At 68.6% G+C, this 41,467-nt stretch carries 35 protein-coding genes; 18 read left to right on the forward strand and 17 right to left on the reverse strand.

Annotated elements, in window-relative coordinates:
• The first annotated feature begins 584 nt into the window (after window positions 1-584).
• From FHS98_RS17705 to FHS98_RS17715, 3 genes are all read left to right on the forward strand, one after another.
• Window positions 585-731 carry a hypothetical protein gene (locus FHS98_RS17705; RefSeq protein WP_167108443.1) on the forward strand — a complete coding sequence of 49 codons (147 nt, stop codon included), beginning with the start codon at window positions 585-587 and terminating at the stop codon, window positions 729-731.
• A gap of 26 nt (window positions 732-757) precedes the next feature.
• On the forward strand, window positions 758-958 hold the full coding sequence (locus FHS98_RS17710) for a hypothetical protein (protein ID WP_341786100.1): 201 nt from the start codon (window positions 758-760) through the stop codon (window positions 956-958).
• A gap of 103 nt (window positions 959-1,061) precedes the next feature.
• A complete protein-coding gene (locus FHS98_RS17715; RefSeq protein WP_167108449.1) occupies window positions 1,062-1,349 on the forward strand; it encodes a DUF1488 family protein in 288 nt (95 codons plus the stop codon).
• 8 nt (window positions 1,350-1,357) lie between these two features.
• Here FHS98_RS17715 and FHS98_RS19020 read toward each other — a convergent pair whose 3' ends face one another.
• Both FHS98_RS19020 and FHS98_RS17720 read right to left on the reverse strand, forming a co-directional pair.
• A complete protein-coding gene (locus tag FHS98_RS19020; RefSeq protein WP_279588281.1) occupies window positions 1,358-1,483 on the reverse strand; it encodes a hypothetical protein in 126 nt (41 codons plus the stop codon).
• A 145-nt stretch (window positions 1,484-1,628) separates the two neighbouring features.
• Window positions 1,629-2,084, reverse strand: coding sequence for a MarR family transcriptional regulator (locus FHS98_RS17720; protein WP_167108452.1), 456 nt, complete (start codon window positions 2,082-2,084; stop codon window positions 1,629-1,631).
• A gap of 95 nt (window positions 2,085-2,179) precedes the next feature.
• Here FHS98_RS17720 and FHS98_RS17725 point away from each other — a divergent pair, with 95 nt between their 5' ends.
• Genes FHS98_RS17725 through FHS98_RS17735 form a run of 3 tightly spaced genes read left to right on the forward strand, consistent with a single transcriptional unit; the run spans window position 2,180 to window position 6,308 of the window.
• Window positions 2,180-3,316, forward strand: coding sequence for an HlyD family secretion protein (locus FHS98_RS17725; protein ID WP_167108455.1), 1,137 nt, complete (start codon window positions 2,180-2,182; stop codon window positions 3,314-3,316).
• A complete protein-coding gene (locus FHS98_RS17730; RefSeq protein ID WP_167108458.1) occupies window positions 3,313-4,872 on the forward strand; it encodes an MDR family MFS transporter in 1,560 nt (519 codons plus the stop codon). Before FHS98_RS17725 ends, FHS98_RS17730 begins: the two co-directional genes overlap by 4 nt.
• Before the next feature lie 8 nt (window positions 4,873-4,880).
• The gene (locus FHS98_RS17735) at window positions 4,881-6,308 is read left to right on the forward strand and encodes an efflux transporter outer membrane subunit (RefSeq protein ID WP_167108461.1); all 1,428 of its coding nucleotides are present in this window, start codon (window positions 4,881-4,883) and stop codon (window positions 6,306-6,308) included.
• A 28-nt stretch (window positions 6,309-6,336) separates the two neighbouring features.
• Here FHS98_RS17735 and FHS98_RS17740 read toward each other — a convergent pair whose 3' ends face one another.
• Window positions 6,337-7,398, reverse strand: coding sequence for a Leu/Phe/Val dehydrogenase (locus FHS98_RS17740; protein ID WP_167108464.1), 1,062 nt, complete (start codon window positions 7,396-7,398; stop codon window positions 6,337-6,339).
• Window positions 7,399-7,525: 127 nt separating this feature from the next.
• Between FHS98_RS17740 and FHS98_RS17745 the strand changes: the two genes are divergently transcribed.
• Window positions 7,526-7,990, forward strand: a complete 465-nt coding sequence (locus FHS98_RS17745; protein ID WP_167108467.1) for an Lrp/AsnC family transcriptional regulator — start codon at window positions 7,526-7,528, stop codon at window positions 7,988-7,990.
• Between the two features lie 9 nt (window positions 7,991-7,999).
• Here the strand turns inward: FHS98_RS17745 and FHS98_RS17750 are convergent, their stop codons facing one another.
• Window positions 8,000-10,033 carry an elongation factor G gene (locus FHS98_RS17750; RefSeq protein ID WP_167108470.1) on the reverse strand — a complete coding sequence of 678 codons (2,034 nt, stop codon included), beginning with the start codon at window positions 10,031-10,033 and terminating at the stop codon, window positions 8,000-8,002.
• A 129-nt stretch (window positions 10,034-10,162) separates the two neighbouring features.
• Window positions 10,163-10,366 (reverse strand): heavy-metal-associated domain-containing protein, encoded by a 204-nt coding sequence (locus FHS98_RS19115; protein WP_341786101.1) that lies wholly within the window; start codon window positions 10,364-10,366, stop codon window positions 10,163-10,165.
• Between the two features lie 151 nt (window positions 10,367-10,517).
• On the opposite strand from FHS98_RS19115, the gene FHS98_RS17760 reads away from it, so the two are divergent.
• Window positions 10,518-12,794: a heavy metal translocating P-type ATPase gene (locus FHS98_RS17760; protein WP_208402367.1), complete on the forward strand. Its 2,277-nt coding sequence runs from the start codon at window positions 10,518-10,520 to the stop codon at window positions 12,792-12,794.
• Entirely contained in the window at window positions 12,791-13,240 is a 450-nt protein-coding gene (gene cueR / locus FHS98_RS17765; protein WP_167108475.1) for a Cu(I)-responsive transcriptional regulator, read from the forward strand. The genes FHS98_RS17760 and cueR overlap by 4 nt, the downstream gene beginning before the upstream one ends.
• Here cueR and FHS98_RS17770 read toward each other — a convergent pair.
• From FHS98_RS17770 to FHS98_RS17780, 3 genes are all read right to left on the reverse strand, one after another.
• Window positions 13,237-13,398 carry a hypothetical protein gene (locus FHS98_RS17770; RefSeq protein WP_167108478.1) on the reverse strand — a complete coding sequence of 54 codons (162 nt, stop codon included), beginning with the start codon at window positions 13,396-13,398 and terminating at the stop codon, window positions 13,237-13,239. The two genes, cueR and FHS98_RS17770, sit on opposite strands and share 4 nt — an antisense overlap.
• A 93-nt stretch (window positions 13,399-13,491) precedes the next feature.
• Complete coding sequence (locus FHS98_RS17775; protein WP_425057363.1) at window positions 13,492-16,431, reverse strand: TonB-dependent receptor domain-containing protein; 2,940 nt, start codon at window positions 16,429-16,431, stop codon at window positions 13,492-13,494.
• Between the two features lie 88 nt (window positions 16,432-16,519).
• Entirely contained in the window at window positions 16,520-19,513 is a 2,994-nt protein-coding gene (locus FHS98_RS17780; RefSeq protein WP_167108484.1) for a glycosyl hydrolase family 28-related protein, read from the reverse strand.
• Between the two features lie 241 nt (window positions 19,514-19,754).
• On the opposite strand from FHS98_RS17780, the gene FHS98_RS17785 reads away from it, so the two are divergent.
• Window positions 19,755-20,303: a gluconokinase gene (locus tag FHS98_RS17785; RefSeq protein ID WP_167108487.1), complete on the forward strand. Its 549-nt coding sequence runs from the start codon at window positions 19,755-19,757 to the stop codon at window positions 20,301-20,303.
• A 32-nt stretch (window positions 20,304-20,335) separates the two neighbouring features.
• Window positions 20,336-21,193, forward strand: a complete 858-nt coding sequence (locus tag FHS98_RS17790; protein WP_167108490.1) for an alpha/beta hydrolase — start codon at window positions 20,336-20,338, stop codon at window positions 21,191-21,193.
• A gap of 105 nt (window positions 21,194-21,298) precedes the next feature.
• Here FHS98_RS17790 and FHS98_RS17795 read toward each other — a convergent pair whose 3' ends face one another.
• The 3 genes from FHS98_RS17795 to FHS98_RS17805 all read right to left on the reverse strand — a co-directional run bounded on the left by FHS98_RS17795 (window position 21,299) and on the right by FHS98_RS17805 (window position 26,420).
• Window positions 21,299-24,313, reverse strand: a complete 3,015-nt coding sequence (locus FHS98_RS17795; RefSeq protein ID WP_167108492.1) for a glycosyl hydrolase family 28-related protein — start codon at window positions 24,311-24,313, stop codon at window positions 21,299-21,301.
• 80 nt (window positions 24,314-24,393) lie between these two features.
• Complete coding sequence (locus FHS98_RS17800; RefSeq protein WP_167108495.1) at window positions 24,394-25,071, reverse strand: FadR/GntR family transcriptional regulator; 678 nt, start codon at window positions 25,069-25,071, stop codon at window positions 24,394-24,396.
• Window positions 25,068-26,420 carry a GntP family permease gene (locus tag FHS98_RS17805; RefSeq protein WP_167108498.1) on the reverse strand — a complete coding sequence of 451 codons (1,353 nt, stop codon included), beginning with the start codon at window positions 26,418-26,420 and terminating at the stop codon, window positions 25,068-25,070. The genes FHS98_RS17800 and FHS98_RS17805 overlap by 4 nt, the downstream gene beginning before the upstream one ends.
• Before the next feature lie 315 nt (window positions 26,421-26,735).
• Between FHS98_RS17805 and FHS98_RS17810 the strand changes: the two genes are divergently transcribed.
• Window positions 26,736-27,011, forward strand: coding sequence for a helix-turn-helix domain-containing protein (locus FHS98_RS17810; RefSeq protein WP_167108501.1), 276 nt, complete (start codon window positions 26,736-26,738; stop codon window positions 27,009-27,011).
• 25 nt (window positions 27,012-27,036) lie between these two features.
• Here the strand turns inward: FHS98_RS17810 and FHS98_RS17815 are convergent, their stop codons facing one another.
• Both FHS98_RS17815 and FHS98_RS17820 read right to left on the reverse strand, forming a co-directional pair.
• Window positions 27,037-27,606, reverse strand: a complete 570-nt coding sequence (locus FHS98_RS17815) for a 3'-5' exonuclease (protein ID WP_167108504.1) — start codon at window positions 27,604-27,606, stop codon at window positions 27,037-27,039.
• Window positions 27,607-27,709: 103 nt separating this feature from the next.
• A complete protein-coding gene (locus FHS98_RS17820) occupies window positions 27,710-29,110 on the reverse strand; it encodes an aldehyde dehydrogenase family protein (RefSeq protein ID WP_167108549.1) in 1,401 nt (466 codons plus the stop codon).
• Window positions 29,111-29,275: 165 nt separating this feature from the next.
• Here FHS98_RS17820 and FHS98_RS17825 point away from each other — a divergent pair, with 165 nt between their 5' ends.
• Both FHS98_RS17825 and FHS98_RS17830 read left to right on the forward strand, forming a co-directional pair.
• Window positions 29,276-31,237, forward strand: a complete 1,962-nt coding sequence (locus tag FHS98_RS17825; RefSeq protein ID WP_167108520.1) for an autotransporter domain-containing protein — start codon at window positions 29,276-29,278, stop codon at window positions 31,235-31,237.
• Between the two features lie 185 nt (window positions 31,238-31,422).
• A complete protein-coding gene (locus FHS98_RS17830; RefSeq protein WP_167108523.1) occupies window positions 31,423-31,764 on the forward strand; it encodes a hypothetical protein in 342 nt (113 codons plus the stop codon).
• Window positions 31,765-31,778: 14 nt separating this feature from the next.
• On the opposite strand, the gene FHS98_RS17835 is transcribed toward FHS98_RS17830, so the two are convergent.
• The 4 genes from FHS98_RS17835 to FHS98_RS17850 form a co-directional block, all read right to left on the reverse strand.
• Window positions 31,779-33,440: a sensor histidine kinase gene (locus FHS98_RS17835; protein WP_243848100.1), complete on the reverse strand. Its 1,662-nt coding sequence runs from the start codon at window positions 33,438-33,440 to the stop codon at window positions 31,779-31,781.
• 13 nt (window positions 33,441-33,453) lie between these two features.
• Window positions 33,454-33,807 (reverse strand): response regulator transcription factor, encoded by a 354-nt coding sequence (locus FHS98_RS17840; RefSeq protein ID WP_341786102.1) that lies wholly within the window; start codon window positions 33,805-33,807, stop codon window positions 33,454-33,456.
• A 109-nt stretch (window positions 33,808-33,916) separates the two neighbouring features.
• Window positions 33,917-34,561: a response regulator transcription factor gene (locus FHS98_RS17845; RefSeq protein WP_167108532.1), complete on the reverse strand. Its 645-nt coding sequence runs from the start codon at window positions 34,559-34,561 to the stop codon at window positions 33,917-33,919.
• 78 nt (window positions 34,562-34,639) lie between these two features.
• Complete coding sequence (locus tag FHS98_RS17850; protein WP_167108534.1) at window positions 34,640-35,005, reverse strand: hypothetical protein; 366 nt, start codon at window positions 35,003-35,005, stop codon at window positions 34,640-34,642.
• Window positions 35,006-35,143: 138 nt separating this feature from the next.
• On the opposite strand from FHS98_RS17850, the gene FHS98_RS17855 reads away from it, so the two are divergent.
• The 4 genes from FHS98_RS17855 (at window position 35,144) to FHS98_RS17870 (ending at window position 41,451) form a co-directional block, all read left to right on the forward strand.
• Window positions 35,144-38,254 carry a sensor histidine kinase gene (locus FHS98_RS17855; RefSeq protein ID WP_243848101.1) on the forward strand — a complete coding sequence of 1,037 codons (3,111 nt, stop codon included), beginning with the start codon at window positions 35,144-35,146 and terminating at the stop codon, window positions 38,252-38,254.
• Window positions 38,247-38,876, forward strand: coding sequence for a response regulator (locus FHS98_RS17860; RefSeq protein ID WP_167108537.1), 630 nt, complete (start codon window positions 38,247-38,249; stop codon window positions 38,874-38,876). Before FHS98_RS17855 ends, FHS98_RS17860 begins: the two co-directional genes overlap by 8 nt.
• A 165-nt stretch (window positions 38,877-39,041) precedes the next feature.
• Window positions 39,042-39,956 carry an MBL fold metallo-hydrolase gene (locus FHS98_RS17865; protein WP_167108540.1) on the forward strand — a complete coding sequence of 305 codons (915 nt, stop codon included), beginning with the start codon at window positions 39,042-39,044 and terminating at the stop codon, window positions 39,954-39,956.
• Between the two features lie 658 nt (window positions 39,957-40,614).
• A complete protein-coding gene (locus FHS98_RS17870) occupies window positions 40,615-41,451 on the forward strand; it encodes an ATP-binding protein (protein WP_167108543.1) in 837 nt (278 codons plus the stop codon).
• The last annotated feature ends 16 nt before the right edge of the window (window positions 41,452-41,467 follow it).

Here is a 41,467-nt window from a genome sequence, read left to right on the forward strand (position 1 = left end):
TGAGCCAGAATCAAACTCTCATGTTCATGTCCATCACCACCGCAACGGGAAAACGTCACGGCAATAACAGCATCTCCAGGAGCCGTTCCTGCACATATCTGCATAAAGCATATACGAGACAGTGAACGACTTAAGCTTTACCGATCACATTGCGCCTAGAGGCCACAACAGACCGGAGCCGCCGCCCACATGTCCCTTCATCCAACCAACAATGAGAAAGACCGATACTTTTCTCATCCCCGGATTTGACCTCGGGGGATCGTTCAAAACGATCTCAAAAAGTTCGTCCGAATGCGCCTCGGCGCATCCGATCTTGCAGCTCGGGTCATTCCGCTAAACCACTGTAGTGGTTCGAAATTTCCCCGCTGGAACCGGCCGTTGAAGGCGTCGTCCGCTGCGGTGAGAGGCCCTCTATAGGCACTCCCGAGGGTCGTCAACGATTCGAATGAAGTTTTTTCGACAATCCGCAATTCGCTCCTCCCGCAGGCCGCAGCGAAGCCTCCTTCGGCCGCGCTCCGGGCGGAAGGCGCCATTCCGTGATACCCCGCCCCGCGCTATGAACCGGCATCCATGGAGGAACACGCATGACGAAACGGACTGTCGCCACGATCGGCCTGCTGCTGGCGAGCCTGCTCGCCACGGCCTGCAACACGGTGAAGGGAGCCGGCGAGGATGCCAAGTCGGTCGGCCGGGTGTTCTCGGACCATCCGAACGGCAACGCCAACAAGTGACCGCCGGCGAATTGCGCAACCTGCTGGTGACCGCGCTCGCAGGCGCCCTCGGCGGTGGGCGCGCGCGCTGGCGCAGGGCGGTCGCCGACATCAAGGTCTACCCCGTCGAGACACACCCGCATTGCAACTGGGAGGTGCGGGCCGCCGGCAGCGCGCGCGAGATCGCCGAGGTCGAGCGGGCGGTGGACCGGCTCCGCGCCGATCATCCCTTCGTTGGGCTGGGCTGAGCCCCCTTCCCTGTCCCACATAGGGGCATGACGCCCCCGCCATGCCTTGCGACGCGGGACGGGCGGGCGCAGCCTTTCCCCTCGGCAGATCCGGGGGGACGCCTTGAACCAGACGGGCATTCACTTCCAGCCGGGCGGCGCCCGCTGGGTCCATGAACGCAACGGCATCGTCTTCCGCGGCATGGCGGACGGGAAAGCCGTGGACTTCCTCATCACCAGCGAGGCGCTGGCCCAGCTCTCGAAAGGGCGGGCCGGGCATCTGGGCCGGGAGGATGCGCTCCGCGTCTTCCAGACCTTCGAAGCGGACATCCATCGGATGGCCGGACGGGAATTTTCCCGGCGCAGCGGCTCCACGCCGATGCTGTTCGGGTGGCGGGACGTCCGCGACTGACCCGCGCGTCAGATCATGAAGAGACTGAAACCCATCAGCAGGACCAGCGTCACGCTCGCAAAGACGAAGAGCGCCAGCACCGCATCATTCGGCACGGCCGTCTCATGCACCGCGCCATCTTCCGCTTCACCCATAAAGGCCCCCATCCCCGTTCGAGGCCCTCTCCCCCCCGGAGAGCCGCGAACATGGGACCGGGCGTGCGCCGGCCTCCTTACCGGGGAGTGAATCGACGCGGGCCGGGACGGCGGGACTCGACCAATGTCGGCATCCCTGTGGAAATCAGGCCTCGGCGTCGAGTTCCAGCAGCCGCGCGTTGAGCTTGTCGATCAGCGTCACGAGCTGATCGCGCTCCTCCATCGTCAGCACGCCGAGCGTATCGACGATGAAGCATTGCCGTTCCGGCTCGGAAGCGCGAACGGCGACCTTTCCCGCTTCGGTAATCGAAATGCGCTTGGCGCGACGATCGTCCGGGTCGGGATCGCGGCGGACTAGGCCATCCCGTTCCAGCCCGTCGATTCCTTCCGTCACCGTGCGCGGCGCCTGGCCCAGCGCGGCGGCGATGTCGATGGATCGGATCGGCCCCATCCGGTCGATCATGATGAGCAGCTTGTGGCGCGCGAAGGACGTGCCCTGTGCCGTCATCCGCCGCTCGATCACGCGATGCGCGCGCAGATAATAGTCCCGCAGCGCATTGGCGGTCCGTTCGCAGTCGGTCAGGATATCTTGAGGTTCCACAATAAGAGGGCTTGCCATATCTCCGGCTTTTGGGCAAGTCCCACGCTGAGAAACGTCGTCCCCGACCTGTGCCCAAAGGGAAAAGAGCCGAATCCATGGCCGATCAAACCGAATCGCAGACCGCCAACGGCAAGCGCGCCAAGCGCATCAGCCCCGGCACGAAGCGCATCCTGCTGATCGCCGTGGGGGTGCTTGCGGTGCTGATCCTGCTGTGGCTGGTCCATTATGAGACCCGCGGCAAATATGTGGAGGGCACCGACGATGCCTATATCCGCGCCGATGCGGTAACGGTGAGCCCGAAGATCTCTGGCTATGTCGAGCAGGTGTTCGTCGCCGACAACCAGGACGTGAAGGCGGGCACCCCGCTCGTCCGCATCGATCCGCGCGACTATAAGGCGGCGACCGCGCAGTATCAGGCGCAGATCGATGTCGCGCGGGCCAATGCCGACAATGTCCGCGCCGGCATCCGCGAGCAGGAGGCCGCGATCTCCGAAGCGCAAGCGCAGCTCGCCAAATCGCAGGCCGACGCGCAATATGCCGCCGGCGAGGTCGCCCGCTACACCCCGCTCGCGGCCAGCGGCGCCGAGACGCGCGAGAAGCTGACGACGCTGCGCAATCAGGCGACGCAGGCCGCCAACACCGTCGCCGCGCAGAAGGCTTCGCTGGAAAGCGCGCAGCGCCGCATCGGTTCGCTTCAGGCGCAGATCCGCCAGGCCGAGGCGCAGGGCGAGGCGGCGCAGGCCCAGCTCGCCGCCGCCGACGTCAATCTCGGCTCGACCGTCATCAAGGCGAGCGTGGACGGCCGCGTCGGCGACAAGAGCGTGCGCGTCGGCCAGTTCGTGCAGTCGGGCACGCGGCTGATGTCGGTGGTGCCGCTGTCCAGGATCTACATCATCGCGAACTTCAAGGAGACGCAGGTCGGCCTGATGCGCCCCGGCCAGCCCGCCCGCATCGAGGTGGACGCGCTGCCCGGCGTGGACCTGAAGGGCCATGTCGACAGCGTCTCGCCCGGCACCGGCGCGGAATTCTCGCTGCTGCCGCCGCAGAACGCCACCGGCAACTTCACCAAGATCGTGCAGCGCGTGCCGATCCGCATCGCGATCGATGCCGGCCCGGATGCGCGCAAGGTGCTGGTGCCCGGCCTGTCGGTGACGGTGAACGTCGATACCTATTCCGCCAAGGGCGAGATCGGCCGGATCAAGGATCAGGAGCGGAGCCGCGGCGGCCGATGAGCGACGCCCCCGCCCCTTCCGCCCCGGCGCCGGTCGAGAATGCCGATGCCGCCGCCTGGCTGGCGGTGGCGGCGGGCACGCTCGGCGCGCTGATGGCGACGCTCGACATCTCGATCGTCAACTCCTCGCTGCCCACCATTCAGGGCGAGATCGGCGCCAGCGGCACCGAGGGGACGTGGATCTCCACCGCCTATCTGGTCGCCGAGATCATCATCATCCCGATTTCGGGCTGGCTGGAGCGGCTGTTCGGCCTGCGCACGCTGCTGCTGATCGTGGCGAGCCTGTTCGTCGGCTTCTCGATGATGTGCGGCTTCTCGACGACGCTCGGCATGATGATCGTCGGCCGCGTGGGGCAAGGCTTCACCGGCGGCGCGCTGATCCCGACGGCGATGACGATCATCGCCACCCGCCTCCCTCGCCATCAGCAGGCGATCGGCAATTCGATGTTCGGCGCGACCGCCATCCTCGGCCCCGTGCTCGGCCCCGTGCTGGGCGGCTGGCTGACCGAGAATGTGAGCTGGCATTATGCCTTCTTCATCAACCTGCCGGTCGGCGCGGCGCTCATCACGCTGCTGCTCGTCGCCATGCCGCACCAGAAGCCCCGCTTCGAGCTGCTGCGTGAGGCGGACTGGCTGGGCATCCTCGGCCTCGCCATGGGGCTGGGCGGGCTCACCGTCGTGCTGGAGGAGGGCGAGCGCGAGCAATGGTTCTCCTCGCCCGAGATCCGCACGCTGGCGATCGTCTCGGCGGTGGGCTTCATCTTCCTGTTCGCGGGGCAGGTGCTCGCCAGCAAGCCGGTGATCCGCCTCAAGCTGCTGCTCGACCGGCAGTTCGGCGCGGTGGTGGTGATGGTGACCACCGTCGGCATGGTGATCTACGGCACCTCCTACGTCATCCCGCAGTTCCTCGCGACGATCTCCGGCTACAACTCGCTGCAGGCGGGCGAGATCGTGCTGCTGTCGGGCGTGCCGATGATGCTGATGATGCCGTTCACGCCGTGGATGGTGCAGAATATCGACATCCGCCTCTCGGTCGGCTTCGGGCTGCTGCTGCTCGCGGTGAGCGCCTATATGGAGACGGACCTCACCTCGCTCTCCACCGGCACCGCTTTCGTGGATTCGCAGCTCCTGCGCGGCGTCGGCACGGTGTGCGCGATGATGTTCCTCAACCAGGCGGCGATCCGCTCCGTCTCGGCGGAGCAGGCGGCGGATGCGTCGGGCCTCTACAACACGGCGCGCAACCTCGGCGGCTCGCTGGCGCTGGCCGGCATCGCGGTGATCCAGGATCAGCGCATCTGGCTGCACAGCCGCCGGATCGAGGAATCGATCCCCGCCAATTCCGTGTTCGTGCAGGATTACATGGCCGGGCAGGCGCAGAGCCTCGGCAGGCAGGCGGCGGCCTTCCGCTCGCTCGGCAACATCATCTCCTCGCAGGCGCTGACGATGACCTACGCCGATCTGTTCTGGATCCTCACCGTCGGCATCGCCTGCGTCATTCCGCTCGTCCTCTTCCTGCGGCCGCTTCCCAAACATGCGAAGCCGGTCGCCGCCCATTGAGAAGCACCATGCGCCCGATCGCCCCGACCCTCGCCCTGCTCGGCCTGCTCGCCGGATGCACCGTCGGCCCCAACTATGCCGGGCCGCCCAGGTCCGCCGCGCAGACGGCCGCCTTCGCCCGCGCCGGAGACGCCGCCACCGCCACCGCGCCCGTCGCGCGCTGGTGGGAGGCGCTGGGCGATCCGGTGCTGAACGATCTCGTCGCCCGCACCCTTGCCGCCAACCCCAACGTCGCGGCGGCGCAGGCCCATCTGCGGCAGGCGCGCGCGTCGCTGCGGGTCGAGCGGGCGGGCGAGCTGCCCAAGATCAGCGGCACCGGCTCCTATGCCCATGCCCATCTGCCGGGCGTCGATTTCGGCAATTCGGACGGCGGCGATTCCGGCAGCGGCGGATCGACCGATCTCGACGTCTACAATATCGGCTTCGACGCGAGCTGGGAGGTCGATATCTTCGGCGGCCAGCGCCGCGCCATCCAGGCCGCGCGCGCCACGGCGGAGGTGGCCGAGGCCAATCTCGCCGACACGCAGGTGAGCCTCTCGGCCGAGGTGGTGCAGGCCTATGTGAACCTGCGCGACCGGCAGCGGCGGATCGACCTCGGCAACAACTCGATCGCGATGCAGGAGCAGATGCTCGGGCTGACGCGCCAGCGGCTGGAGCGCGGCACCGCCTCGCAGCTCGACGTGACGCGGCTGGAGAACCAGCTCGACAATTCGCGCGCCGAGATCACCCCGCTCCACGCCGAGGCCGAGGCCTATCTCGACGAGCTGGCGACGCTCGCCGGGCAGGCCCCCGGCGCGCTCGACGCCGCGCTGACGCCGGTGAAGCCGCTTCCCCTGCCCCCCGCGCAGGTGGCGGTGGGCGATCCCGCCGCCCTCCTCCAGCGCCGGCCCGATATCCGCGCCGCCGAGCGCACGCTCGCCGCCGACACCGCCAAAATCGGGCAGGCCGAGGCCGCGCGCTTCCCCAAGGTGAGCTTCATGGGCCTCATCGGGGTCGGCGGGTCGGATATCTCGGATCTCACCAAGCTCGACGATTTCGTGGCGCTGGTGGCGCCGCAGATCAGTTGGGATTTCCTCGATTTCGGGCGCAACGCCGCCAAGGTCCGTCAGGCCGAAGGCGTCCGCGACGAAGCCGAGGCCAAATATCGGGCCGCCGTGCTGGCGGCGCTGCGCGATACGGAGGATTCGCTCTCCCGCTTCCGCTATGGCCGCATCACCGTCGCCACCCGCGCCCGCGCCAAGGCGGAAGCCGACCTCGCGCTCCAGCTCTCCGAGCAGCGCTATCGCGCCGGCACCACCACGCTGATCGACCTGCTCGACGCTCGCCGCCAGCAGATCGCCGCCGAGCAGAACCTCTCGATCGCGGAAGCCGGCCTCACCGGCGATTTCGTGGCGATCCAGAAGGCGCTCGGCCTCGGCTGGGCACCGCCCGCCTGAACGATTCAGGCGGGCGGCGCGCGCCGGATCAGGCCGCGTCGCGCTCCAGCGCCGGGCCGCCCGCGACGATGCCGCGGGCGAGCTGATCGGCGGCGAGGTTGGTCGGCAGGCCCTCCGCCGCGGCGAGATCGAGCACGCGGCCGAGCCGCTCGCCCGTCGCCTCGACGCGGGCCACCGCATCGGCCGTGGACCAGCCCAGATATTCCGCCGCGACGTTGATGATGCCGCCGCCGTTCACGACATAGTCCGGCGCGTAGAGCACGCCCTTGTCGGCCAGCCGCGCGCCATCCTCGGCCGTGGCGAGCTGGTTGTTGGCGGCGCCGCAGACGACCTTCGCCTTGAGCGAGCCGATCGTCTCCGCCGAGAGGATCGCCCCCAGCGCGCAGGGGGCCAGCACATCCGCCTCCACCGACAGAATCTCGCCGACCGGCACCGCCCGCGCGCCCGTCGCCGCGACGACGCGCGCCACCGAAGCGCCCGCGACATCGGCCACCACCAGCTTCGCGCCCGCCGCGTGCAGCATCATCGCCAGCGCCTCGCCGACATGGCCGACGCCCTGCACCGCCACGGTCACATCCTGGAGCGCGCGGCCGAGATGCCGCTCCACCGCGACCTGCATCGACAGGAAGGTGCCCCGCGCCGTCCAGGGCGAGGGATCGCCGCCGGGGCGGCCATCCTGCGGCGGAAGCCCGGCGACATGACGCGTCGCCTCCGCCACCGCGCGCATGTCCTCCACCGACGTGCCGACATCCTCGGCGGTGACGTAGGCGCCCTTCAGCTCCTCCACCGCCGCGCCGAAGGCCTTGAAGAAACGCTGCCGGTCGAACGCGCCTTCCGGCCGCCGCAGCACCGACTTGCCGCCGCCGAGCGGCAGGCCCGCCAGGGCGTTCTTGTAGGTCATGCCCTCGGCGAGGCGGAAAGCGTCCGCCGCCATCGCGTCGGCCGAGTCATAGCTCCAGACACGGCAGCCGCCCGCCGCCGGCCCGAGCGCGGTCGAGTGGAGCACGATGATGCCCTCGAGCCCCGCCGCCTCGTCGCGCACCAGATGCGCCTGCCCGGCCGAGGCCCACTCGCTCACGCTCAAAACCATGCAACTGCTCCCTTGGATCAAACTCACCTGAATATCGGCCGTTTCGGGAGAATTTTCTCACCTCATTCGTGAAATATGCGATAGGATGGGGATAGATTTTCCTGACACTGCCACCTTTCAGGTTTTTATGTCTGCCGACCTCGATGATTTCGAACTCAAGATCCTGCGCGAGCTGCAACGCGACGCGAGCCAGACCACGGCCGAGATCGCGGAGAAGGTGGGGCTGTCGCCCTCCCCCTGCTGGCGGCGGATCGATCGGCTGGAGCGCGAGGGCTATATCAGCGCGCGCGTGGCGATCGTGGACCGGCGCAAGGTCGGCCTCAACGCGCACATCTTCGCGCAGGTGAAGCTCAACGCGCATGGCCGCGCCAATCTGGACGAGTTCGGCAAGACGATCCGCGCCTTCCCGGAGGTGCTCGACGCCTATGTGCTGATGGGCACGATGGACTTCATGCTGCGCATCGTCGCGCGCGATATCGAAGCCTATGAGCGTTTCTTCTTCGACAAGCTCAGCCAGCTTCCCGGCGTGCAGGAAATCAACTCGACGGTCGCCCTGTCGGAGATCAAGTCGACGGTGGCCCTGCCGATCTGACGCGCCGATCTAGGCCATCGTCGCACGCTGCTTGATGACCTCGCCGGTGAGCTTGGAGGACAGCTCCGCGAACCGTTCGAAGCGCGCCTCATATTGCCCCATGCCCTGCGTCAGCGAGCGGAGTTCGGCCTCCAGTCCGTGCAGCTCCGCCTCGGGGATCAGCGCCTCGATCATGTCCCAGTGGGACCAGCCGTCCTTGCCCGCCATCCCCAGCATCTGCCCGCGCCGGCTCGCCACCGCCGAGCCCACCCGCGAGGTGGCGCTGCCCGGCGCGCTGATCGTCACATGGTCGACCGGTTCGAGCAGATAGGGCGCGGCGGCGGCCAGCCCCTCGCTCATCGCCATCCGCCCCGCCGTGCGGAAGGCCAGTTCCGAACTGTCGACGCTGTGGAAGCTGCCGTCGACCAGCGCCACCGCCACGTCCACCACCGGAAAGCCGAGCGGGCCGGCCGTCATGGCGTCGCGCACGCCCTGCTCGACGGCGGGAATCCATTGCCGGGGGATGGCGCCCCCGGTGATCCTGTCCTCGAAGCGGAAGCCCTCGCCCCGCTCCAGCGGCCGGATCTCGATCATCACATCCCCGAACTGGCCGTGGCCGCCCGACTGCTTCTTGTGCCGGCCGCGCTGGCTGACCGGCTTGCGGATCGATTCCCGATAGGCGACGCCCGGCCGGTGCGACGAGACGGTCACGCCATAGCGGCGTTGCAGCCGGTCGAGCGTCACCGCCAGATGCTCGTCGTTGATCGCGTGGAGCAACGTCTCGCGCGAGCCTTCGTCATGGCTCCAGCGCAGACCCGCATCCTCCTCGGCCAGCCGGTTGAGCGCGACCGACAGGCGCACCTCGTCCTTCTGGTCCTTCGCGGCGATGGCGAGCGCGCAATTGGCGATCACCGGCTCCGCATCGGGACAGCCCGCCCCGGCACAGCGGCCGCCGACGCCGGCGACCTCGCCCGCGATCAGGCCTTCCGCCTTGGCGATGCCGGCGATATCCCCGGCCTCGATCGCGCTCACCTTGGTGGTGCCCGCCCCCTGCATCGTGAAGAGCGCGCCCGCCCGCGTCGCCGGCCCGTCCGGGCGGATCAGCTCGGCCCCTTCGATCAGGCGCCCGCCGAACATCCGCGCGATCGCCAGTCGCCCGATCGTGCTGCCGTAGGAGACCTTGAGCACCCGAAGCCCCGCCCCCTCGATCCCGAGCCGCGCGGCGGTGGCGGCGGCCTGCGGGGTGTCGTGGCGCAGCATCTTGAGCAGGCGGCGGATGCCGAAATCGTTGAGCGCCGAGCCGAACAGCACCGGCACCACCAGGCCATCGCCCGTCTCGCGGCTGAGATCGCCGAACAGGGTCTCCAGGCTGGGCGTCTCGTCGGCGATAAGCTGTTCGAGCAGTGCATCGTCATGGTCGGCGAGCTGTTCGAGCATATGGAAGCGCGCGGCCTCCTCCTCGCCGCGCAGGCCGTCGGCGAGCGCGACCTGTCGCGACGGCTGGCCCTGCTCGTAATGATAGGCGCGCTCCAGCGCGAGATCGACGAAGCCGGTGACGTGCCCGCCCTCGCGGATCGGCAACTGGCGCGCGACCAGCGCGGCGCCGCTCATCGGCTGAAGCGCTTCGAGCAGATCGGGGATGCCGCCGCGCGCCTGATCGATCTTGTTGACGAAAAGGGCATGGGGCACGCCCATCGCCTCCAGCCGGCGCAGGATCGGTTCGACCAGCGGCGCGCGCGCCGGATCGGGATCGATCACGACCAGCGCGAGGTCGGCCGCCGGGATCGCGCTCGCCGCGTCCGCCGCGAAGCCCGGCGATCCGGGCGTGTCGAGCAGGGCGAAAGGGCTGTCGAGATAGGTGAACCGCATCAGGTTCATCTCGGTGGAGCCGCCTCGGGCGCGGGCCTCGGGGCTCGCATCGCCGACGCAGTTGCCGTCGCTCACCGCGCCGGGTCGCTGCACCGCGCCCGCTGCATAGAGGAACGCCTCCGCGAGGCTGGTCTTTCCCGCGCCCGCGGGTCCGACGAGGGCCACGACCCTCGGGGCGCAACCGTTGCCTTCCATGATCGCTCTCCCGGTCTTCCCATCGAAACTGTCTGGCAGATCACGAGTCGCGAGAGTCCGCGCATGTCGACCGGATGGCAAGCCCGGCCGTGCATCGCGGCCGGGGCCAAAGGTTTTACGCTTTCCGGGTCAGGCGGCGATCGCCTCGCTCTCATAGCCCGCCGAGCGGATGGCGGTGGCGATGGCATCGGCGTCCCGCCCCGTCTCGATCGCGAGCGTGCGGTTGGCGAGATCGAAGTTCGCCACCATCCCCGGATCGGCCGCCTTCAACGCCTTTTCGATGGCGGCGGTGCAATGGCCGCAGCTCATGTCCGGGACTCTGTAGTGCTGCACGAGAATGCTCCTTGTCGTCGGGAGCCTCGAAAATGGGGCTTCCCACCGTGGGAAGGTCAAGGCCCCCCAAAAATTCACAGGCCGATGCTTGACCTTCCCAACATGGGAAGCCCCATCTGGTGCAGCGGTGAAGGACGATGGGATCAGATCGATGGGTTCGAGCACTGCAAGCGCCAGCCTGCACATCGAGGGCATGACCTGCGCCTCCTGCGTCGGGCGCGTCGAGCGGGCGATCCGCGCCGTGCCGGGCGTGGCGGAGGCTTCGGTCAACCTCGCCACCGAACGGGCCAATGTTCGCTTCGACAGGGATGCCGGGCCGCTCGCCGTGATCGATGCGATCCGGGATGCGGGCTATACGGCCCGGCCCCTGCTCCCCGACGACGACAGCTCCGATCGCGAGGCGGAGGCGCGCGAGCGGGAGTTCGCCGGCCTGCGCCGCTCGCTGATCGCCGCCGCGCTGCTCACCCTGCCGGTCTTCCTGATCGCGATGGCGCCGGGGCTGGGGCATCATCCGCCGATCGAGTTCGCGCTGGCGACGCTGGTGCTGTTCGGGCCGGGCCTGCGCTTCTATCGCAAGGGCATCCCCGCCCTGCTGCGCCGCGCGCCCGACATGAACTCGCTGGTCGTGCTGGGGACGGCGGCGGCGTGGGGCTATTCGGTCGTCGCGACCTTCCTGCCGCGCGCGCTGCCGGCGGGCACGGCGCATCTCTATTACGAGGCCTCGTCGGTCATCGTCACGCTGATCCTGCTCGGCCGCATGCTGGAGGCGCGCGCCAGGGGGCGGACATCGCAGGCGATCCGGCGGCTGGTCGGCCTGCGCCCCAAGACCGCGCGCGTGCTGCGCGACGGCGAGGCGCGCGACGTGCCGCTGGACGAGGTGACGCCGGGCGATCTGGTGCAGGTGCGCCCCGGCGAGCGCGTGCCCGTCGACGGCGTGGTGGTGGAGGGCAACTCGCTGGTCGACGAGGCGATGATCTCGGGCGAGCCGCTTCCCCTCCGCAAGGGGCCGGGCGCCGAAGTGACCGGCGGCACGATCAACAGGACCGGCAGCTTCACCGCCCGCGTCAGCCGCACCGGCGCGGACACGCTGCTCGCGCAGATCATCCGCATGGTCGAGCAGGCGCAGGGCTCCAAGCTGCCGATCCAGGCGCTGGTCGACAAGGTGACGGCGTGGTTCGTGCCGGCGGTGATGGCCGCCGCCCTCGCCACCTTCGCGCTCTGGATGGCGCTGGGGCCGCGCCCGGCGCTCGGCTTCGCGCTGGTCAACGCAGTGGCGGTGCTCATCATCGCCTGCCCCTGCGCGATGGGGCTGGCGACGCCGACCTCGATCATGGTCGGCACCGGCCGCGCCGCCGAATGGGGCCTGCTGTTCCGCAAGGACGAGGCGTTGCAGGCGCTGCGCGACGTGAGCGTGGTGGCGCTCGACAAGACGGGGACGCTCACCGCCGGCCAGCCGGAACTGACCGATCTGGTCGCCGCCGAGGGCTTCGACGCCGGCGAGGTGCTGGCGCTGGTCGCGGCGGTGGAGGCGCGGTCCGAACATCCGATCGCCGCCGCCATCGTCGAGGCGGCGGATGCCAGAGGCCTCGCTTATGGCCGGGTGAGCGGGTTCGAGGCGCTGCCCGGCCATGGCGTCACCGCGATGGTCGACGGCCGCGGGGTCGCGATCGGCGCGGATCGGCTGATGGCGCGGCACGGGCTGGACCTCGCCCCCTTTGCCGAAACCGCCGCCCGGCTCGGGGAGGAAGGCAAGAGCCCGCTCTATGCCGCGATCGACGGCCGGCTGGCCGCGATCATCGCGGTCGCCGATCCGATCAGGGAGACGAGCCCCCAGGCCATCGCCGCGCTCCACGCGCTGGGCCTCAAGGTGGCGATCATCACCGGCGACAACCGCCGCACCGCCGAGGCGATCGCCCGCGCGCTCGGCATCGACGAGGTGGTGGCCGAGGTGCTGCCCGCCGGCAAGGTGGAGGCGCTCCGCGCGCTGCGTGGGCAGGGCCGCCGCATCGCCTTCGTCGGCGACGGCATCAACGACGCGCCCGCGCTCGCGGAGGCGGATGTCGGCATCGCGATCGGCACCGGCACGGATATCGCCATCGAGAGCGCGGACGTGATCCTGATGTCCGGCGACGTGCGCGGCGTGCCCAACGCGATCGGGCTCAGCCGGGCGACGATCCGCAACATCCGCCAGAACCTGTTCTGGGCCTTCGCCTATAATGTGCTGCTGATCCCGGTGGCGGCGGGCGCGCTCTATCCGGTGTCGGGGACATTGCTCTCGCCGATGCTCGCGGCGGGCGCGATGGCGATGTCCAGCCTCTTCGTGCTGGGCAATGCGCTGAGGCTGCGGCGGGCCGCCCCGACGCTGGCCTTGCGGGCCGCCCCGCCCCCGCCGATATCGAGCCAACCCGGATACAGGATCGCCAGATGAACATCGGACAGGCCGCGAAGGCCAGCGGCGTCTCCGCCAAGATGATCCGCTATTATGAGTCGATCGGCCTCGTGCCCGCCGCCGCCCGCACCGAGGCCGGCTATCGCTCCTATGGCGAGCGCGAGGTCCACACGCTGCGCTTCATCCGCCGCGCGCGCGATCTCGGCTTCTCGGCCGACCAGATGACCGAGCTGGTCGCGCTGTGGAGCGATCGGGGCCGCGCCAGCGCCGATGTGAAGGCGATCGCGCTCCGCCATGTCGCGGAACTGGATCGCAAGGCGCAGGAGCTTCGGGAGATGAGCGAGACGCTGAAGCATCTGGCGGCGACCTGCCATGGCGATGGCCGGCCGGATTGCCCGATCATCGAATCCCTCGCCGGCGAAGGCGTGCCCGATGCCGCGCCGCGCGCGCCGCGCGGCTTCGATCGGATCAGGACGCTCCGCTAGAGCGGCCGGGTCACGCGGAGGCTGCGCCGGTTCTGCGCCAGCCTGCGAAGCCGGGCGCGGATCGCGACGGGGCTCTCGACGTCGGCGCTGGTGAGCGCGGGGATGCTGTGGTGCGGCGGCATGTCCTTGCCTTGCCGGAAGGCGCGGAGGCTCGCCAATGAAGCCTGTCACTCGCTGAAATCGGCGCGGCCGATCTTTCGCGGACAGGCGACGGGCCGCCCCCGGCTGGCGGGGACGGCCCGTCGTTTCGATCAGAAGTTGTAACGCACGCCGACGCGGAACATGCGGCCCAGCACGTCATAGAGCTGCGGGTTGATGTCCACGCCGGTGTTGGTCTGCGGCGAGGGGGTGGGGTCGCGGTTGAACAGATTGTCGACCTTGAAATAGACCTGCCACAGCTTGGTGACGTTGTAGGAACCGCCAACGTCGAAATAGAAGGCGCCCTTCATCTTGTTATAATCGATGGTCGGGTTGTTGTTGGTCGATACCGGGCAATTCCCGGCGCCACAGACGATATACTGGTTTCCGAACACGCCGTCGCTGAACCAGCGCTGGGTGAGCGTGATGCTGAACTTGTCGGTATCGTAGCTCTCGACCCCCAGCAGCTTCCACTTCGGCGTCGCGCCGCTGTTCACGCCCGCCTGCTGGATCGGGATCGCGCCCGGCAGGCCGTTGTTGGTGATGTAGTTGCGCACGTTGGTCGCCAGACCGCGGATCGCCAGATTGCCGTCGAGGCCCAGCGGCCGCTCCCACCGATAGCTCGCCTCGATGTCGAAGCCGTCGGTGAAGATCGAGGCGAGGTTGAACGGCTGGACGTTGACGAAATTGCCCGTGTTGTCCGGCGAATCCAGGAAGAAGGAGCCGCAGAGCTGGGTCACGCCGGCATGGCAGTAGTTGATCTGGTCCTGCGCCGAGAGCGACGAGATCGCGCCCTTGATCTTGATCCGGTAATAATCGAACGAGAAGCTGAAACCGGGCAGCCAGTGCGGCCGCGACAGGGTGAAGCCCGCCTCGGTGTTGCGCGCGATTTCCGGCTTCAGGTTCGGATTGCCGACCGTGTTCTGCGACACGTTGACCGAACGGTTGTTGAACGGATCGAACACGTTGGGCACGTTGACCGAGATCGGCGCCGCGAACAGCTCGGACAGGTTGGGCGCGCGCACGTCGCGCGATGTCACGGCGCGCAGGCGGACGCCGTCCAGCGGCGTATCCCAGGTGCCGCCGATCTTCCATGTATAGACGGTGCCGGAGGTGCTGTAGTCCGTCCAGCGGCCGGCCATGTTGAGGTTGGCCTTGCCGATCGTGTGCGAATCGAACAGCGGCACGTTCAGTTCGAGGAAGGCTTCCTTGACGTCATAGGAGCCGCGGCCGTCATGATAATTGCCGGCATACCAGTTGCCGCCGGCGCTGTTCAGCAGCGGATCGGCGGGATAATCGGCGTCATAGGCATTGTCGTCGGTGACGCCGTTGCCATAGACGTCGCCGCTCACCTTGTAATGCTCACGCCGATATTCGGCGCCCAGCGCGACCGAGAGCGGCCCCGCCCAGAGCGACACGGGCTGGCCGTTGAGGCTGATGCTGGCCGCGTCCTGCGTCTGGCGCGTGTGCTGGAACGGGCCATTGCCCGGCTGGATATAGGCAAGCTGCTCGGCGGTGAGCGGGGCGCCGCCGATGATGTTGATCGGCACGCAGCCATTGGCCCGCGCCACCGGGTCCGCGCACACGATCTGGCCGTTGAGGTTGATCGCCTGGATCGCCGCGTTGTAGCGCGGCACCAGCGTCATGTTCTGCACGCGGATGTCGGTGACGTTCTCGCCATGCTCGTAATAGGCGTCGTAGCTCCAGTCGCTGCCGAGCGCGGTGAACTTGCCGTCCGCCCCGCCGACGAAGCGATACTGGGTGCGCTCGGGGCTCACCTTGATGTTGGGCAGGATCGCGTTGCTCACGCCATATTGGAACTGGGTGATCCCGTCCGCCGCACATGCGTCCTGAATCGCCGTCGGCACATAGGGATTGGCGCATTGCAGCGTGATGCCCGATCGCGCCATGCCCGGATTGGGCTGGTTCGACGTCCGCACCCGCGCGACGTTGACGGTGGCGTAGATCTCGTTCTGGGGCGCGATGTCGAAGCCGATCCGGCCATAGCCGTTGAGACGCTGGAGCCGCGACTGGAGCGAGGTGCCGATGCCGACATTGCCCGACAGATCGCCGCCCTGGCAGAAATTGTAGCAGCCCGTCACCGTGCCGGCCGCATTCTTCGCCGGCACGCCGTTCGAGCCATACTGATAGGCGAAGGGATTGCCGTTATAATCGAAGGCCGTGCCCTGAAGCGGGCCGGCGGTAATCAGGCCATATTTGCCATATTGATAGGCCTGCGCGTGCTCGCGGTAGAGATATTGCGGCGAGCCGTCGTTGGTGACGCCACGGTTGAAGAGGGTGGCCGTCGTGTACCAGTCGCGTCCGCCCGGCGCCTCCTCGCCGAAGCCGCCGGCCGGCACGCCATTCTCATGGTCATATTCACCGCTCACCTCGACATGCAGGCGATCGTCGAGGAAGCTCTTTCCGGCCGCCACCTGGGCGAGATACTGGCCATCGTCGCCATAGGTGGTCACGCCGCTCTGGACGTTGGCCTTGAAGCCCTCGAAATGCTTGTCGGTGACGAAGTTGACGACGCCGCCCACCGCGTCCGAGCCCCAGGAGGCCGAGGCACCGCCCGTCACCACGTCGACGCGCTTGATGAGGAGCTGGGGCATCAGGCTGATGTCCGGCACGCCGGTGACGTTCGCGCCGACGATACGCTGGCCGTCGAGCAGCGTCAGCGTGCGGATCGTGCCGAGGCCGCGCAGCGAGAAGGAGCTGAGGCCCTGCGTGCCGCTCGACGTGCTGTTGGTGCCCGTCGTGACGCCGGTGGAGCCCTGCAACGAGGGCAGCTCGGCGATGGTGTTGAAGATGTTGGGCTGGGCCTGCTTGGCGATGTCCGCCGTGCCGAGCACCTGCGTCGGCGTCGGCGCGGTAAAGCCGCTGGCGGTGATGCGCGAGCCCGTCACGATGATCTGCTGCGGCGGGGCCGCTTCGTCCTGCGGCTGGGCGGTGCTGGCGATCGAGGGCGCGGGGGCCGGCGCGCTGGTATCCTGCGCATAGGCCGGGGCCACCAGCGCGAAGCCCGCGATGGTCGCGCCCGCCAGCAGCATCGCCCGGCGCTTCAGGCCGGGGGCCGGAGCGAGCGGCGTCGTTTCATGCCTGGTCATATATCCTCCCTTTTGTTTTGCTGTTCGTCGATCAGGGCTTGGCCGCGTACAAAGCGCGGTGCGTGAGAATGAAGAGCGTGCGGCCGTCCGCGCCGCCGAACAGGATCTGGATGGGTCGTTCGGGCACCATGATCCGGCCCAGTTCCTTGCCGTCGGCCGCGTAGACGAAGACCTCGCCGTTCAGCACATAGACGCGGCCGTCGGGGCCTTGCGCGACACCCTCGCCGCCCCGGTTCGCGAAGGGCTTGAGATCGGTGAGCTGCCCGGCCGCGCCGACAAGCGCGCTGTAGGTGCGGTCTTCCGAGCCGTTGACCACGAAGACACGCTTGCCGGGTTCGCCGGTGACGAAGCCATAGCTGTCCAGCGTGTCCGACCAGCGCCAGCCGAGATGGTTGGCCGGTCCCTGCGTCAGCACCCGATAAGCAGGCAGCGCGAGGCTGCCGTCCGGCGAGACATATTCGCGCGTCTTGGGCGTGCCGGCATCGCGGACATACATCTCGTGGAGCGTGGTGAAACGCATCGTCTTCGGATCGAGCTGATCCCTGAACTCGCCGTTCACCCAGGTGTTGACCGGAAGCGCGATGCCGGCCCCCGGATGCTGGCTCACCGGCGTCGGCTGGATCAGCGTGATCGGATCGGTGGTGCCCGGCTTGAAGCTGTAGACCGTCGCCTCGGGGCCGTCCGAGGACAGCACCATCAGGTTGCCGGACTTGTCGAAGGCGAGGTTGACCGGATCGAGCGGCGCATCCCGCTCGATCGAGAGCCCTTCCTTCTCGCTCCAGCCATAGATGCGCTGGAAGCGATGATCGACGAAATAGAGCTTGCCGGATGCGTCCACCGCCGCGCCGGAGATCGAGTAGAAGCCGTCCTCCAGCTTCTGAACCGGCGCGAGCGAGGCCGATGCCGCCGCCACCGGATCGGCCGGCACGTCGAAGCTGGCGAACTCGCGCTGGCGCACCGCCAGCTTGTGGGTCATGTCGAGGATGGCGTTCTCGAACGGGAACTTGCTCGCGCGCAGATAGGTGGCGCACCCGGCCGCATCGCAGGTGGCGAAGCCGCTCTCGGCGTTCACATGCACGTTGCGGAAACGGATGTCGGACGAATTGAACAACCGCACCGCCGCCAGCGCGGGCTTGATCGTCCGGGTGACACGATAGCCATGATAGTTGGCGAACAGGATGTTGCGCGAGTTGCGCACCTCCAGCGACACCGTGTCGACGCCGTCGCGCACCTCCTGCTCGGTCTGGGGGGCGAGGAACTCCCAATTCTCCACGCCGTCCAGCACGATCTCGTTGCGGACGTGATGCTCGTTGGAAAGCTCGTAGACATGGCCCGGCGTCTTCGTGTCGGTGACGACGAACCCGGCCTGCGCGAAGGTGTTGGGCGACCAGATATCGGCGAAGGTGCCGCCGCCGCCATCGGTCACCCAGATGCTCGGATGCTGCCCGTCCCAGCGATAGCCGGGCTTCGACATGTCGAGATGCCTGCCGTCGGCCATCAAAGTGCCGCCGCCGCCCTGAATCTTGACGTCATCGACGAGCGAACTTTCGCCCGCGCGCCAGATCAGCGCGCTCGCCCGCGGGTTCACCCCGCCGGTGAACAGGCCAAGGCCCGTGACGATGTTGGTGCCGCCCTGCGGCGCCTCGACCAGCGCCCTGGCCGCGCCGACGCCCGCATAAGCAGGGGCGTTGTCCGGCAGCACGATCTGGGTGCGGCTCGGGTGGAGGCCGATCAGCACCGTATCCGGCTTCAGCCTGAGCGTGTCGGAGACGACATAATGCCCCATCGGGAAATAGAGCACGCGATGGCCGGCGATCGCCTGCTGGATCGCGGCCGTGTCGTCGGTCGATCCGTCGCCTCTGGCGCCCAAGTCCCTGACGCTGGTCCATTCCGAGATGGGAGGCAGGTCGCGGATCGCGGGCGTCCGGGCTGCCGGAAGCGAGGAAAGCGGCTCCGCCTCCATCTTGGTCGCGAACTGGCCGGCATCGCCGAAGCCCACAAGCTTCAGGCCATAGTCGAACGCCTTGACCCGATAAGCGCCGCCCTGCCCAGCCACCGTCTTGCCGCTGTCCCGGAAGCGCGCAAAGGTCGGCGTCCTGCTCGCCAGCGCGTTCTCGAAGCCGATCTGGGTATAGGCGTTGCCCTCGTTCGAGATCACGACACCCGCCTTGGCGACATTCTCGAAGCGGACGTCCTTGCCCCACAGCCAGTCGCCATAACCCTGATCGATGTCGATCCCGATCGGGGTGTTTGCGATGCGGACATTGACCAGGGTCAGCCCCGCCTCATGCTCGCGGATCGCCGCCTCGCGCTGGCCGTCGAACGAGCTGTCGATCAGCGTGAACTGCCACGCAGGCGAGGTCTTCTCGGTCAGGATGCCGTAGCGGCCGCCATGGAAATGCACGTCCTCCATGACGTTGCCGACCTGATACGCGCCCGCGAGGCCCGATCCGATCCGCATGTCGACATGCCGCAGGAAGCCATGCTGCGCGACGCGGAAGCGCACGCCCGTCGCCGCCGGATTGCCCGCGCCGATCTCGATGTCGACATTGCTGAGCGCCGAATAGAAGGTGCTCGACGTCGCATCCTGGATCTTGCGGTCGAACGGCACGCTGGTCGTCGGCGGGAAGGCGACGGTGCCGATCTGATACTGATCCTCGCCGGTGAAGCTCAGCATCGTCTTCACGCCGGTGGCGAAGCCGGGGGTGCGATCGCCAAGGACGATCACCGGCCGCGTCGCGCCCACGCCGAACACGCGCACCGCCGAGCGGATGAAGACGGTCCGCGTGATGCGGTAGCGCCCCGACGGCAGGAAGACGATGCCGCCCTTGCCCTTTGCGAAGGCGGTGTCGATCGCCTGCTGGATCGCGGCGGTATCGTCGGCCTTGCCGTCGCCCACGCCGTGGACCGTCACGGCACCGCCATCCGCCGGCGCCACGGGCAGCGCGGACGGCACGGCCAGCGCCGCCGTCATGGGAGCGATAACAGCACCGAGAGCAGCAGCCGCCATCCAACGCGATTTCATGCGATCCCCGCTTGTTGTTCCAGAAACTACAGGCGGATGGGCCGATGCGTCGCCGCATGCCTCCCGCATAGAATTTGATGGGGCCTAATCGCTCTTCACGGGTGAAACAGCCGCGACCAAGGTCGTAATTGGCAAGCGTGTCGAATCCGCTTGATAACGTTGTCGGTTTTCCCCGACTGGCGGCCTGGCGAAAGCTGGGCCGCATTTTTTCAGGGTCTTAGCGAACACAAAGGGAAGAGACGTGCAGACGCAATCCGACACGGCCGGTTTCGGGCCGAGGGCGATCATCGTCATGGGCGTCAGCGGCAGTGGCAAGTCGACGCTCGGAGCGGAGCTGGCGCGCGCGCTGGGCTGCCGCTTCCTGGAGGGCGATTCGTTCCACGACGCAGCCGCCGTCGCCAAGATGCGCGCCGGCATCCCCCTCGACGACGCCGATCGCTGGCCATGGCTGGACCGGCTCGGCGCCGGCATCCGCGAGGCGGTGCTGGCGGACGGGCTGGCGGTGGCGGCCTGCTCGGCGCTCAAGCACAGCTATCGCGCGCGCCTGGCCGCGGCGGTGGGCGTGCCGGCCGCCTTCATCCTGCCCGAGACGAGCCGGGAGGAGCTGGTCCACCGGATGAACAACCGGCCGGGCCATTACATGCCGGCGAGCCTGCTCGACAGCCAGCTCGCCACGCTGGAGCAGCCGGAGGCGGAGGAACCCGTCCTCGTGCTCGACGGCGCGCGCCCGCTCGATCAACTGCGCGAGGCCAGCCTCGACTGGCTGCGCCGGGCCGACACGCCACGCTGACCTTCCCAAGCCATCCGACAGGGAGCCCGCCCATGACCTTCCGCCGTCCCCTCCTCGCCCTTCTGCTGGCCTGTGCGGGGCCGGTCCATGCGGCGCCGGCGCCCGAGGACGCCGCCATCCCGATCTGGCCCCACGGCGCGCCCGGATCGGAGCGCCACGCCGGCGAGGCGGAGCGGCTGGAGGGCGGCGCCTATGTCCACAACGTCCACAACCCCTCGCTGACCGTCTTCCGCGCCGATCCGAAGCACGCCAACGGCGCGGCGATCATCGTCGTCCCCGGCGGCGGGCACCGGATGCTCGTCTTCCAGAACGAGGGCGTGGTGCCGGCCAAGGCGCTCAACCGCTACGGCGTCACCAGCTTCGTGCTGAAATACCGGCTCGCGCGTGAGCCGGGCTCCACCTACACGATCGAGGGCGACGCCGCCGCCGATGCCCGCCGCGCGATCCGCTGGGTGCGCGCGCACGCCGCCGACTATGGCGTCGATCCGCACCGCATCGGCATCATGGGCTTTTCGGCGGGCGGCGAGCTGGTGTCGCTGGTGGCGGACAACCCCGCGCCCGCCACCGACGCCATCGACCGCGAGAGCGCGCGGCCCGACTTTCAGGTGCTGATCTATCCGGGGCCGCTCGGCACGCCGGGCAAGGCCGTGGCCGGGGCGCCGCCCGCCTTCATCGCGGCGGGCTCGATCGACCCATGCTGCGCGACGCCCGCGCTCGCGCTCTACGACCAGCTCCGCCATGCGGGCGTGTCGGCGGAGCTGCACATGTTCGCGGACACCGACCATGGCTTCAACCTCGCGATGCACTCCGAGCGCATCTCGATCCAGCACTGGCCCGATCGGCTCGACGACTGGCTGAGCGACGAGGGTTTTCTGATCCCTCGGCGCTAGCCGGTGCCCCTCGGGGGCCGCCCGTTGCCCTCGAACCTGATCGTCACCCCGGCGAAGGCCGGGGTCCAGAGCCCCGGTCGCATCGCCTGACGTTCGTAAACGGGATCAGGGCTTGGCCGCGTAGAGCGCATGGTGGGTCAGGATGAAGAGCGTCCTGCCCCCCTCGCCGCCGAAGACGATCTGGATCGGCCGCTCGGGCACCATGATCCGGCCCAGCTCCTTGCCGTCGGCCGCGTAGACGAACACCTCGCCGTTCAGCACATAGACGCGGCCGTCCGGTCCCTGCGCGACGCCTTCGCCACCACGGTTCGCGAAAGGCTTGAGATCGGTGAGCTGCCCGGCCGCGCCGACAAGCGCGCTGTAGGTGCGATCCTCCGAGCCGTTGACGACATAGGCCCGCTCGCCCGCCTTCGCCGTCACGAAGCCATAGCTGTCCAGCGTGTCGGAGAAGCGCCAGCCGAGATGGTTGCCCGGCCCCTGCTGATAGACGCGGAAGGCCGGAAGCGCGAGGCTGCCGTCCGGCGAGACATATTCGCGCGTCTTCGCCGTGCCGGCATCGCGGACATACATCTCGTGCAGCGTGGTGAAACGCATCGTCTTCGGATCGAGCTGATCCCTGAACTCGCCATTCACCCAGGTGTTGACGGGAAGCGCGATGCTGGCCCCCGGATGCTGGCCCACCGGCGTCGGCTGGATCAGCCTGATCGGATCGGTGGTGCCCGGCTTGAAGCTGTAGACCGTCGCCTCGGGGCCATCCGAGGACAGCACCATCAGATTGCCGGACTTGTCGAAGGCGAGGTTGACCGGATCGAGCGGCGCGTCGCGCTCGATCGAGAGCCCTTCCTTCTCAGCCCAGCCATAGATGCGCTGGAAGCGGTGATCGACGAAGTAGAGCTTGCCGGATGCGTCCACCGCCGCGCCGGAGATCGAGTAGAAGCCGTCCTCCAGCTTCTGAACCGGGGCCAGCGAGGCCGGCGCCGCCGCCACCGGATCGGCCGGCACGTCGAAGCTGGCGAACTCGCGCTGACGCACCGCCAGCTTGTGGGTCATGTCGAGGATCGTGTTCTCATACGGGAACTTGCTCACCCGCAAATATGTCCCGCAGCCATTGGCGTCGCAGGTGGAGAAGCCGCTCTCGGCATTCACATGCACGTTGCGGAAGCGGATGTCCGACGAGTTGAACAGCCGCGCCGCCGTCAGCGCCGGCTTCACACTGCGCGTCACGCGATAGGCGTGGTAATTGGCGAACAGGATGTTGCGCGAGTTGCGCACCTCGATCGAGACGGTGTCCTGGCTCTCGCCGGCCTCCTCCTCGGTCTGAGGGGCGAGGAACTCCCAATTCTCCACGCCGTCGAGCACGATCTCGTTGCGGACGTGATGCTCGACCGACAGCTCGTAGACATGGCCGGGCGTCTTCGTGTTGGAGACCAGCATACCCGACTGGGCATAGGTGTCCGGGCTCCACACATTGGCGAAGGTGCCGCCGCCGCCGTCGGTCACCCAGATGCTCGGATGCTGCCCGTCCCAGCGCTTGGCGGGGTCGGCATCGGCGGAGTGGGTGGCGTCATAGGGATCGAAGCGATGGCCGTCGGCGGTGATCGTGCCGTGGCCGCCCTCGATCTTCACGTCATCGACCAGCGAGTGTTCGCCCGCGCGCCAGATCAGCGCGCTCGCCCGCGGGTTCACGCCGCCGGTGAACAGGCCGAGGCCCGTGACGATGTTAGTGCCGCCCTGCGGCGCCTCGACCAGCGCCTTGGCCGCGCCGACGCCCGCATAAGCCGGTGTCTTCTCGGCCAGCACGATCTGGGTGCGGCTCGGGTGGAGGCCGATGAGGACGGTATCCGGCTTCAGCTTCAGCGTGTCGGAGACGACATAATGTCCCATCGGGAAATAGAGCACGCGATGGCTGGCGATCGCCTGCTGGATCGCGGCGGTGTCGTCGGTGGTGCCGTCGCCTCTGGCGCCCAAGTCCTTGACGCTGGTCCACTCGGAAATGGGCGGGAGCTCACGGATCGCAGGTGTCCGGGCCGCGGGAAGCGAGGAGAGCGGCTCCGCCTCCATCTTGGTCGCGAACGTCCCGGCATCGCCGAAGCCCACAAGCTTCAGGCCATAGTCGAACGCCTTGACCCGATAGGCCGCGCCCGACCCCGCCACCGTCTTGCCCGTATCCGGGAAGCGCGCGAAGGTCGGCGTCCTGCTCGCCAGCGCATTCTCGAAGCCGATCTGGGTATAGGCGTTGCCCTCGTTCGAGATGACGACACCCGCCTTCGAGACATTCTCGAAGCGGACATCCTTGCCCCACAGCCAGTCGCCATAGCCCTGATCGATATCGATCCCGACGGGCGTGTCGCTGATGCGGACATTGACCAGGGTCAGCCCTGCCTCATGCTCACGGATCGCCGCCTCGCGCTGGCCGTCGAACGAGCTGTCGATCAGCGTGAACTGCCATGCCGGCGAGGTCTTCTCGGTCAGGATGCCGTAGCGGCCGCCATGGAAATGCACGTCCTCCATCTCGTTGCCGACCTGATAGAGCCCCGCGAGGCCCGATCCGATCCGCATGTCCACATGGCTCAGATAGGCGTGCTGCGCCGCATGGAAGCGCACCGCCGTCGCCGCCGGATTGCCCGCGCCGATCTCGAAATCCACGTTGGAGAGCGCGCCGTAGAAGGAGCCCGAATTGGCATCCGACACCTTGTCGCTGAACGGCACGCTCCCGAGCGGCGGCACGGCCACCTTATGCCCCGGCAGGAAGCCCGGCCCGCCGGTGAACATCATCATCGTGGCGATGCCCTTGCCGAAGCCCGGCGTGCGGTCGCCCAGCAGGATCACCGGCCGCGTCGCGCCGACGCCGAAGATGCGCACCGCCGGCGGCACCAGCAGGCTGCGCGTGATGCGGTAACGGCCGGACGGCAGGAAGACGATCCCGCCCGCGCCCTTGTTCGCCGCCGTGTCGATCGCCTTCTGGATCGCGGCGCTGTCGTCGGCCTTGCCGTCGCCGGCGCCCTGCACGGTGACCGCGCCCGGCTCGGCCGGCGCCACCGCGAAGACCGAGGGCGAGGCCGCCAGCGCGGCCGACGAGGTGGAGAGAAGCAACGCGGCCGCGACCAGCTTGAGGTTCATGCTTTGCGCCTTATCAAGGGGATAGTGGGGCGATAATCAGGATCGCAGGCCCGGACAGCCGCGACCAAAGTCGTAAAGCTCTATGGCATCAGCCGCTTGCGCCCCTGCGAAAGGTGCCAGCGCATCGCCAGCGCCGCCCCTTCCGCATCCTGCGCACGGATCGCGTCGACGATCATCTCATGCTCGGAGATCATCGCCTCGATGGCGGCCGGCGGCCGCGAGCGGGAGATGTCGACGCCGGCCTTGAGGATGCGGTCCACATCGTCATGGAGATGATCGAAGGTCGCGAGGAAGGCGGGGTTCGACGTCGCCAGCGCGATCGCGCGGTGCAGCCCCCAGTCCTCGTCATGCGCCGGGCCGCTGGAGAGGAGCGCCGTCCGCAGCCCGGCCAGCGCGCGCTCGATCTCGCCCATCTGCTCGGACGAGCGGCGCATCGCCGCCAGCCGCGCCGCCTCCGCCTCCAGCACGAAGCGCACCTCATAGGTGCCGAGCGTCGCCGACAGGTCCGACATCGGCATGTGCGCGCCCAGCCGCTCGGACGGGCGGCGCTTCACATAGGAGCCGGCGCCGCGCCGCGCCTCGGTGATCCCGTCCGACGCCAGCCGGACGAGCGCCTCGCGCACCACCGTACGCGATATGCCGAAGGTCTGCGCGAGCTGCGCCTCGGACGGCAGGCGGTCGCCGATCTGGAGGCCGTCCTCGTTGATGATCGCGACGATGCGCGTATAGGCCCGGTCGGCCAGCCGCCCCTCGCTCATGCCAGCACCTGGCTGACGATCAGGATGAAGATCAGGCCCAGCACCGACACCGCCGTCTCCATGACGGACCATGTGCGGAACGTGTCCGCCGTGCTGGTGCCGACATAGCTCTTCACCAGCCAGAAGCCCGGATCGTTGACGTGCGAGAAGAAGATCGAGCCCGCGCCGATCGCCAGCACCAGCCATTCGGGCGAGACGCCGGTCGTCGCCGCCACGCCGGACATGATGCCCGCCGTCGTGATCGTCGCCACCGTCGCCGAGCCGGTCGCCAGACGGACGCCGACGGCGACCATCCATGCCAGCAGGATCGGCGAGAGGCCGCCCGTCTCGGCCCAGCGGGCGAGCAGCGTCGAGAGGCCGGCGGTGACCAGCACCTGCTTCAGCGCCCCGCCCGCGCCGATGGCGAGCAGGATCGCGCCGGCGGGCTTCATCGTCTCGGTCCAGATCCGCTCCTGCACTGAGGCGACCATCATCCGCCGCCCGAACAGCAGCGGCAGCGCCAGGAGGTTGGTGACGAGCAGCGCCAGCACCGGATGGCCCCAGGCGCTGAGCCCGCCCAGCCGCCCGCTGAGCGAGGCCGGCAGCAGCGGCAGCACCTGCGCGCTCGCGATCAGCACCACCGGCATCAGCAGCACCAGCAGCGAGAGCCAGAGGTTGGGCGCCGTCGCCTCCGTCTCGGGTGCCTCGATGACGGCGTCGGAAAGCGTGATACCGCGTGTCGTGAAGCGGCTGAGGACGGGGCCGGAGAGGATCGCGGTCGGGATCGCCACGATCAGGCCGTAGACGATCGTCCGGCCGAGATCGGCGCCCAGCGTGTTGACCGCGAGCAGCGGGCCGGGATGCGGCGGCACCAGCGCATGGAGCACCGAGAGGCCCGCCAGCGCCGGCATGACCAGCCGCAGCTTCGCCGCATCGCGCGAGCGCGCGGCCTCCGGCAGGCTCGCCGCCACCGCCATGGTGATCGGCAGCAGCAGCACCAGCCCGGTCTCGAAGAACAGCGGCAGGCCGATCACCATCGCCGCGAGCAGGCTCAACCAGGGCGCGCCGCGGTCCCCGGTCAGGCGCAGCACGGCGTGCGCCAGCGACGAGGCGCCGTTGGAGAGTTGCAGCATGGCGCCGAGCGACAGGCCGAGCGCCACGACGAGCCCGGTGCCGCCGAGGATGTCGCCGACGCCCTTCTCCACCGCCTTGGCGGCGTCGACGGTCGGGATGCCGGCGAGCAGGCCGACGGTGAAGGCGCCGCAGAGCAGGCCGACGAAGGGATGCAGTCGCCCCTTGACGATCAGGCCGACCGCCAGCGCGATGCCGACAATGGCGGAAACGATCAGCCGCGCGTCCTCGGCCGTCATCGGCGCGCCTCCGCGCCCTGCCGGCCCTTCGCCGCCGCGCCGCTCCACATGCCCCTCATCGCCCTCTCCAGACCTTGCGCGGGTGATTTTTCCCGCATTCTTGATCGATGTGACCTGTATGACAGCTTTTCAGTCTGTCGCCACAGCAAAATGGCGGATTGACGGGATACCCATTTCGAACATAGCCTAAACCTGTCCAACCGATTCAGCCCCATGGGTGAGAATCGGACGCAGGAAGAGGCCGGACAACGGCTCGAGGATCAAGGCGCGGCTCGCCAGCGAGGCCGGATCGCCAAGGGAAGATGAGAGGGTGTCATGGACAGGATCGCCATAGCGCAGAATCACGCCGCGGAACCGGACGAGAGCGCCGTCAGGCTGACGCCGACGCAGTTCAAGGTGATGCAGGGCGTCCATTCCGGCCTGCTCAACAAGCAGATCGCCTTCGATCTCGGCATCGCCGAGGCGACGGTGAAGGCGCACATGACGGCGCTGATGCGCAAGCTCAACGTCCGCAACCGCACCCAGCTCGCCATCGCCGCGCAGGCCTTCCGGCAGGGCGACCGGGAGCCCCGCTCCGCGCTGGTGGCCTGACGGGCGGCCGCGAGCCGCCTGCGCTTCAGGCAGCGTTTTGCAGGGCGGGCTTGCCGGGCGCGGCATCCGCCCACCGGAACGCCGGGCGGACGGCCCGCCGATCCGTCCCCAGCGCCCCGACGAGGCGCGCGAGCCAGAGCGCATCGGGTTCCGCGCGATGGCGGCGAGGGACGCTCCGATCCGCCGCTTCGACCGCGCGCTCCAGCACATCGGCGGAAGGCCGCCATGCGTCGAGCAATTCCGCGACATGGCGGATGCGGAAAGCGGGCCGGATGCCGGCCGCCTCCGACAGGGTCGCCAGCCAGACGCGATCCAGATCATGGTCGGCAATCACGTCGCGGCCGGCGAGGCAGGCGTTCAGCTCGGCCATCACCAGCTTCGCGGGAAGTCCGTCACGGTCGAGCTGGTCGCGCCCGATCCCGTGCAGGGCCTGCGCCTCCGCCCGCCACGTCCAGTCGCGCCACTCGGCCTCGGGCCGGATCAGCCAGGCGCGCGACCAGCCCGCCATGTCGGCGACGCCCACTTCGATCGGATAGCTCCGGCCGTCGCGCGGCAGGCAGGAGGCTTCGAAATCGATCGTGACCAGCGAGGGCATCCTCACACCTTCATGTTCCGGGGCCGGGGTCCATGCCCATCGGCGCGCGCCCATTCTGGCGACGGATCGCGACTCCCTCATGACAGGCCGGGCTCCGGCGGCATCACCGCGCGGCGTTGACGATGCGCGCCTGGGTGAACTCCTCCAGCCCCTCGATCCCCTGCTGGCGGCCGATGCCGGACTGCTTCGCGCCGCCGACCGGAATGTCGAACGGCAGGTCGATCGCCTTGTTGACCCAGACGGTGCCGCTCTCGATCCGCGCCGCCACCGCGATGCCGCGCTCGACGTCGCGGGTCCAGACCGAGCCGCCAAGGCCATAGTCGCTGGCGTTGATGCGGGCGATGGCATCTTCGAGATCGTCATAGCCGAGCACCGGAAGGATCGGCCCGAACTGCTCCTCGCGGACCAGCCGCGCCTCGTCGGGGAGATCACGCACGATGGTGGGGGCGATGAAATAGCCCTCCCCCGCCAGCGCCTCTCCGCCCGCGACGATCCGGCCTTCCTGCCGCGTCTCGTCGAGCAGCGCGCGCAGCCGGTCGAACTGGGCGCGGTTCTGGACGGGGCCGAGCGTGGTGCCCGCCGCCATGCCGTCGCCGACCACCGCGCCCGCCGCCCGTCGCGCCAGCGCCTCGCACAGCGGATCGACCAGCGCGCGCGGCGCATAGACGCGCTTGATCGCGAAGCAGACCTGCCCGGCGTTCGCCATCGCGCTGCCGAAGATCGCCCCCGCCGCCCTCTCCACGTCGGCATCGGCGAGCAGCAGCGCGGCGTCGTTTCCGCCCAGCTCCAGCACCAGCCGCTTGAGGTTGCCGGCGGCCGCCGCCATCACCTTGCGGCCGGTCGCGGTCGATCCGGTGAGGCTGACATGGTCGATGCCGGGATGGGCGGCGAGCGGCGCGCCGAGATCGCCTTCGTCAGTGAGGATCTGGAACACGCCCGGCGGCACCATCCCCGCCAGCATCTCGCCCAGCCTGAGCGTGGCGAGCGGCGTGGTCGGCGCCGGCTTGGCGATCAGCGTGTTGCCCGCCAGCAGCGCGGGCGCCATCTTCAGCGCCAGCATCAGCAGCGGATAGTTCCACGGCACGATCGCCGCGACGACGCCCAGCGGATGGCGATATTCCACGATTCGGTCGCTCGCCGTGTCGCGCAGCACGCGGGGGGCAAGCTCCAGCGTGGCGAAGTGGCGGAAGGCCGCGATTACGCCTTCCATCTCGAAGCGCGATTCCGCGAGCGTCTTGCCCTGTTCCCGTGTCAGCAGGGCCGCGAACGGCTCGATCCGCGCGGCCAGCCCGTCGGCGATCGCCCCCAGCAGCGCCTGCCGATCCGCCCACGCCGTCCGTGCCCAGCCGGGGAAGGCCCGCCGCGCTGACGCTACGGCTTGCTCCATCTGCGCGGCATCGGCGCGGGGAGCGGTGGCGAAGGGGCGGCCCGTCGCGGGGTTCACGACGTCGGTCGTGGCCGCGCCCTCCACCAGCGCGCCGTCGATGAGAAGCCGGTAGGGCATGGGGTCTGCGTCCTGCATGGCGCGCCCATAGCGGACTCCGGCGGCCGTGTCGCCGCGCCGCCACAGCCGCGCCGGAAGCGCCCAACCCGGCCGCACCTGCGCTTGACGGACGGGAGCGGGCTGAACCAGCATCGCCCGCAGATAAAAGACAGGAAGGACATGGGGATGCTGAGGGGGCTCAAGGCGACCAGCGCGTTGGTCGGGATGATCGCGCTTGCGGGCGCGGCGCAGGCGGCGGGGCCGTTCAACGGCGTCACCGCGTTCGGCGACAGCCTGAGCGACAGCGGCAACTATGCGGCCGGATTGGGCCTGCCGGCCCCGCTGCGCTTCACCACCAATCCCGGCCATACCGCGATCGAGGATGTGGCAAGCTTCTACGGCCTCCCGCTCTCGGCCTCCGCCACCGGGGGCACCAACTATGCGGTCGGCTCGGCCGGCGTCGTCACCAACGGGCCGGCCGCGCCCGCCTTCGTGCAGACCGAGACGCAGCAGATCACCAGCTATCTCGCCGCCAATCCGAGGCTCGATCCGAACCGGCTCTATTCGGTGTTCGGCGGCGCCAACGACATCTTCTACCACGCCACCTCGGTGGGCGCGGCGGCGACGGCGGCCCAGTTGATCGCGGGCGCCACCGCCGGCCTTCCCGCGCAGCAGGCGGCCGCGGTGGCGGCGCAGATCACCGCCGCGGTCCAGCAGCAGGCGGGCGTCTCCGCGCTCGAAACGCCGGCGCAGGCGGGCCTCGCGATCAACATGGCGGGCGTGCAGGAGGCGCGGCTGATCGGCCAGATGCTCGATGCCGGCGCGCGCTATGTCGTCGTCTTCGCGCTGCCCGATATCGGCCGCACGCCGCAGGCCGCCGCGCAGGATGCCGCCGCCCCCGGCACCGCCGCCGCGCTCACCCAGCTTTCGACGGCGTTCAACCAGGCGCTCGATTCCAATCTGAGCGGCCGTACCGGGATCATCCCGGTCAACACCTTCGCCTTCCTGAACGAGGTGCTGGCCAGCCCCTCGCAATATGGCTTCGCCAACACGACGACGCCGGCCTGCACCACCTCCAGCTCGCTGACCTGCACGCCCGCGACGCTGGTGAGCGCGAACGCGGCGAGCGATTATCTCTTCGCCGACGGCGTCCATCCGACGACCGCCGCCCACGCCCTGTTCGCGCAGGTGGTCGAAAGCGAGATCACCGCCTCGCAACAGGCGGGGCTGCTCGCCGAGCAGCCGCTGGTGACGCTCGAATCCGAACGCAACGCCGTGTCCCAGCAATTGCTGTTCGAGCAGATGACGCCCTCGCCCCACGCCCGCGTCTTCGTGTCTGGCGGCTTCGCCCACGAGAATTTCCGGCGCGAGGCGATCCGCCCGGCCGATCATGACAACTGGCTCGTCACCGGCGGCGTGCTCGGCACGCTGATGCCCGGCCTCACCGTCGGCGCCGAGCTGACCGCCGGCACATCGCACCAGAACGCCGACACGCAGCTCAGCCATTTCCGCACCGGCACGCTGATGGGCACCGTGTTCGCGCAAGTTGCGCTGGGCCACGCCTATCTGAGCGCCGAGGGCGGCGGCGGCAAGCTCTGGTATCACGACATCCGCCGCACCATCGCGATCGGCCCGGCGACGCGCATCGAGACCGGCTCGACGCATGGCGGCGTCATCTCGGCCAATGCGACGGCGGGCTACTGGTTCGGCGGCGACGCGCTGCGCTTCGGCCCCTTCGCGCGCGGCATCTTCGAGCGGGTGACCGTCAACCGCTACAGCGAGGGGAGCGGCGACAGCACCGCGATGGTGTTCGAGGGCCAGAACCGCAAATCCCTGATCGGCGAGGCGGGCCTGCGCCTTCAGGGGACGATGCCGGCGGCGGGCGCCACGATCCATCCCTATGCCGAGATCGCCTATGCCCATGACGGCGACGCGCACCAGCGCGCCGTGCAGGTCGGCCTCACCACGATGAACGGCGAGTTCGCGGTGCCCGGCTATGTGCCCGATCGCAACTGGGGCGAGGCGCAGGCCGGCCTCAGCATGAATTTCTCGCCGCGCCTGTCCGCCTCGATCGGCTATCAGGGCCGCTTCGCCGGCCATTCGAGCGCGTATAACGGAGCGAATGCGAGCCTCGCCGTGGCGTTCTGACCGGGGCCGCCGGGCCGCATCGGAACGAAACCGTGCGCATCCGGGATGACTATCGCCACGGGATTGGCTAGTCCGATGACGCCTTCGCCGCCCGGCGCAAGGCGTTCGTCGCCCCTTTGCCCGTGAGTGACCCGATGCCCGCCCAGCTCGCCACGGCAAAGCGTTAGAGATCGGCAGCGCGCTTCGTGCTTTTCCTCCTGGCCGCCCAACTCGCCGCCCCGCTCGCCCCGCCCTCGGCGGCCAGCTCGGATCAGGACCGGGTCACCGCCGCCGAGGTGCTGGCTTATGCGCAATGGCGCAATTGCGTGCTGAAGGTGACGCACCACACGTCGCGCAGGATCAAGGATCATGAGGCGGTGGCGGACGCCGCGATCGCCGGGTGCGCGGCGCGGGAGGCTGACTACCGCGCATCCCTCAAGGAACTCGCCCGGCTCTATCGGCTGAAGGATTCCGACGGCTTCGCGGCCCGCACCTCCGGGCAGGCGCGCAAGACTCTGCGCGACATGGCGCTGAAGGAATTGAAGTAGGCGCGTTTCCCCCGCTAGCGGCAGGCCGGCAGCGAGAACCAGAAGCGTGCGCCGCCGTCGGGCTCGCTGGATGCGCCGATCGCCCCTCCATGCGCGACGATGATCGATTGGCAGATCGCCAGGCCGATGCCCATTCCCTCGTCCTTGGTGGTGAAGAAGCTCTGAAACAGGCGGCTCATGTCGGCCTCGGCCACGCCCGGCCCGTCGTCGCGGATGGTGAAGGCGACCGCGCCGCGCTCATCCAGATCGGTCGCGAGGCCGATCGCGCCGGACGGGCTGCCCATGGACTGGATCGCCTGCACGGCGTTGATGAGGAGATTCACGATCACCTGCTGAAGCTGCACCCTGTCCCCGCAGATCTTCGGCAGTTCGCGGCCCAGCCGGACGGTCAGCGCGATGGAGCGCGTCTCGATCTCGTGCCGGACGAAATGGAGCGCCTCGTCCACGATCTCGTTCAGGTCGAGCGGCACCGTGCGCGGCACATGCCGTGCGGCCATGCCCCGGATACGCTGGACGATCTCGCCGGCCCGGCGGGCGCTGTCGGAGATGCGCGTGGTGAGCTGCGCGACCTTCTCCAGGTTCATGTCCTCCCGCGAAAGCCACCGCAGGCTGGTTTCGGCATAGGTGAGGATGGCGGAGAGAGGCTGGTTGACCTCATGCGCGATCGAGGAGGCCAGCTCGCCCAGCATCGAGATGCGCGCGGCGCGCGTATAGTCCGATTGCAACTGGCGAAGCTGCGCCTCGGTGCGCAGGCGCTCGGTGATGTCCTCGAGCATAATCAGGGTGATGTCGAGCTGCTCGGGGCGCGTCGGATAGGTGACCGACAGCGACACGTCGAGCAGGCGCCCGTCGAGCGTCCTGAGCTTGATGACCTCGGAATAGCTGCGATGCCCCTCGAAATGATGGATCATCACGCGTCTGGCGGTCTCCGGCGAGGCCGCGAACAGCGGGTCGACCGGGCCGATCAGCTCGCTGGCGTCCCGCGCGCCGAAGAGCTGCACGGCGCTTTCGTTGACGTCGGTGATCCTCACGATCTCGCGGGCGCGGATGATGTCGGCCGGATTCGTGTCCAGATAGGCCTCGACGCTCCTCAGCCCCTTTCGGCGCAGATCGTCGAAGATGTCGGCCTGCGCCCGCGAATCGACCTCGAGGAACGCGAAGGGAAGATGGTGGATCAGATTGTTGTACCGCGCTTCGCTGACATGCAGCGACCAGAAGGAGCGCTCGTCGACCGGGTCCGCGACGATCGCCAGGAACATGATGTCGGGGAGGCCCGGATGGTCGCACATCCGCGCGGCGAACAGGGGCTCGCCCAGCACCAGCGATTTCATCCTCAGCCTGCGGGTGGAGGGCCGGGGATGCGACGCGGCCGCCGCGACGATCAGGTCGGCGAGGATCGGCCTTCCTTCCCTCGGCCAGAAGCCGAGCATCGGCTGCCCCAGCATCCGGCGGCGGCCGGCATAAGACCCGAAGAGATGGACGGCGTTCGCGTTCGCCTCGACGACGATCGCGCCCGACAGCAGCGCCTCGATCCAGCCCTCCGGCCCTTGCCCCGCCGCGACGGACGCGATCAGCGGGCGGACCCGCGCGATGTCGAATGCCCAGCAGGCGCCGTCGTGCCGGCCGATCTCCGCCTCGAACCGTTGCAGTTCGATCGGGAGCGGCGCCCCGGGCATGTCCGGCGCCATCTCAACGACGGCCCGGCGCGCCGAGCGCGGCGCGGATCTGGCGGACGAACTCGGCCGTCGCGAGCGGCTTGGTGAGATAGGCGCTCGCGCCCTCCGCCCTGGCCTGGGCCATGGTCGCCGCGTCCCCGGCCGAGGTGACGAAGATGACGGGAATGTCGGAGCCCATCGCCCGAAGGCGGCATTGCAGCTCCAGCCCGCTGATGCCCGGCATCTGGACGTCCGTGACGAGGCAGGCGAAGGCGCGCGACGGGAAATCGCCGAGGAAGGCGCCGGCGCCGGCATAGCCCTCCGCATACAGGCCCTCGACCTGAAGCAGGTTCAGGAGAGCGTCACGCATCGCTTCGTTATCGTCCACGACCGCGATGAGAGACGTTTTGGGCAAACGACAGGCCCCTTGCCGGCGCCACTTGTGAGGCGCCGGAGAATCTCGCCGAATTCCGGGGGCATTGTAACCATACTATGGTCTAGGCCGCCATCTGGCGAAGCGTGCAGGGCAGCAGGTTCCAGGCGCCGATCAGCTCCCCCAGCGAGGTCACCTGCATCTTCCGCATGACGCTGCTGCGGTGCAGCTTCACCGTCACCTCGCTGATGCCCAGATCATAGCCGATCTGCTTGTTGAGCCGGCCGCGGGTCACCTCGCGCAGCACTTCGCGCTCGCGGGTGGTGAGCGTCGCATAGCGTTCGGCCTGTCGGCGCACGCGCTCCGCCTCCACGCGCTGCGCGCGATCGAGCTCGATCCCGGCCGACACGGCGTCGAGCAGCGCCTGATCGCGGAACGGCTTGGTCAGGAAATCGATCGCGCCGGCCTTCATCGCCTGCACCGACATGGGGATGTCGCCATGGCCGGTGACGAAGATGATTGGCTTCGCATTGCCGCTGGCGGCGAGCTGGTTCTGAAGGTCGAGCCCGCTATAGCCCGGCATCCGCACGTCGAGGATCAGGCAGCCGGGTCGCTCGGACAAGGGCGCGGCCATCAGCTCGTGCGTCGATGCGAAACCCACCGCATCGATCCCGACCGACTGCATGAGCTCCTCGATCGAATTGCGGACCTCGGCGTCGTCGTCGACGATCAGCACCAACGGACGATCCGATTGCGCTGTCTGGTTCATCCTGCTTTCCCCGGACGGTTGCGGCTGGAGGCGGACAAGTCTTTCATGGCGCATCACGCGGCGAAACCCCGGAACGGGTTACGCCCCGCCTCCCCGATCCGGGGTGCGCGGCGCGAGGCGGATGACGCGGCGGCCATAACGATGGGCATCGACCGAATAGGCGCCCGGCCCTTGCAGGGCGAGCGCGCCGGCGCCGCCGGCGGCCGCCAGCAACAGCAGCGCGCGGTCCCCCTTCGCGGCGAGCAGCCCCGCGGCAAGCGCGACGGCCAGCAGCAGCCCGACGGCGCGCGTGCCGAGGCCGATCATCAGCGCGACGGCCAGCCCCCCGGCGGACGCGATCGCCGCCGGCGCGTCGCCGTCGGGCCGGGACCACCAGGATGCGAGCGCGGGAAAGGCCGCCGCCGCGCAGGAAAAGCGCAGCAGCAGCAGGGCGATACCGGTCATGCCATCCGGGTAGCGGGAGATCAGTTTAACCACATCCCGCTGATAGCCGCGCCACCGGCCGGGGACAGCCTGTGTCCGGGGATGTTCCGATCCCCCGTTCGGGGGTAGCATCCTCCCCCGCTCCCGGCGAAGGGGCGCATGGACGAACGTCGTGGCGGGGGCCTCATCGGAATTGCGGGAACGTCGATGCAACTGATCCGGGCGTTGTTCGTCGCGATGCTGCTGCTGCCCTCGGCCGCCTTCGCCGCCGCCCCGGAACGGCTGCTCGCGCATTATACGCACCAGCGCTGGAGCGACGAGAGCGACGCCCCCCGGCCGGTCTTCGCGCTCGCCCAGGATCATCGCGGCTATCTGTGGGTGGCGGCCGCGAGCGGGCTGTACCGGTTCGACGGCATCCGCTTCGAATGCGTGAGCACCGGCGTCGATATGGTCGCGAACGGCGCGCCATCGGCGATCCTCGTGCGCCGGAACGGCGACGTCTGGACCAATTTCGAGCATTCGGGCCGTTTCGCGGTGTATCGGAACGGCCGGCTGAGCTTCCTGCGCGCGCCCCGCGCGCCGCACCGCGTGATCGCGATGCACGAAACCCGCGACGGGACGATCTGGGTGCTGACGGAGCGGGTCGGCATCCCGCTGCTGCGCTATCGCGACAACCGGTGGACGGCGTTCGGGGCTCGGGCCGGCGCGCCGCTCGACAACCCGTACAGCATGGCGGTGACGCGCGACGGCACCGTCTGGGTCTCGTTCACCGGATCGGTCGCGCGGCTGGCGCCCGGCAGCGAGCATTTCGAATTCGTCCGGCGTGAGCGCCGGGCGATCCCCCGGCTGGCGCTCGACCCGGAGGAACGGGTCTGGCTGACCGACAGCCACGGCAGCTATCCCATCACAGGCCCGGCGGGGCGCGGCGATCCGCCGCCGCTGCGCCATGCCTATGCGACCAATCTCGCGCGGATCCGGGGGCGCCCCGCGTTCGATCGCGAGGGCAATCTGTGGATTCCGACCTATTATGACGGGCTGGAGCGCGTGGCCCATCCCGATCCGCGCGGCCCCGCCTCGGCGGCCGAGGCGGCCGCGCGGGTCGAGCGCTTCACCGCGCGCGACGGGCTCTCCTCCAACGCCACGAGCCAGGTCTTCCAGGATGCCGAGGGCAATGTGTGGACCGCGACGGACAACGGGATGGACCGCTTCTGGCCGGCGACGCTGCGCTTCGAGCCGAAGCTCACCGATCCGGCGACCTATGGCGACATCCTGCTCGGCGCCTCCGACGGCACGGTCTATATCGGCGAGGAGACCACCGTCTATCGCGTGCGCCCCGGCGGCCGCCCTGAGCCGATCTTCCACACCGACAAGGAGCCCCGCACCCTGTGCGAGGCGCCCGACCATTCGATCTGGATCGGCCTGCACAAGGACAAGCAGGTGGTCGTCTGGCGCGATGGCCATGTCCGGCCGCTGCCGCATAATGTGCCGCTGGCCTATACCGTCTATGACTGCGCGTTCGACGCGCGGGGCGACTTCTGGGCGACGGCCTCGTTCGGCGGCATGGCGCGCCTTCATGCGGGCCGCTGGGAGAAGATGTTCGGCGCGCCCGGCCCCGCCTTCCTGCCCAAGGGGATGATCCCCGACGCGCAGGGCCGGCTGATCGTCCAGTGGAACAACGACATGGTGAGCCGCATCGATGGCGGGACGCGCCGCTCGATCCGCATACCGCGCGACGGCGACGCGCCGGACGACGTGACGCTCTATCTGGCCGCCCCCGATACCGTCTATGTCGCGGGCCGGTTCGGGCTGGGGCGCATCCGCGACGGGCGTTTCGACAGCATCTCCGCGCGGCGCGTCCCGCAGTTCAGCGGCGTGAACGGGATCGTCCGCACGCCCGCCGGCAACACCTGGCTCGCCAGCCCGGCCGGAATCCTGCGCGTCCGCACCGACGATCTGGAACGCGCCTTCGGACACCCCGCCCTGATCCCGCCGATGCAGGTGTTCGGCCCCATCGACGGGCTGCGCAGCCGGCCGCATTCGCACAGCCGCCAGGCGATCGTGCGGGGCGGCGACGGGCGGCTATGGATCGCCACGCAGAGCGGGACATTATGGCTCGATCCGAACCAGATCACGCGCAGCCGCACCGCGCCCGCGGTGGCGATCGGCGCGCTCATCGCCGATCGCACCTATCGCGACCCGACGACCGTCACGCTGCCGGCGGGCACCACCAACCTCCATATCGATTTCTCGGTGCTGAGCTTCTCGAACCCGCGCACCACCCATGTCCGATACCGGCTGGAGGGGCTGGATACGGAGTGGGTGGAAGCCGGGACGCGGCGCCAGGCCTTCTACACCAATCTCGCGCCCGGCACCTATCGCTTCCGCCTGATCGCCGCCAACGACAGCGGCGTCTGGAACGAGCAGGGCGCCACGGCCGATTTCGTCATCCCGCCCACCTTCGTGCAGTCGCGCTGGTTCACCATGCTGTGGGTGCTGCTCGTCGGGCTGCTGCTCTGGCTCGCCTACTGGCTGCGCATGGGGCAGGTCGCGCGCAATATCCGCAGCCGGCTGGAGGAGCGGCTCGGCGAGCGCGAGCGGATCGCGCGCGAACTCCACGACACGCTGTTGCAGGGCGTGCAGGGGCTGGTGCTGCGCTTCCAGTCGGTCGCCAACAGGATGCCGGCCGAGGAAGCGACCCGCGCCAAGCTGGAGACCGCGCTGCGCCGCGCCGACGAGATCATGGTGGAGGCCCGCAACCGCGTGCAGGATCTGCGCACCGCCACGGCGTCCGGCGATCTTCCCGAGCTGCTCCGGGATCGCGCCGTCGAGGCCGCGTTCGATCCGCCGATCCCGATCCGCATCGTCGCGGAAGGCAGGCCGCGGCCGATCGACCGGCTGGTGTCGATCGAACTCAGCCGGATCGTGGACGAGGCCCTGCTCAACGCGGCCCATCATGCGAAGGCCGGCTCGATCGACATCATCGTCCGCTTCGGCCTGCGCCATCTCGGCGTGGAGATACGCGACGACGGCGTGGGCCTCGGGCGCGCCATCCTCGAACAGGGCCACAAGCCGGGGCATTTCGGCCTGATCGGGATGCGCGAGCGCGCCGAACGGATCGGCGGCGACTTCGTGATCGACTCCCATCCCGGTATGGGCTCCACGGTGACGATCACCCTGCCCGCCCGGCTGGCCTATGCCGATCCCGGCCCGCGCCGGCACCGCCTGTTCTCCTGGTTCTTCCGCGAAAGGATGGAAGCGGACCATGCCTGACCCTGCGCCGATCCGCATCCTCCTTGTCGACGACCATCCCGTGCTGCGCGAGGGGGTCGCCTCGATCCTGGAGGACCGCACCGACATGGTCGTGGTCGGCGAGGCCAGCGACGGAGCCGAAGGGATCGCCCTCTTCCGCGAACTCCGCCCCGACGTGACGCTGATGGACCTCCAGATGCCGGGCATGAACGGGCTTGAGGCGATCGTCGCGATCCGCGCCGGCTTTCCCGACGCGCGCATCCTCGTGCTCACCACCTATGCCGGCGACGTGCAGGCGGTGCGCGCGCTCAAGGCCGGCGCGACCGGCTATCTGCTCAAGAGCAGCCTGCGGACCGAGATGCTGGACGCCATTCTGAACGTCCATCGCGGCCGGCGGCATGTGCAGGGCGAGGTCGCCACCGGGATCGCGCACCACATCGCCGACGATCCGCTGAGCGAACGCGAGATCGCCGTGCTGCGGCTGGTCGCGGAGGGCAAGGCCAACAAGGAGATCGCCCAGGCGCTGTCGCTCTCGGAGGAGACCGTGAAGGCGCACCTCAAGAACCTGTTCGCCAAGCTCGACGTCAACGACCGCACCCACGCCGTCACCATCGCGGTGCGGCGCGGGATCATCGAGCTCTGATCGGGGATCGAAATCCCCTCCGGGTATCGGGACGCCCAACGAACCGAATGGCCGCACCTATCCGGTGGTATGGCCCATCCATCCCTCGGCCCAAATCGACCGCGGACATGCCTCGGCCTAGCCTGCCGAGGCGGTGATGAAGCCTGCGGTCGAGAGGATTTGGTTATGAAGCTGGACACTATCCCACACACCGACGGTTCGGGGGTCGAAGAGCTGGTTCCGTCGCGCTACGCGCTGCGGGTGGGCGAGATCGACGTGCTCGTGGTCAGCGACGGCGTGCTGCCTCTGCCGACCGAGACGATGTCCACCAACGTCGATCCGGCCGCCCGCGTGGCCTGGTTCAAGGACCAGTTCCTGGGGCCGGACGCCTTCGACTGGGCGCTCAACGTGCTCGTGGTGCGCAGCGGCGAGCAGGTCATCCTCGTCGACGCCGGGCTGGGCGGACAGTTCCCCGGCTTTCCGCGCGCCGGCATGTTCCCCCGGCGGCTGGCGGCGGCCGGCATCGATCTCGCGTCGGTGACCGACATCGTCATCACGCACATGCACATGGATCATATCGGCGGCCTGCTCGTCGACGAGGTGAAAAGCCGGCTGAACCCGGACGTGCGCATCCACGTCGCGGCCACCGAGGTGGCTTTCTGGGAGGCGCCGGATTTCTCGCACACCCGGATGCCGTCGCCGGTGCCGGATGTGCTGCGGGCCACCGCCGCGCAGTTCATGGATGCCTATCGCGACAAGGTGCGCACGTTCGACGAGAGCCATGAGGTGGCGCCGGGGGTGCTCGCCTGGCGGACCGGCGGCCATACGCCGGGGCATAGCGTGGTCCGCCTGACCTCGGGCGACGCGCGGCTGACCTTCGCCGGAGACGCGATCTTCCCGGTCGGCTTCGACCACCCGGACTGGCACAACGGTTTCGAGCACGACCCCGAGGAGTCCGTCCGTGTCCGCGTCCGCCTTCTGCGGGAGGCGGCGGCGACCGGCGAGCTGCTGGTGGCCACCCACCTGCCGTTCCCGTCCGTGGGCCGGGTTGCGGCCGATGGCGACAGCTTCCGCTGGGTCGCGGGCTTCTGGGATTATTGAGGCTTCCCGGACGAAACTGAAGCAGGGCGCGACCTCATAGGCCGCGCCCTGACGCGCGCCAGGGCAGCGTCGAACCTGGCCGCCGGTCCGCCCGTTGGACTGGCGGTCATTTCACGAAAGCGCCAACGCCCTTCCAGAAGGAAGCGTCGTGGGACTTTGCCAAAGATGTCTTGGATTTGTGGTGCGCCTACAGGACTCGGAAACTGCTTACTAAGACATTGAAATAATAGGCAGTCTTTTCGCACCAAAACCCCCGTGGTCCACTCGTGGTCCACCGCAAAAATGGGTCCGTCATAGGGCCTCCAACCCGCGCCGGGGTATAGGACCCGAATTACAAAGCGCGAAGTCGCAACGTCCTGTTCGAAGCGCGTCTGCACCGAATCCAAGGCGAGGAATCCTACCAATTTGAGTTGACCGCTTTCGAAAGGCGAGCCCGAAATAGCCGCCGTCCCAGCAAAGGAGCGCCAGTATGGCTGCAAACATCTTTTGCAGCCGCCAATGGCGACACCGAGCGCCAAGCCAGTCCATGCGTTCATGGCGATGATCGAAAGGGGCAGACGATACTTTCTCGCCGGTTTCAAATCGGCTAGCGCGGAGCGAGGATGCGGAGTTTCTGACCGGAACTCGCAGCTCGTTGTGGCGGGGAGTAATCTGGTAGATGACTGGCGATCGCGTGCTCCAACGTGCGTTCAGACCGCGAGCGCGTCTGCTTCAATTGCTTGGCGACCAGCTGATTGGCTCGCCCCGGCTTGCGCTCTTCGAGCTCGTCAAGAATGCCTATGACGCCGATGCTGACAAGGTCACCATTACCTTCGAGGACCTCGGAACACCGGATGCAAGCATCGTCATTCGCGACAATGGCCAAGGCATGTCACTCGAAACGATCGAGCATGTCTGGCTCGTTCCCGGTCACGATCACCGCGAGCAGGAGCGGGAAAGTAACATTCGATCGCCGCTATACGGCCGACTCCCGCTCGGCGAAAAGGGTGTGGGCCGGTTCGCTGTCCACAAGCTGGGAGACTCTATAGAGCTCGTCACTCGAGCCGAAGGCGAGCCCGAGTGCTATGCGAAGTTCGACTGGAACGAGTTGCTCGAGGAAATCTATCTCACTGACGCGGAAATCACGGTTTCCGAACGCACCCCTGAGATCTTCAAGGACACTACCGGCACGCTGATCAAGGTAGGCCGCCTCAGATCGGACGACTGGACGCGCGGCGAGATCCGCGACCTCTACCGCCAAGTGACGTCGATCGCATCGCCATTCGGTGACCGGGTCGGCGACTTCAACGTCAGTCTCGACGTGCCCGATCATCCGGAATGGGTCGCCTCGCTGCCGGGCGTCCATCAGCTTCTCGAGATGGCGCCCTACCGGTTCGACTTCGATTTCGATGGGGACCGCCTGCACTATCGCTACGAGTGTGGATCAGCGTGGAAAAAGGACCCCGTTAGCGGGGTGATAGGCGTCGAAAGGGGACCCCTCATCCCGTTGGTCTAGGCACGCGCGCTTGGCG

Origin of the sequence: Sphingomonas oligoaromativorans, assembly GCF_011762195.1 — a bacterium.
GTDB classification, from domain to species: domain Bacteria; phylum Pseudomonadota; class Alphaproteobacteria; order Sphingomonadales; family Sphingomonadaceae; genus Solisphingomonas; species Solisphingomonas oligoaromativorans.

Excerpts from the sequence above, each read along its gene's own strand:
- FHS98_RS17705 (WP_167108443.1), top strand. The coding sequence starts at position 585 with ATGACGAAACGGACTGTCGCCACGATCGGCCTGCTGCTGGCGAGCCTG.
- FHS98_RS19020 (WP_279588281.1), bottom strand. The coding sequence starts at position 1,483 with ATGGGTGAAGCGGAAGATGGCGCGGTGCATGAGACGGCCGTGCCGAAT.
- FHS98_RS17725 (WP_167108455.1), top strand. The coding sequence starts at position 2,180 with ATGGCCGATCAAACCGAATCGCAGACCGCCAACGGCAAGCGCGCCAAG.
- FHS98_RS17730 (WP_167108458.1), top strand. The coding sequence starts at position 3,313 with ATGAGCGACGCCCCCGCCCCTTCCGCCCCGGCGCCGGTCGAGAATGCC.
- FHS98_RS17735 (WP_167108461.1), top strand. The coding sequence starts at position 4,881 with ATGCGCCCGATCGCCCCGACCCTCGCCCTGCTCGGCCTGCTCGCCGGA.
- FHS98_RS17740 (WP_167108464.1), bottom strand. The coding sequence starts at position 7,398 with ATGGTTTTGAGCGTGAGCGAGTGGGCCTCGGCCGGGCAGGCGCATCTG.
- FHS98_RS17745 (WP_167108467.1), top strand. The coding sequence starts at position 7,526 with ATGTCTGCCGACCTCGATGATTTCGAACTCAAGATCCTGCGCGAGCTG.
- FHS98_RS17750 (WP_167108470.1), bottom strand. The coding sequence starts at position 10,033 with ATGGAAGGCAACGGTTGCGCCCCGAGGGTCGTGGCCCTCGTCGGACCC.
- FHS98_RS17760 (WP_208402367.1), top strand. The coding sequence starts at position 10,518 with ATGGGTTCGAGCACTGCAAGCGCCAGCCTGCACATCGAGGGCATGACC.
- cueR (WP_167108475.1), top strand. The coding sequence starts at position 12,791 with ATGAACATCGGACAGGCCGCGAAGGCCAGCGGCGTCTCCGCCAAGATG.
- FHS98_RS17775 (WP_425057363.1), bottom strand. The coding sequence starts at position 16,431 with ATGCTGCTGGCGGGCGCGACCATCGCGGGCTTCGCGCTGGTGGCCCCG.
- FHS98_RS17780 (WP_167108484.1), bottom strand. The coding sequence starts at position 19,513 with ATGAAATCGCGTTGGATGGCGGCTGCTGCTCTCGGTGCTGTTATCGCT.
- FHS98_RS17790 (WP_167108490.1), top strand. The coding sequence starts at position 20,336 with ATGACCTTCCGCCGTCCCCTCCTCGCCCTTCTGCTGGCCTGTGCGGGG.
- FHS98_RS17795 (WP_167108492.1), bottom strand. The coding sequence starts at position 24,313 with ATGAACCTCAAGCTGGTCGCGGCCGCGTTGCTTCTCTCCACCTCGTCG.
- FHS98_RS17800 (WP_167108495.1), bottom strand. The coding sequence starts at position 25,071 with ATGAGCGAGGGGCGGCTGGCCGACCGGGCCTATACGCGCATCGTCGCG.
- FHS98_RS17805 (WP_167108498.1), bottom strand. The coding sequence starts at position 26,420 with ATGACGGCCGAGGACGCGCGGCTGATCGTTTCCGCCATTGTCGGCATC.
- FHS98_RS17810 (WP_167108501.1), top strand. The coding sequence starts at position 26,736 with ATGGACAGGATCGCCATAGCGCAGAATCACGCCGCGGAACCGGACGAG.
- FHS98_RS17815 (WP_167108504.1), bottom strand. The coding sequence starts at position 27,606 with ATGCCCTCGCTGGTCACGATCGATTTCGAAGCCTCCTGCCTGCCGCGC.
- FHS98_RS17820 (WP_167108549.1), bottom strand. The coding sequence starts at position 29,110 with ATGCCCTACCGGCTTCTCATCGACGGCGCGCTGGTGGAGGGCGCGGCC.
- FHS98_RS17825 (WP_167108520.1), top strand. The coding sequence starts at position 29,276 with ATGCTGAGGGGGCTCAAGGCGACCAGCGCGTTGGTCGGGATGATCGCG.
- FHS98_RS17835 (WP_243848100.1), bottom strand. The coding sequence starts at position 33,440 with ATGCCCGGGGCGCCGCTCCCGATCGAACTGCAACGGTTCGAGGCGGAG.
- FHS98_RS17845 (WP_167108532.1), bottom strand. The coding sequence starts at position 34,561 with ATGAACCAGACAGCGCAATCGGATCGTCCGTTGGTGCTGATCGTCGAC.
- FHS98_RS17850 (WP_167108534.1), bottom strand. The coding sequence starts at position 35,005 with ATGACCGGTATCGCCCTGCTGCTGCTGCGCTTTTCCTGCGCGGCGGCG.
- FHS98_RS17855 (WP_243848101.1), top strand. The coding sequence starts at position 35,144 with ATGGACGAACGTCGTGGCGGGGGCCTCATCGGAATTGCGGGAACGTCG.
- FHS98_RS17860 (WP_167108537.1), top strand. The coding sequence starts at position 38,247 with ATGCCTGACCCTGCGCCGATCCGCATCCTCCTTGTCGACGACCATCCC.
- FHS98_RS17865 (WP_167108540.1), top strand. The coding sequence starts at position 39,042 with ATGAAGCTGGACACTATCCCACACACCGACGGTTCGGGGGTCGAAGAG.
- FHS98_RS17870 (WP_167108543.1), top strand. The coding sequence starts at position 40,615 with ATGACTGGCGATCGCGTGCTCCAACGTGCGTTCAGACCGCGAGCGCGT.